The following is a 57,671-nucleotide window of genomic DNA, read 5'->3' as shown; positions in this document are numbered from 1 at the left end:
ATCGGCGGCACCGTTGATGATGATCAGCAAAATAAACAGGGTGAAGGCGGGGAGGATAAACCAGCGTACCCCGCCGGCGGCGACCGCCCGCAGCGGCGAAATGCGATAGAGCAGCATGGTCACAAGGAACAGTACAAAAGGGGCCAGCAGATAGAGCGGAGCGGGGTTCATAACATCTTTCCTGAAAACTGATCGTCAAAAAACCGGTTGTCCGGTGCAAGAGGCGCGGGATTTAACCACTCTTCGCAGGTAATCACCAGCAGCCCGGGCCCGGGCTGTGAAGAGGATCCCGGATAAAGGTTTGCTAGCGCGTCTTAGTGCAACCAGAACCAGGCTGCAGCAAATCCCAGCCAGCTCAGCACCAGCAAGATCCAGGGCAGGGGATGCTGATGGCTTACTTCAACCAGCTCCAGCTGATCGTCTTGTTCTTCGATTTGGGGCGCGCCCTGTGGCTGCCTGGCTTTGGCCTGCAATTTTTTCTGGCGGCTCGCTTCGCGGGCCCGCGCCTTCATCTGTTTCTTGTATTCGTCGATGCCTTTCTGGATCCCTTGTGCGATAAGTTGGGTCTGTTCCTTGGTCTGCCCCGGCTTCTGGTTGGCACGGGCAATTTTCATCGCCTCCTGCTGGGTCTCGGGGGAAATCTTGTCGTACTTGGCCATCAAATCATCTCCTCGGGCATGGCTGGCTGGGGAGTATGCCATAAAGGCGCGTCCGGGTGGCGCCTCCTTGGTGCGGGAGGGGAGCAAGTGAGTGACTGCTCAACAAAAAACCTGATAAATCAGCAGGAAGCCGGATGTTGGGCCGAAGATCACAATTAGCAGAATTTGTGAGTCATCGATGAAAAACGGTCATCTGTTGTTTGTTATATTGGCGCCCGACCCGCTGGACAGGGTTGATAAATAACAAAACAATCAAGGTGATATGGAAATGAATAATAACTTTATCAAAGGTGGCGTGGCACTGGCCGTGCTTGCTGCACTGACTGGCTGTAATACCTCGAGCAATGACACCGTTGCACCCTGCACCGAAAATGTCTGCAAACTGACCATCCTGCACACCAACGATACCCACGGCCGTTTCTGGCACAACGCTGAAAATGAGTATGGTATGGCTGCCCAGAAGACTCTGGTCGAGCAGCTGCGTGCCGATGCCAAGGCTGCTGGCAGTGACGTACTGGTTCTTTCCGGTGGTGATGTGAATACCGGCGTGCCGGAGTCCGATCTGCAGGATGCCGAGCCTGACTTCATGGCGATGAACAACATTCGCTACGATGCCATGGCGGTGGGCAACCATGAATTCGACAATCCCCTCAGCGTACTGGAGAAGCAGCGCAAGTGGGCCCAGTTCCCCATGCTCTCGGCCAACATCTATGACAAGGCCAGCGGCAAACACTACTTTGACCCCTACAAGGTGTTCAAGCTGGAGAGCGGTCTCAAGGTCGCCGTACTGGGTCTGACCACCGAGGATACCGCCCAGCTGGTGGATCCCAACAACGTGCAAACCCTGGAGTTCCGCGACCCGACCAGCGAGGCGGCCAAACTGGGCCAGCAGATCCGCAGTAACAAGGAGGCCAATCTGGTCTTCGCCATCACTCACATGGGCCATTACGAGAATGGTCAGCACGGCAGCAATGCGCCGGGCGATGTAGAGATGGCTCGTGCACTGCCGGCAGGGACTCTGGATGCCATCATTGGTGGCCACTCCCAGAATCCGGTCTGTATGGAACCGGGTACCACCAACAAGTACGCCAATTTCAAACCGGGTGATAACTGCCAACCGGACCAGCAAAACGGCACCTGGATCATGCAGGCCCACGAGTGGGGCAAGTATGTGGGCCGTGCCCAGTTTGAGTACCAGAATGGCAAGTTGACCCTGACCAGCTATGACCTGATCCCGGTCAACCTGATCAAGCGCAACGCTAAGGGCGAGGCGATCGATGCCAACGGCGCCGTAACCAAGGACCCGACCAAGATGCAGTTCGTACAGGACGAGATCACCAAGGATCCCGAGCTGTATAACACCCTGCTGGGTTATCAGGAGAAAGGTCAGCAAGAGCTGAATGTCGTCATTGGCTCGGCAGATGGCTTGCTGGTTGGTGATCGCAACTCGGTTCGCAACAAGCAGACCAACCTGGGTCGCCTCATCACCACGGCGACCAGCAGCAAGCTGGGTGTCGACTTTGGTATCGTCAACTCAGGCGGTGTGCGCGACAGCATCCCGGCCGGTGATATCACTTACCGCAGCGTGCTGCTGGTGCACCCCTTTGGCAACACGGTCAACAAGGCTGTCATGAAGGGAAGCGAGCTGGCGACCTATCTGGGCCAGGTGGCAAGCAAGACCCGCAATACCGGTGGTTATGCCCAGTTTGGCGGTATCAACATGGCGGTGGATTGCCAGGCCAAGAGCGTCAATATCACCAGCATCGGTGGCAAGGCGTTTGATCCGGCAGCCACTTACAGCTTCGCGATCCCGAGCTTCAGCGCCTCCGGTGGTGACGGCTATCCGAAGATCGATACCATCAACGCCGGTTTGGTCGATGCTGCCGTGCTGAAGGAGTACATCGAGATCAAGAAGACCATCAACGTGGCCGATTATCAGCCAGGCAATGAGGTGAGCTATCTGAACTCAGCCTCTACCGAAGGGTGCAACTGATTCGTCAGCGGGGCGCATAGCCCCCAGATGTGATCCGAAAGGGCAGCCGGTGGCTGCCCTTTGTCGTTGTTTGAGTAGCGGTTACAACTCTTCAATCATCAATGACGATAGCCATCGCCTGTAGGAGGCTAGGTGAGGGGATGAAATGAAAAGAGGCGGCCCATGGGCCGCCTCTTGCGTAGTGACAATCTAAACCTTACAGCTGCTCGATACCGACGATATGCCAGGGGGCATTGTTCTTCGCCAGATCGCGCTCGAGGTGCCACACCTCTTTGATGTCCTCTTCGACCTGCTCCTGACGGTCCATGTAGCGGCCGCTGAAGCGCACGCTCACCTGGGCCCAGTCGCTGCCGTAGTCGGCGCGCACCAGCTGGGTATCCACATACATCACTTCGGTATGCTGGTCGCCAGTCAGTTCGGCGCGCTCGGCTTTGAGCTGCTCAAACAGCTCGGGGCTGACGTACTCGCGCACCTTTTCCAGATCGTTCTTGTTCCATGCCTCTTGCAGGGTGCGATAGTGATCGCGGGCACCGGCCAGGAAGCTGTTCATGTCAAAGCCTGGCGGCAGGCGGAACGGGACGTCGCTGTCGGCAAAGCCGGTGGCTTGCGGTGCGCTGTTGCTCTGCTCAAATTGCTGCGGGGTCGCGGATTGCGGTGGCTGATAGCCCGCATAGGCCGCCTGTTGTTGCTGTGGCGTCGCGACCTTGCCCTTGCGCAGGGTACGGATTAGGAACACGGCACCCAGCGCCAGCAGAGCGATCAGCAGGAAGTCCATTCCTTGCAGACCTTCAAAGGCACCGCTGCCCAGCAGGTAGGCAAACAGGCCACCGGCCAGCAGGCCGCCCAGCAGGCCGCCCATCATGCCGCTCTTTTTCGGCGGAGTCTGGGCATTCAGTGTCGGATTCTTGTTGTCGACCGGTTTGGCCGCAGGCTGGGCCGGCGCAGTTTTGTAACTTTTACCAAAGGATTTGCCGCCGCCAAATTTCTTGGCTTCGGCGTGAGGTGCCCCCAGGCCAATGGCCAGGATCACGGCAAACAGGGTCAGCATCTTTTTCATTTTGACTCTTTTCACTCTCGTCTGTGGGTGGGGCATGCTCCGCTTTGGCAAGCTCAGCAAGGCGCATGGCAGGCTGCCTGTCCCTAATTGTGTCGCAGCTTGTATTCATCAATATCACCTCTGGCATGAATTATTCATGAACGAGGTTGCCGCGATGCGGCGTCAAACAAGAGGAGTAAACCGGATGAAAAGCAGAAGATTGAGTCGCAAGGAGCGCAAAATGCGAAGCAAAATCAAAATGGTCAAGGTAGAGCAGACTCTGGTTTGGCCCTTTATGATGGTATGAGCCGCCAGATAGGGCTCGCCGTAGTTGGCTTTCTTTTGTAAAATTCCCGTCCCCTTCCCGCTGCGGTTTTTATGTGTATGGCAGAGCAAGTGACGGCGAAAAAAGACGCCAAGACACAACAGCTGAAAGTTCCTCCCCACTCTTTTGAGGCCGAACAGTCCGTACTGGGCGGCCTGATGCTGGATAACGATGCCTGGGATCGGGTTGCCGAACGGGTGATCGATCAGGATTTCTACAGCCGTCCGCACCGGTTGATCTTCCAGGCCATGACCCGCCTCTCCAACGCGGGCAACCCCATCGACCTCATCACCCTGCAGGAGGAGCTGGAACGCTCCGAACAGCTGGAAGAGGCGGGTGGCTTCGCCTATCTGGTGGAGATCGCCAAGAACACCCCGAGTGCTGCCAACATCAACGCCTACGCCGAAATCGTGCGCGAGCGGGCGGTGGTGCGGGAGATGATCTCGGTCGCCAACGAGATAGTCGAAGCAGGCTACGAGCCACAGGGCCGTACCTCCGGCGATCTGCTGGATCTTGCCGAGAGCAAGGTATTCAAGATTGCCGAGCAGCGCACCAGCGCCAACGAGGGGCCCCAGCCCTTGAAGCTCATCCTCGAGCAGACCGTCGACAAGATTGAAGAGCTGTTCAAGACCCCGCATAACGGGGTGACCGGGGTATCGAGCGGTTACAACGATCTCGACAAGATGACCGCCGGTTTGCAGCGTTCGGACTTGATCATCGTGGCGGCCCGTCCCTCCATGGGCAAGACCACCTTTGCCATGAACCTCTGCGAGCATGCGGCCCTCACTGCCGACAAGCCGGTGCTTATCTTCTCGCTGGAGATGCCCTCCGAGCAGATCATCATGCGTATGCTCGCCTCGGTCGGTCGTATCGACCAGACCAAGGTGCGTACCGGTCAGCTCGACGACGAGGATTGGGCGCGTCTCTCCTCCACCATGGGATTGCTGCTCGAGAAGGGCAAAATGTACATCGATGACGCCTCCGGCCTCACCCCGACCGATGTGCGCTCCCGTGCCCGTCGGGTGGCGCGCGAGCATGGCGGCCTATCCATGATCATGGTGGACTACCTCCAGCTGATGCGGGTGCCGGCGCTCTCTGACAACCGTACCCTGGAGATCGGCGAGATCTCCCGCTCCCTCAAGGCCTTGGCGAAAGAGCTGCAGTGCCCTGTGGTGGCGCTCTCCCAGCTGAACCGAAGTCTGGAACAGCGGGCCGACAAGCGCCCGGTCAACTCGGATCTTCGTGAATCGGGCTCCATCGAGCAGGATGCGGATTTGATCATGTTTATCTATCGTGATGAGGTTTATCACGATGACAGCCCGGACAAGGGGATTGCCGAGATCATTATCGGCAAGCAGCGTAACGGCCCCATCGGCCGTGTGCGTCTCACCTTCCAGGGTCAGTTCTCCCGGTTCGACAACTACGCCGGCCCTGCGTTTGACGACGATTATTGATAAGTAACAATCATGGCAATCCTAGGGTCAGGATTGCCATCACCGCTCTGACCCGCTTGCCATTCACTGCAAGGCAGCCCGTCAGAGCCTGTTTTCCCGGTTCGACAATTATGCCGGTCCGGCCTTCGACGACGATAAGTGAGTGGCGGTCTTCTGCCCGATGAGGGGGAGACCATTTGTGCCCTCGTAAGGGAAAACCATGAAAGCGGCTACTGCCCAAATCAACACTGCGGCCTTGCGCCACAACCTCGCCGTGGTCAAGCGCCACGCTCCCGCTTGCAAGATCATCGCTGTGGTCAAGGCCAACGCCTATGGCCACGGACTGCTGCCGGTCGCCCGCACCCTGGTGGATGCGGATGCCTATGCGGTGGCCCGTATCGAAGAGGCGCTGATGCTGCGCTCCTGCGCCGTGGTCAAACCCATCGTGCTGCTGGAGGGATTCTTCTCCGCCGACGATCTGCCGGTGCTGGCGGCCAACAACCTGCAGACGGCGGTTCACACCTGGGAGCAGCTCGAAGCGCTGGAGCAGGTTGAGCTGCCAGCGCCCGTGGTGGCCTGGCTCAAGCTCGACACCGGCATGCACCGCCTCGGGGTACGGGCCGACGAGATGCCCGCCTTTATCGAGCGACTCGGCAAGTGCAAGAACGTGGTGCAGCCGTTCAACATCATGACCCACTTCAGCCGCTCCGATGAGCTGGAGCAGCCCACTACCCGCGAGCAGATCGATTTGTTCAGCAAGTTGACCGCACCGCTGGCGGGCGACCGGGCCATGGCCAACTCGGCGGGCATTCTGGCCTGGCCAGACTCCCACTGTGACTGGGTTCGTCCCGGTGTCATCCTCTATGGCGTGTCGCCCTTCCCCAACACGGTGGCGGCTGATTACGACCTGCAGCCGGTGATGACCCTCAAGACACAGCTGATTGCGGTGCGGGATCACAAGGCAGGCGAGCCGGTGGGCTACGGCGCCAACTGGGTGGCGGATCGCGATACCCGCCTTGGCGTGATCGCCATCGGCTACGGTGACGGCTATCCACGCATGGCCCCCAATGGCACTTCCGTGCTGATCAACGGCCGCATCGTGCCGCTGGTGGGTCGTGTCTCCATGGATATGAGCACGGTAGATCTTGGGCCCGGCGCAACCGACAAGGCCGGTGACGAGGCGGTACTGTGGGGCGAGGGGTTGCCGGTGGAGCGGGTGGCCGACGAGATTGGCACCATCCCCTACGAGCTCATCACCAAGCTCACCTCCCGCGTCTTTATGGAGTACGTCTGATGTGGCAGCAGTGCCTGCTGACGTTGAAGCCCCGTTCGCGGGGCTTTCATCTGGTGACGGACGAGCTGGTGGCCAAGCTGCCGATGCTGGCGGATTACCGGATTGGCATGGCGCACCTGCTGCTGCAACACACCTCCGCCTCGCTCACCCTCAACGAGAACTGCGACCCCAGCGTGCGCAGCGATATGGAGGCTCATCTGCACCGGCTGGCGCCGGAGGATGCCCCCTACTATCGCCACACCTATGAGGGGCCGGATGACATGCCCGCCCACATCAAATCCTCCCTGCTCGGGGTGAGCCTGCAACTGCCGATCCGCGATGGTCAGTTGGCGCTCGGCACCTGGCAGGGGATCTGGCTTGGCGAGCATCGTGTCGATGGCGGTGCCCGCAAGGTGCTGGTGACCCTGCAGGGTGAGTAATCAGGCTGCAACCAGCTGAAAGATGACGATAAAAAAGAGGGATGGCGCCGAGCCATCCCTCTTTTGTTTTTACGATTTCGCGAGCTATCTGCTTGCCAGTAGTGAAGCGCTCTGCGTGGCTTAGCCGACCTTGAAGGGGGTCAGCTCGGCCAGCGGGGAGGCGTCCATAAAGGCTTGCGGCTCCTGACCCTGTTTGAAGATCTTGAAGTCCTGCTCGCGGGCACTCCAGTACTCCAGACGTTCGCTGCCGTTTTCTCCGGTGATTTGCAGCAGGCTCGCTTCGCGCAGAGCCACCACATATTCGCTCGGGTTGATGGCGCAGAACTCGGCCAGACGCTCGTCGCGAGTCTCGCCCATGTGGCCGCTGATGCTGGCGTCCAGATAGTGCGGGTTGATCTGCAGCGGGAACAGGCCCAGCGCCGGCAGCACGGCGGCGTTGCAGACCGGCATGTCGTTGGTGGTGCGGATGCTCGGGGTCGCCACGTTGCAACCGGCACTCCAGCCCACATAGGGGACACCCCGCTCGCGCACGGCACGCTGGATCGGCACGATCAGGCCATTTTTATGCAACATCTGGTTGAGGCGCCAGGTGTTGCCGCCGCTGATAAAGATGGCGTCGGCCTGATTGACGGCCTCGACCGGATCATCGAAGTGATGAATGCTGATGGTCTCGATCCCGAGGCTCTCGGTAAGTTCGTTGGCGCGGGCATCCCAGTCGCTGCGGATCACCGCGTAGGGGATGAGCAGGATGCGCTTGACCTGTTTGCGCGCGAGCAGACTTTGAACCCGGTCGCGGGCCCAGCCGAGCAGACCCGGAAATTCGTTGGCTTTACCGTTGCTAAGCAGAAGCAGTTCCATCAAATCGTTCCTCAAAAAGTGAAAGCGGAGGAGGGAGGGCCACCGGATCCGCCGTGCGGCCGGATGGCAAGAGGAGGCATGCTACCACCATTGGCGTGGCGGTTCTGTGATCGCGAGGCCCATTCAACGGCCATTGAGGAGCTATGGATGGATAACTCACTGCCAAGTGGTGGATTAATAAGCAGCGCTCCGCTCGCTGCCATCGCCAATAAAAGACCCCGCCGCAGCGGGGTCATGGCAGAGTTAGTCGAGTTTGAGATCGACCCACACCATGCGGTGATCCGAACTGACTCCCTTGGCGATGCCGAGTTTCGCATCATAGACCAGGTGATAACCGGCCTCGAAGCTGGCAGGCCAGTAGACACCGCTCTTCACCGCGTTGAGGTTGGCGGAGGGGATGACGTGATCCAGCTGCAGCACGCTGGAGTTGGTGATCCGTTCCGGGTTGGGGCGAGTGAGGTTGCGTTTGCAGTCGGTCCCCTTGCTGACACACTCCGGGCCCCCTTCGCTGACCGGGATCAGGGTGCCATTGGTGATGGCCTGATTCATCAGCGGGTTGTTTAGCAGATCCTGAATGGCGGTCAGGTCACCGTCACCGGTGAGCGGATCGGCGTTGAGATCACCCGCGATAACGAACTTGGCGTTTTTGGCCAGTCCACCCTTGGTGCCCTTGTCATCGGTCATGTAGTTGAGACCCTTGACGTAGTCATTCCAGAAAGCGATCTCGGCGCGGTTGTGCTTGACGGTGTGACGCGCCGCATTGGCAAAGATTGGCGGGGTCGGATGGGAGATCAGGAAGTGAATCACCTCTTCCCCCTTCTCGGTCTTGATCCGTACCGGCACATCGGCATGGTTTTTGGAGGAGAGCGGATACTGCTGCCAGGCTGCGTCTGAATACCAGGCATCACCACACTGGCGGCTGGCCGGGATCTTGACCTTGGGATTGTTGCAGTCATCGATGATGGGGTTCTGCTCGCCCGGCATATCCTTCCACTTGAAGTTCTGGAAGGTGCGGATCTGCTTGGTGTCGATGGGGTATTTGGACATCACCGCAAAGGCGTACTGGCCGTGGTAGTTGCCAAAGCCCCAGGCATCGTCGGGGCCGCTGTTGACCTTGCCATCCAGATTGAGGTCATAACCGCTCATCAGGCCGGTGTTGGTGGCGAAGTTCTGCATCACCGGATAGCTGATAGCCGTCACTTCGGCGTGCTGGGCGTGGGCCAGATAGTTGTCGTTGAAGGCTTTCAGATCTGCGGTGCTCTCGCCTTTGCCGTCGTTGTCGAACTCGTTGAGCAGGAACACATCCGGGCGGGTGCGCTGGATGATCTCCGCCACGTTGCGGATCTGCTGCACGTTCTTGGCTTTGGTTTCTGTGGCGCCGCTCAGGCTCCCTTCGGCGAGGCGGGCCAGCAGGGCATCCTGCTCGGTGCGGGTCAGCGCCAGCTCGTCAGTCAGCATACCGGCGGCAGTGCGGTCAAAAGAGAGGTTGAAGGTGGCAAAACGAACCATGGGATCAGCTGCCTTTGAGTCGTTGTCGCTGTTGCAGCCAGCCAGCATCCCGAGGGAGATGGCGGCAGCCAGTAGGGTCTTGTTGATATTCTTCATTGTAATTATTCCGTAGCATCAATGAGTTATGCCTTCTGTGAGGCGGCGCCATTATAAGGAGACGGCGATGCTGCGGGGATTTTGCCTGAGCAAAGTGTGAGGATATTCACACCACATATCTGGCGATGATGAATGTTAGCAGGGCGATATGGGGTGTGAAAAACCGGTTTATACGCTGCAGTTTCCGGGATGAATGGCGCGCTTCCTGCCGTTACCGCACTCTGAATTTGTCACACCACCATCGGCAGGCCGCTCTCGGGGTGGTGGATCACCTGTGCCGGATAGTCATAGAGACGGGCAATCAGCTCGGGGGTCAGCACCTCGGCAGGTGTGCCATCGGCCATCAGTTTGCCCCGTTCCAGCATCACCAGCCGATCGGCATAGCGCGCCGCCAGATTGAGGTCGTGCAGCACCACCAGCACAGCAGTATTGCGGCTGGCGAGGGCACGCGCCATGGTGAGCAGCTGGTGCTGGTATTTCAGATCCAGCGCCGAGGTGGGCTCATCGAGCAGCAGCAAGCGGGGTTGCTCGGCCTGCTCGGTCGGGGAGGGGGCCTGCCAGATCTGCGCCAGCACCCGAGCAAACTGCACCCGCTGCCGCTCGCCGCCGGAGAGTCCCGGATAGAGCCGCTTGGCCAGATGCTCGACCCCGGCATGGGTCATGGCCGCCGCTACTATCTCGTCACGCCGCGCCGCCGGTTCACTGTGGGGCAAGCGCCCCATGGCGACCACTTCCTCGCAGAGAAAGGGGAAGTTGAGGGAGGAGCTTTGCGGCAATACCCCGAGCCGGTGGGCCAGCTGGCTGCTGTCCCACAGCTGGCGATCCGCGCCAAACAGGGTGATGGAACCCTCATATTCCAGCTCGCCGGTCAGACACTTGAGCAGCGAGCTCTTGCCCGCCCCGTTGGGGCCTAGCAGCGCGGTGAGGGTGCCGCTCTCGAGGTCGAGATTGAGCCCATCCAGGATCTGGCGCTGGCCACGGCGCAGGCTGAGTCGGGTGCAGCTCAACATGGGGGAGGAGAGTGAGGATGAGAGTGGTTGCATAACAGTCCGTATCACAGGGCGCGGCGGCCTTTTACCAGCAGCCAGATGAAGAAGGGAGCGCCGAGCAGGGCGGTGATGATGCCCACCGGCAGCTCGGCCGGGGCCAGCAGGGTGCGAGCCAGCATGTCGGCCGCCAGCAGCAGGGCGGCGCCAAGCAGGGCCGAGAGCGGCAGCAACCTGACATGGTTGGCTCCCGCCAGCAGGCGCACCAGATGGGGCACTACCAGCCCGACGAAGCCGATCATCCCCGATACCGCCACCGCCACCCCGACGCCCGCTGCGGTGAGCAGAATCAGGCGACGTTTGAGGGATTGCACATTGACCCCAAGATGACGTGCCTCTCCTTCACCCAGCAGCAGGGCATTGAGAGGATTGGCATCGCGCATAAAGAGCCACAGCAGGGCCGCCAGGGTGAGCAGGGCCAGCGCCACATCGGCCGGTTTGCCTGCCGCCAGCGTTCCCATCTGCCACAGGCTCAGGTTGCGCAGCATCTGATCGTCCGCCAGATAGGTGAGCAGGCCGATCACCGCGCCGGAGAGCGCAGTGATGGCGACCCCGGCCAGCAGCATGACGGTGACCGAGGTGCCCCCCTCACGGGTGCCGAGCAGATAGACCAGGGTGGTGGTGAGCGCGCCGCCGAGAAAGGCGAGCAGCGGCAGCAGACCAACCCCGATGGTGGCTTGCAGCTGCTGGCCGAGGGGGGCCAGCAGCACGATGGCGAGCGCCGCACCGAGCGCTGCACCGCCGGAGACACCTATGATGCCGGGGTCAGCCAGGGGATTGCGAAACAGCCCCTGCATCACGGCGCCACAGAGCCCGAGAATCCCCCCCACTGCAATGCAAAGCAGGGTTCGCGGCAGGCGAATTTCCTGCACGATCAGCAGTTTGTGCGACTCTATCCCGCTCTCCTGCCCGGCAAACAGCGCCCGCAGACTCTCGCCCAGGGTAAGGGTCATGGGGCCGGTTGCCAGCGAACCGAGCAGCAACAGCGCCAGTGCGGCCGTGGTGAAGGCCAGCAGCCAGGAGAGGGGCAAGCGCATCATGACCCCTGCTTGATCCACTGGGCGATCTGGTTCGCCTGTTGCAGGGAGTTGAGGCTCAGGCCCCCTTGCAGGGCGTGACCGTCTATGGCGTGAATGGCATTGCGCTTGCCAGCCGGGGTAGCGGCCAGGGCGGGTACTTCTGCCAGCACCTTGGCCGGATCGGCATACTGCTGCCAGTCACGACCGCTGACCAGCACCAGATCGGGCTGCATCTCGATGAGGGCTTCGGCGGATACCGGCTTGTAGTTGCGCAACTCGGCGACCGGATTGATGCCGCCTGCCAGCGAAATCAGCGCGCTGGCGGTTGTATCCCCTCCGGCGATGCTGGTGGGTTGCCCCTTGTGCAGCAGCAGGAAGGCGACCTTGAGCGGTTTGTTCTGTTTGGCTTGCGCCGCCAGCTGATCGGTCTGAGCCTGGATCTCTGCCTTCAGGCGATCGCCAGCGGCTTTGTCGCCCAGCAGGCTGGAGAGGGTGTCGATACGCTGGTTGAGGTTGGCGAGGGTCGGCGCGGTATCCAGCACCTCCACCTTGACCCCGGCACGACGCAGCTGATCCAGGGTCGGGGCCGGGCCCATCTCGTCGCTGCCCACCAGTCGGGTGGGGGATAGGCTCAGGATCCCTTCGGCGGCCAGTGCCCGGTGATAACCCACCTTGGGCAACCCTTTTGGCAAGGGGCTGCTGACATCGGTGGCGATCAGGCTCGATTCACCGCCAAGGGCCAGAATGAGTTCTGTAGTGGCCGGGCCGATACTGACGATACGCTCTTTCTGTCCGTCGGCGGCAACGGCAGAGAAGGGAGAGAGTGAACTGCAGAGCAGGGTGATGGCGAGGGCAAGACGACGGCCCATGCTAACCTCCGAAGGGGTGAATGAAACGGGTGTGCCGCCGAGAATATCAAGGCTTTGGAAAAAATGCACTGATAATGATAGCAATTATCAATTGCATTGATTCCAGTGCTTTATTAGAGTAGCCGCCATGATAAACAGCGGGACGACCTGGTCCCGCAGAGGGAGAAAACATGAGCATTGCACAACGCATTCACGCGCTGCTGGAGCAGGATCCCGGCGCTCATCCGTCCACCCTGGCGGCCCAGCTTGCCATCAGCGAATGGGAGGTGGTTCGCCATCTGCCCGCCGAGCTGGTGACCCTGCTGCCCGCCGATCGCGCACAAGGTCTGCTGGAAGATCTGGCCGACTGGGGCCCGGTGACCACCATCGTCGAATCAGAAGGTTCCATCTTCGAGGTAAAAGCCCCCTTCCCGAAAGGCAAGGACGCACGCGGTTACTACAACCTGATGGGCCGCGACGGTGAGCTGCATGGTCACCTCAAGCTCGACAACGTGGCGGGGATTGCGCTGGTCAGCAAGCTGTTCATGGGCAAGGAGGGGCACTCCTTCCAGTTCTTCGGTCACTCCGGCCGCTGCATTTTCAAGGTCTATCTGGGTCGCGACGAGAAACGCCAGCTGCTGGCCGATCAGGTCACCCGTTTCATGGCGCTGCGCCACAACTCTCAAGAGGAAGTCAAAGCATGAGTGAACGTCAGGAGCGTCTGCAGAACCGCCTGCAACCGGAGATCCGCGAGTTTCGCGACAGCTGCCGCACCCTGCAGCTTGCCACCGTCGATGGCGAAGGCAATCCCAACGCCAGCTATGCCCCGTTCGTGCTGCAGGAAGATGGCTACTATGTGCTGATCTCCGAGATCGCTCGCCACGCCCGCAACCTGCAACAGGTGCCCCGGGTATCCCTGATGCTGATCGAGGATGAGAGCGGTGCCCGCGAGCTGTTTGCCCGCAAGCGCTTGACCTTCGATGCGGTGGCTGAAGTCGTTGCCCGTGACGACGCTCGCTGGAGCAAGGCGGTGGCGGCACTGGAAGGTCGTTTTGGCGAGATCATCAAGGGTCTCTCCAACCTCAAGGATTTCAAACTGTTCCGCCTCAAGCCGGAACAGGGGCTGTTCGTCAAGGGCTTCGGCCAGGCGTTCGCGGTCTCCGGTGACGAGCTGGTGGATTTCGTCCATCTGGTTGAAGGGCACAAGCGCATCGACAACGGTGCCGAGCTCACCAGCCCGGCCGATGCGCCGGTCTGACGATCCCTGTCGACCACGACAGCCGTCATAACAAAACGGGCAGCCACTGGGCTGCCCGTTTTTATTGCATTATTTCATCCGGTCTTTTCAATCCTGCCAGCTGGCCTTGTTGGTAAAAGCGCGACGATCGGCGTCGGTGGCCGTTTCGTTGCACTCCCCCCGTACCTTCCAGGAGGTCTGGCTCAGTACGATGTAGCCCTGGCGGCAATACTGCTTGGTCGCCAGGGTCTCGGTCAGCAGATTCTCCTGCAACGCCTCCCTCTGTTCCAGCAACCGTTGACTCTGGGCCGCCGAGAGGCCGCGCGGCAAGGTGTCGTTGGGCGCGGCTTCAAAGGTGAACCGCTTGCTCCCCTCCTCGTTGATGTGGGTCAGAAACAGGGGTTCCGGCCCGTCATACTTCTGTCCGGGCAAGCTGGAGCAGGCCGACAGCAGGGGAACAATCAACAACAGGGTGGCAGACAACAGGCGCACGACAGACTCCAGTGAGAAACGAGGCGAGGCTCGCAGATTAGCACGGCTGCAGGGCGGGTGTTACTCCCAGCAGCTCATCGGTGGTGAGTAGGGTCACACTGCGCCCATTCGGCAGGTCGAGATTGCGCCATATCCAGTTGTGATGCTCGATGATCTGGGGAGCGCCAAGGTGGGGGCGATTGGCGGTGGAGTGAGCATCGCTCAATACGAACACCTCGAAGCCATGAGAGGCTGCGCTGCGCACCGTGGTATCGACGCAGAAATCGGTGTTGCTGCCGCAGAGGATAAGCCTGTCGACCGACTGTTCTGCCAGCAGAAACGCGAGCTCGGTGTCGAGGAAGCTGTCACATGCGCTCTTGCGTACCCGGCTATCGCTCTTGGCTGGCTGCAGCGCACTGTGCAACTGCCAACCCGGGGTGCCCGGTTCCAGTTCGACACCCGGTAGATCATCATGCTGGATATAGATGACTCGCCCCTGTTGTTGCCTGACATGGGCCGCAGCCCGATTGATATTGGCCAGCACTTGCTGTTGTTGATGATGGGTCTCTTTCATGACCCCTTGCTGCACATCGATGATCAGTAACACATCCATATTGTACCCGCCGTTTCCTTGAAGATTAGGGTTGCAGCCACTGGCTGCAGTCACGACTGCGGGATTGATGCAGCGCGCCCATATCTTGCTTCATCTCGTCACTGTTTTGCCAGCGCTTAGGCAGCGGCATGATGGTTACCTGCACATCGGCTGCGGGATCTGCAACAGAGGTCTCATCTGTACGGGGCACGACCAGCGCTACCTTGAGGGCCGGATTACGGCTGGCGATGCGACTGGCGAGCCCAAGCCCCCCCTCGACGTGGAAATTGCCGGCGATATGCATGATCTGCTGGCCCGGGTGCTTGGCGAGATAATCCACCATGCTCTCGGCCATGGTGTCATCCCAGCTGGTCTGGGCGGCGAAGCGGCGGGCGTTGCTGTCGGCATCGCCGTGGTGCATGGAGGCCATAAATTTCTGGCGATAGGGATCATCCCCCAGCGTCAGCTGGCGGGCCAGCTGGCTGCGACGCGACGCGGGCAGTTTGTCGAGCCACTCAGCCCCCTCCTGACCGACACAGCTCACCAGCGGCTTGGGGGCGTTGGCGGCGATCACTGGCATCCGGTGAGCCTTGGCAAACTCTACCAGCGGGCGGTAGTCGCTCGGATAGTTGGGCCAGGCGTTGCCTTCGCGGATCAAGGCCGCTTCACCAATCTGGTTCGCCAGATAGGCATCCAGCGTCTTCTGATCGGCGCGGCTGAATTGCTCCATGGAGAGGGCCAATGGCCGACCGTGCTGCTGACCTGCGGTGTAGAGCCCGCTCAGCAGGCGCGATTGCAACAGATGCACGGCGGGATGGCTGTGCAGCTCACCCACCAGAATGATGTCGGCGTCGGCAATGCGCGCGATTGCCTGCTCCAGCGTCAGGTCTGCGTCTCCCTCGCTGCTTAGCCGGTAGTCATAGAGCGTCTGCAACTGTGATGACTGGGTCGGTTGGGTGGGGGTGGCACAGGCTGTCAGCAGCAGCGGCAGGGCGAGCAGGGGAAGTCGTCTAATCATGGGATCTCACGGCTGATATGCCCGGATGCCGGTGCATCTCGGGGGGCTAATAGAGAATAAGGGCAACACAGGGCGACAGTGTAAAACCAATTTGGCTCAAAACAAATGAGAATGATTTCGTTTCTTGTTGATCTTTGTCGAGAGCAGGGTAATATGCGGCCTGTTTGATAACAGTTCTCAATAAGGATTCGCTGTGACCCATCATAACGCACTCTCTCTGGTTGCCCTCGCCGTGGCGGCTGGTCTCTCCTCCCAGGTCTTTGCTGCCACCCAGAAGGCGGATGAAGTCGTGGTCGTCAGCGGCTCACGGATGGAGCAAAAACTGGAAGATGTCTCCGGCCCCATCTCGGTGATCACCGCCAAGCAGATTGAAGAGCAGGTCGTCACCAACGTCGCCGACCTGTTTCGCTACGAACCCGGTGTGACCGTGCTCGGCGGTCAGGGGGATGCGCAGACCTTCATCATCCGCGGCATGGGTGAAAACCGGGTCAAGGTGGTGCGCGACGGTGTGCGCCAGAACGATGCCTACAGCAAGGGCGGGGTTGGCCAGAGCTACTTCGATACCGACATGATCAAGCAGGTAGAAGTGGCCAAGGGGCCGGCGTCTGCCGCCTACGGCTCCGATGCGCTGGGTGGCGTGATTGCCATCACCACCAAGGATGCCAGCGACTTCCTCAAGGGTAAGGATAGTTATCTGGATGTGACCAGCGGTTACGCCTCCAGCAGCCACCAGAAGATGGCGGGCTTTACCGGCGCCTTGCGCACTGGTGAAGTGGAGAACCTGCTGCGCTACACCTGGCGCGATGGCGGTGTGACCCAGAATTTCGACTCCACCAAGAACGACTTCGATATCGGTACCCACGCCCTGCTGCTCAAGAGCAAGTGGAACCTCTCCGATGAGCAGTTCCTCAAGCTGACCGTCGACTACCTGACCGATGGCGAGGAGCCGGATGCGGTCAAGCTCAACAAGGTCGGTACCGGCACTGCCCGTGTCTTTGATCAGCCCATCACCGACAAGCAGACCGACAACCTCTCTGTGGTGCTGGATCACGGCATCGCGCTGAATCAAGGCTGGGCCGATCGGATGGATAGCAAGGTCTATTTCGCCCGCACCAAGCAGACGCTGGATCAGTACGCCTCATCCAAGTATCCGGTCAGCCCCGGCAACCCCTATGTGACCAAAAACTCGCTGGATCACAACGTGTTCGATCAGAAGAACATCGGCGCCCAGCTGCAGTTCCACAAGGCGGTCGCCAACCACCGCCTGGCTTGGGGGGCTGAATACGAACACACCGACAACGAACGTACCCGTTACAAGGGGCCGACGACTCCCGGTGATTTTGTCGGCTACAACGAGCTGAGTTTCCCGGCTACCACCAGCGAGCGCAGCGCCCTGTGGGCCTTTGACGAGATCAAGTTTGGCGAGCGCTGGGTACTGACCCCGGGTGCCCGTTATGACTACTACCGGATGACTCCGGACAACGATCCGGCCTACACCGGCGACAAGCTGCACAAGTTCTCCGAAGGGGAGTTGTCACCCAAGCTGGGTCTGGTGTTCAAGGCCCACGAGGCGGCCAACCTGTTCGCCCAGTACAGCCACGGTTTCAAGGCCCCCATGTATGACAGCGCCTTCTCCACCCTGAACCATCAGGCGTACGGCTATCGCATCGAGCCCAACCCGAACCTCAATCCGGAGAGCAGCGACGGCATCGATCTCGGTGTGCGTGGCAGCAGCAACGGCTTCAGCTATGAAGTAGCCAGCTTCTACAACAAGTTTGAAGACTTCATCGAGATGGTAGAAGTGGGCAAAGAGGGGCGCACCGCCGTCTACCAGTACCAGAACCTGAGCAAGGCGACCACCAAAGGGGTCGAAGCCAAGGCGGATTACTGGCTCAACGACATCGTCAATGTCTGGGGCAACCTCGCTTACATCGAAGGCAAGGATGGGGATGGCAACTACATCAACAGCCTGAGCCCGCTGAACGGCTCCGTCGGTGTGCGTCTGGAACAGTCCCAATGGAACTTCAACACCGCGCTGCGCTTTGCTGACGACATGGACAAAGTCCGTAAAGACAGCAAAGGCAACGATTACGTGAAGAGCGCCGGTTGGGGTGTGGTAGATATGTACGCCCAGTTCAACCCGATGACCGACCTGCAGCTCAACGTCGGGGTCTTCAACCTGTTTGACAAGGAGTACACCAGCTACGAGCGTATCGCCGGTCGTGCCGAGGGCTCCGATAACAGCATGATGACCGAACCGGGCCGCAACCTGAGTGCACGGGTCAAATACGTATTCTAAAGAGCAAACAACAGACGCAGATGATCAAAGGGGCTTCGGCCCCTTTTTTGTCGCCGCCATGTTGTGACGATGGAGCAGAGCAGATGTTTGCCTAAAAAAGAAACCCGCCATGGGCGGGTGGAAGGATTGCAACACTAACCAGGAGGAGGTGTTACCAAGTAGACCCCGCTTCTTCGGTAATAGTTCAATTTTATTGAAGTTTTTTCGTTTTCTTAGCGGGGTTTCCATCGGGATCTGCGGGGGAGGATGGGTTATCATTCTGCTCCCGTCATTCGGTTGTAGAGGTTCTATGCCCGCGTTCTCCTGGTTAGCGCTCTTTTTCGGCGCCTTCTATTTTGTCTACGGCGCTTACTTGCCGTTCTGGTCGCTCTGGCTGGAGGGGGTGGGCGTCAGCGCCGAGATGATTGGTCTCCTGCTGGGGGTGGGGATGGCGATCCGCTTTGCCGGCAACCTGATGGTGATGGGGCAGATCAAGGGGGCGGGTCATCTGCTGCCGGTTACCCGATTGTTATCTCTGCTCAGTCTGCTCGCCTTCCTTGGCTTCTATCTCAGCCATCACCTCTGGTGGTTGGTCGGTCTCACCCTGATTGCCAACTTTATCTACCCGACCCTGATGCCGGTGGGTGAGGCACTGGCAACCCGCATGGTGGTGCAGGCTCACATCGACTACGGCAAGGTGCGGCTGTGCGGTTCGTTTGCTTTTATCGTTGCCTCGACTCTGGTGGGGGCGCTGGTGGGCAACTTCGGCAGCGACTGGATTTTGCACACCATGGTGGCGGGGCTGGTGCTGATGCTGCTGCTCAGCTGGCTGCCACTTAGTCCCGCGCCACAGGATGTGCAGGGGGAGCGCGCCAAGGCATCCCTGCTGGCGACCCTGCGCAGCGCGCCGGTGCGCCGCTTCCTGTTGCTGACCGCGCTGCTGCAGGGAAGCCACGCTGCCTATTACGGTTTCAGTGCCATCTACTGGAAGGCGCAAGGGTATAGCGGCACCATCATCGGTTACCTCTGGGCGATCGGGGTGGTGGCCGAGATCTGCATGTTCGCCGCCGACAAGCGCTTCCTGCAGCGCCTCGGGGCGCAGAGCCTCTTTATCGCCGGAGCCATCGGTTGTGTGGTGCGCTGGGTATTGCTGGGGGCTTCGACCGAGCTGTGGGTACTGGTGCTGGGGCAGCTGCTCCACGCGGTGACGTTCGGGGTGAGCCATCTCGGGGCAGTGCGCTTCATGACCCGCCAGCTACCGGCCGAGCAGTTGATCCCGACCCAGTCCCTCTACGCTGCGTTGGGTCTTGGCATGACGGTAGCGGCTCTGATGGCACTCTGCGGTATGCTGTTCGAGCCACTTGGCGGCGGCATCTTCTTCCTGATGGTGCTGGTGGTCTTGCCGGTCTTCTTCCTGCGGCTGCGCCCCTTTGCGCCGTCTGCGCAGGAGAGTGCTCCAGCCTGATATTTGTCTATTTGAATCATCACCTAACAAAAGGGAGAGCCACGGCTCTCCCTTTTTTGTTGCTGCGGTTTGCGGCGTTACTGTTGCTCGCCAAGATAGAGGCGGCTGAGGCGGCGCCAGGTATCCGAGCCGATGGTGCCGGCAAGCAGCTCATTGGATGCATCATCAAAGCGGCCATCCGGTAGCCAGCCCAGTTGGGGCAGCAGTTGGGCCAGCGTCACGTCATTGTGCTGCAGCTCCCGCTCCAGCGCTTCCCAGAAGGCGCTCCCCTTGACGTAAAAGAGCGGGTAGTAGGAGCGATCGCCCGCCAGCACCTCGCGAGCTGCCCGATAGAGGCCGCTCTCGCTATGGGGTAGCAGTTTGCCCCGCTCGGCCAGCTCGTTGACCGCCGTGACCTGATGCAGCCGAAAGCGGCGCAGCGCCTTGATGGCGAGGTACTCGGCGAGGCTCTCGTTGACCCAGGTGGGTTGTGGCGCAGTATGGCGAGCGCTGAGGATATGCACCGCCTCGTGGGCCGAGGTGCGCAGCAGGCGCAAGGGGGCCTGTGGCGTCGGCTTGCCAGCCTCGGTGGGGTAGTTGGCGACAAACACCTGATCCCCAGCTGCGCCGCCAAGGGATCGGGTCGCCACATCCCGCCCCAGCCACACCAGTTGCCACGGGTGAGTGGGGGGATCCACGTCGAGCTGGAAGGCCAGATAGTCGACGATCTCATTCAGTTGCTGCTGCAAGGCCGACAGATCGAGCTGATTGGCGGTCTCGTCATGGCTTAGCACCAGCCGCGGATCCGGCTTGGTGACGGGCACAGTGTCCAGACCAAACGGCAGGATCAGCGGCGGCTGGTTGACATCCGGCAGTGGTTGGCAGCTGCCATCCGGCAGACAAACCTTTCCTTGGCGACTCCCCATCTGGCGCACAAAGTTACCCCACTCGGTCAATAGCCACTGATTGGGAGCAAACAGCAGCGACTGTTGGGCCGAGGCATCAGCACCCTCTGCCGGAGCCGGTGTGAGCGTGATCTGCCAGCCGATCTCCTTGCAGGAGAAGGGCTGGTTGAGGGCAACCGGCCGGTTGTCTGCAAGGCAGACCCGCGCGGGGGAAACCGGCGTGGCACTGCCCGGCAACTGACGGGCGGGGAGCAGGGTAAAAGGGGGCTCGCCCTGCATGGTGAGGCGCACTTGCAGCACATTGGCGCTGGCGCCCTGCTCGACAAGGTAGCGGGGGCCGCTCGCGTCATTGCCAGCGCAGGCCCACAGCGGCAGCAGCCACAGGGCAAACAGGGTGATATGACGACTCATAAGAAGGTTAGCGCTCCTGCTCGTAGCCCAGCAGATCGCCGGGCTGGCAATTGAGTTCACGGCAGATGGCCTCCAGGGTGGAGAAGCGCACCGCCTTGGCGTGGCCATTCTTGAGGATCGAGAGGTTGGCCTCGGTGATGTCGATGCGCTGGGCCAGCTCGCGGGCGGTCATTTTGCGCTCTGCCAGCAGGGCATCGAGGCGGATGATAATGGGCATACGTTCCTCACACCGTCAGTTGCTGTTCATCGGCCAGCAGTTTGGCCTCGCGCATGACCAGTGCCAGCGCCAGTACGATCAGTCCCGCCAGCAGTACCCGGAAATCGGAGGTACTCAGCGCTATGGTACCGAGTACTTCCGGGCCTCTCATGGTGAGCACCGTATCCAGCAAGGGGGTCAGGATCAATTCGACCAGGAAGGTTGCACAGAGCAGCAGTCCGATCTGCCGGTAGCGGCGGATCTGCTCGAAGGTGAAGAGCAGACCGGCGCGGTAGCCGCGAAACAGCTGACGCAGTTGCCAGAGCATCATCATAAAGACCAGATCCGGCAACAGCTGTACCAGGGTGCCGAGCAGCCGGGTGGAGAAGTGAAGGGGATAGTCGGCAGGATTGATGCCGGGGCGGCTCAAGATGGTGTTGAGCTTCTCCTGCAGCAAATCGGCGCCACCGAAGGGGGTCCACACCTCCAGCAAGGTGATCAAAGGGGTCGCCAGCAGTGCCAGCAGTAGCAGCCATTCGATCAGCATGCTCGAGCGTTCGAGTTTGTTGGAGATCATCTCATTCCTCACTGTGATGGTTTTATCTGAAAGGTAAAGTTTATCGTTTATCAATATTCATATCGGCAGTATTTATTGTTTTACGATATGCAGTCAAGATAAAACTTATTGAAAAACGATAATTTCAATCTGTCCGAAGGGGATGACTTTTGGCTGCAGCCTCTCTAGACTGGCGAGGCTGTATACAAAAACTCAACATGGACAAGGAGTTATCGATGCACCAGGGATGGCTGCTGATCGGATTGTCGCTCACCTATCTGGGGCTGCTGTTTCTGATCGCCTTCGTGGCAGACAAGCACAAACGGCACCGTCTCAAGGGGCAACCGCTGCTCTACAGCCTGTCGCTGGCGGTCTACTGCACCTCCTGGACCTTCTTCGGCACCGTGGGGCAGGCGAGTGAATCGCCCTGGTCGCCGGTGCCCATCTACCTTGGCCCCATGCTGGTCTTTCTGTTTGGCTGGCGGCTGCTGGCCCGCCTTATTCTGGTGGCCAAGCGCGAGCACATCACCTCCATCGCCGACTTTATCGCCGCCCGTTACGGCAAATCCCAGCGGCTCGCCATGGTGATCGCCCTTATCGCCATCATGGGGATCCTCCCCTATCTGGTGTTGCAGCTCAAAGCCATCGTCACCGGGCTGGATCTGCTGATGGTCAACAGTGGCGGCATCAGCCCGACCAGCAATACCAGCGAGCTGGCGCTCGGGGTCACTCTGCTGTTGGCGTTGTTCAGCATCCTGTTCGGTACCCGCCATCTCGATGCTACCGAACACCACAGGGGGATGGTGGTGGCCATCGCTTTCGAGTCGGTGGTCAAATTACTGGCCTTTATCGCGGTGGGGGGCTTCGCCCTCTGGCTGATCCTGAGCAAACCGGGCGAGGCTCACGAACAGGTGACCCGCGACTTCTTTGCGCAGGTGGTGGCGGTGAGCCCCGGCAACCTGCTGGAGCTTGCCATCTATACGGTGCTGGCGATGTGCGCCGTTATCTGCCTGCCGCGCCAGTTTCATGTGACTGTGGTGGAGAACAATCAGGGGCAGGATTTGCACTGGGCGCGCTGGATCTTCCCGCTCTACCTGTTCGTGATGGGGCTCTTTATCTGGCCGTTGGCGCTGGCGGGCAAGCAGTGGGTGGGTGCCGATATGGCCTCCGACACCTATGTGATCAGTCTGCCGATGGCCCTCGGTTTCGATGGCATGGCGATGCTGGCGTTTCTCGGCGGCACCTCGGCGGCCACCGGCATGGTGATCGTCTGCACCATAGCGCTGGCCATCATGGTGAGCAACGATCTGGTGCTGCCGGTGCTGCTGCGTCGCTTCTGGCGGCAGGGGCGCGACGAGCGGCTGGTGCGGCTGCTGTTGCAGGTGCGCCGTGGTGCCATCCTGCTGATCTTGCTGGCGGCCTGGGGGCTCTACCTCTGGCTCGGCGATCTCACCAGCTTGTCGCGCATCGGCTATCTCTCCTTTGGCGCGGTGGCCCAGTTTGCGCCAGCCCTGCTGCTCGGTCTCTACTGGCGTCACGGCAATCGCAAGGGGGTCTATCTTGGGTTGAGCCTCGGGGTGAGCCTCTGGTTCGTGACTCTGCTGGTGGAGAGCGGGCTGCTGGCCGGTTCACCGCTGGCCGAGCTGCTGGCGCCGCCGGACTGGCCCGCGTTTCGCGAGCTGAGTCTCGGAGCCTGGTGCATCTTCCTGAGCCTGCTCTTCAACCTGCTAGGTTATGTGGCCGGTTCCCTGCTGTCGCGCCCTGCGGTGAGCGAGCGGCTGCAGGCGGCCAACTTTGTCGGCAAGCCGAGCCGCGATACCGCTGCCCTCTATCAGGCGCGGGTCTCGGTCAAGGAGCTGGAGATGCTGGCGGCCCGCTTTGTCGGTTCAAGCCGGGTCAAACGCGCCTTTGGTCGTTTCGCCGGTGAGCGGGGCGGCACCCTGGCGCCCCAGATGCAGGCTTCGGCCGAGCTGATTGCCCACACCGAGCGGCTGCTGGCGGGGGTGTTTGGTACCTCGTCGGCGCGGCTGGTGCTTGCCTCTGCCCTGCAGGGACGCAACATGCAGCTCGAGGAGATCGCCACTATAGTCGATGAGGCCTCCGACGTGTTTCGCTTCAACCGCGGCCTGCTGCAGGGGGCGATCGAGCATATCGGGCAGGGGATCTCGGTGGTGGACAGGGAGCTTAGGCTGGTGGCATGGAACCGCCGCTACATCGAGCTGTTCCACTATCCGCCGGGGCTTATTCAGGCAGGGCGCCCCATTGAAGAGATCATCCGCTATAACGCCCAGCAGGGGCTCTGTGGCCCCGGCGATATCGAGGATCACGTGGCGCGGCGGGTCGCCTTTATGAAGCGGGGCAGCGCCCATATCTCGGCGCGGGAGCGCCCCGATGGGCGGGTGATCGAGATGCAGGGCAACCCCATGCCCGCCGGTGGTTTCGTCATGACCTTTACCGACATCACCCCGTTTCGAGATGCGGAGCGGGTGCTGCGCGAAGCGAACGAACATCTGGAGGCGCGGGTGGCCGAGCGTACCCGTGAGCTCTCCGAACTCAACCGCCAACTATTGCTGGTGAACCAGCAGGTGGAGCGGGCCAATCAATCCAAGAGCCGTTTTCTGGCGGCGGTCAGCCACGATCTGACCCAACCCCTCAATGCCGCCAAGCTGTTTACCTCCTCCCTGCTGGAAATGCTGCCCGATGCTGGTGAGCAGGCCCGCATCGCCCGTCATATCGATGATGCGCTGGGGGCGACCGAGGATCTCATCACCGATCTGCTCGATATCTCTCGGCTCGAAGCGGGCAAGTTCAAGGCCAAGAAGCTCGACTTCGCCCTGCGCGATCTGCTCGACAACCTCAAGGCGGAGTTTGGCGTGCTGGCGCAGGCGGGGGGGATCCACTTCTCGGTGGTGGAGAGCAAGCATGCGGTACACAGCGATGTGCGGCTGCTGCGCCGGGTGCTGCAGAACTTCCTCACCAATGCGTTTCGCTACAACCCGGGCGGCAGGGTGCTGCTCGGTTGCCGCCGGATGGGGGAGAAGATCCGCATCGAGGTGTGGGATAACGGCCCCGGCATCCCGCAAGACAAGCAGGAGGCGATCTTCGACGAGTTCTCCCGCCTCGATCACTCCCGCACCGCCAAGGAGCAGGGGCTGGGTCTGGGGCTTGCCATCGCCCGCGGCATATCGCTGGTGCTCGGTCATCAGCTCACATTGCAGAGCTGGCCGGGCAAGGGGTCGGTCTTTGCGGTGACCCTCAATCTGGCGACCCGGCCGGTCACGGCCCATCAGCTGGCGGCGCCGGTGGCGCGCGACAGCCAGCTGGAAGGTGTAGCCGTGCTCTGTATCGACAACGAGCGGGACATTCTGACCGCCATGAGCACCCTGCTCGGCCGTTGGGGCTGCGAGGTGCGCTGCGCCGTCGATCTGGCCGAAGCCGAGGCGCTGGTGGCAGACGGGTTTGTGCCGAGACTGGTGCTCTCCGACTACCACCTCGATGACGGCAAGACCGGGTTGGAGGCGCTGGCTGCCCTGCAGCGGGTGTGTGGCGATGAACTGGGAGGGATCATCATCAGTGCCGATCGCAAGAGCGAGCTGCAGGCGCAGATCCGCGAGCGGGGGTATGGCTATATCAGCAAACCGGTCAAACCACTCAAACTGCGGGCCCTGATGAACAGTCTGCTGCTGCGCTAGCCACATCCGGGGCGGCTAGCCGTGAACCGGCTCACAAAACCGCGCAATGATCCCGTGGACCCTGGTCATGGATGAATGCCGAGAACAGAGATTTATTGGCGAAGATATCTTCATCTTCCTGCGTAATGGCTGCCAGTTAGTGCATTGGCTTGCCACTGTCGGTGAACGCCGACAGTGGCAGACCGGATTGGCTCACTCTATAGTCGGGATGCGATTTTTTGCATCGCAAATGAAGTAACCGAAGGGCAAACCGATCGCGAGATCGGGACGCAAAGCTTCCGGTCCAGGGATGAGCCGTACTTGAGATAGCGGGGCCACCACAGGTTGTTGTGCACCTTTGCCAAGAGGCCGCACTGCCGTCTGCGTTACCTGTCAGGGCGTAGCCCTTTTCGTTGCCAACATAACGAAATAGGGAAATATAAAAATGCTAAGTCCAAAGCCTACCATGCTGGCCCTCGCGGTCGGTTTGTGCTGCGCCTCGTCCGCTTATGCTGCGGCGCCCGGCAAGCCCACCATCGGATGGGGCCCCACCAAGTTTTCCATCGTTGAAGTCGATCAGGCGGCCACTGCCTACAACAATCTGGTCAGGGTAAAGGATGCCGCCGATGTGGAGGTGAACTGGAACCTCTGGAGCGGCGATCTGGGCCAGAGTGCCAAGGTACTGCTCAATGGTCAGGAGGTGTGGTCCGGCCCCTCGGCCGCAGCGGGCAGCGCCAAATTCAAGGTGAAGAAAGGGGGGCGCTACCAGATGCAGGTGGCGCTGTGCAACGCCGATGGCTGTACCCTCTCTGATGCCAAGGAGATCGTGGTTGCCGATACCGACGGCAGCCATCTGGCGCCACTCAAGGCGCCGCTGCAGGAGAACAACAAGCCTTACGCCAACAAGTCCGGCAAGGTGGTGGGGACTTACTATGTGGAGTGGGGGGTCTATGGCCGCAAGTTTACGGTTGACAAGATCCCGGCCCAGAACCTGACCCATATCCTCTATGGCTTCACCCCCATCTGCGGCGGGGATGGCCTCAACGACAGCCTCAAGGAGATCGAAGGGAGCTTCCAGGCGCTGCAGCGGGCGTGTGCCGGTCGCGCCGACTTCAAGGTGGCGATGCACGATCCCTGGGCCGCCATCCAAATGCCGCAAGGCAACCTCACTGCCCATGACGAGCCCTACAAGGGCAACTTTGGCGCCCTGATGGCGCTCAAGCAGGCCTATCCGAACCTCAAGATCCTCCCCTCGGTCGGCGGTTGGACCCTCTCCGACCCCTTCTACTTCCTCGGTGACAAAACCCAGCGTGACGTGTTTGTCGGTTCGGTGAAAGAGTTCCTGCAGACCTGGAAGTTCTTCGACGGTGTGGATATCGACTGGGAGTATCCGGGCGGACAGGGTGCCAACCCGAAACTGGGTAGCCCGAGTGATGGTGCCACCTATGTGGCCCTGATGAAGGAGCTGCGTGCCATGCTCGACGAGCTGGAGGCCGAGACCGGTCGCCAGTATGAGCTCACCTCGGCCATTGGTGCGGGGGGTGACAAGATCCAGGATGTGGACTACAAGGCGGCCCAGCCCTACATGGACCACATCTTCATGATGACTTACGACTACAACGGTGCCTGGAGCAACACCGAACTGGGCCACCAGACCAACCTTTATGCGGCAAGCTGGGATCCCGCTACCAAGTACACCACCGACAAGGCGGTCAATCAGCTGCTGGCGCAGGGGGTTGAACCGGGCAAGCTGGTGGTCGGGGCCGCCATGTATGGCCGTGGCTGGACCGGGGTGAGCGGTTATCAGGGCAGCAACCCCTTCACCGGCAAGGCGACCGGCAAGGTGAAAGGCACCTGGGAGGACGGGGTGGTGGATTACCGCGACATCGTCAACAACCGGATGGGGGCGGGCTGGGAGAAGGGCTATGACGAAGTGGCCGAGGCGCCCTATCTGTTCAAGGCGGCGACCGGCGATCTCATCACCTATGACAACGAGCGCTCGGTCAAGGCCAAGGGGCAGTATGTGCTGGCCAACAAGCTCGGTGGCCTCTTCTCCTGGGAGATCGATGCCGACAACGGCGACATCCTCAACGCCATGCATGAAGGGCTGGGCCACGGCGAGGGGACGACTCCACCAGCCAACAAGCCGCCATTGGCCAATGCAGGCAGTGACCTCAAGGTGACCGGCCCGACCGAGGTGACGCTGGATGGGTCGGCCTCCCACGATCCGGAAAACAGCGCGCTCAGCTACAGTTGGAAGCAGATCTCCGGGCCGCAGGCTGCCCTGCTCGATGCCACTCAGGCCAAGGCCCGCGTGGTGCTGGATGCTGTGGCTGCCGACATCAATCTGGTGTTCGAGCTGACAGTGAGCGATGACCAGCAGTTGAGTGCCAAGGATCAGGTGGTGGTGACCAACAAGGCGCCGCAGGCCAATCTGGCGCCGGTGGTGAGTCTACCTGCCACGGCCTCTGTGGAGGCGGGCAAGCAGGTGACCATCAAGGCGACCGCCTCCGATCCGAACGGTGATCCGTTGACTTATCAGTGGAGTGTGCCGGCAGGCATCACCGCAACGGGTCAGAACAGCGCCACTCTGGTGGTCACCGGCCCGAGCGTCACCAGCGACACCAGCTATGACCTGAGCGTCACCGTCTCCGACGGCGGGCTGGATGCCAGCGCGGCAACCCGTCTGACGGTCAAACCGGCCAGCAGCGGCGGTGGTTGCACGGCAACCGATCCGGATGCGGCCAACTGGCCAGTCTGGAAAGCGGCAAGCACCTATAACAGCGGCGACAAGGTGAGCCACAACCAGCTGGTGTGGCAGGCCAAGTACTGGACCCAGGGCAACGAACCTAGCCGCACCGCGGATCAGTGGCTGCTGGTGAGCAAGGTGCAACTGGGTTGGGATGCCAATGTGGCCTACAACGGTGGCGAGCTCACCACCCATAACGGCCGTCAGTGGAAGGCGCAGTACTGGACCAAGGGCAATGAGCCCAGCAAACACGACGTCTGGCAGGATGTGGGAGCCGCCAGCTGTAAATAAGCATTGAATGGTGGCGGGGCATGCCAGTCATGCCCCGTTTTTTCTCCCCGCTTCGCCATATTCTGGCGGGCCTGCCAACCGGTTTCACCCCAGCTTCTCTCTTGTGCTTGCAAAGCGGCCCTTCCGGGCTAGTGATTAATGCTCCCTCCGCTTGCTGGCATCTGTGCCGCACGGTGCTTTTTGTGGTGCCGCTTGTGTTGGTACATGTCGGCATCGGCTCTGGCAAACGCGGCAGCAAAGTCGCCGCGATAGGGGGCCATCCCCATGCTGCACGAGATAGTGGGGGAGGCGCTGGCCAGCATGGTCGTCAGCCTGGCCATCGCCTGTTGCAGCTCGGTCGGTGTCAGAGTGGTGAGCAGCACAAACTCATCCCCGCCGAAGCGGGCGGCAATCACCCCCTGACCGAAGTGCTGGCGTATGCCATCAGCGATAAGGCGCAGGGCCTGATCACCCGCCAAATGGCCACTGCTGTCATTGAGCTGCTTGAGATTATCCATGTCGATCAGCAGCAGGGTGCCTTCCGGCTGCCCCTGCAGAGCGAGTTCGAATTGCTGGCGATTGGCGAGCCCGGTCAGCTGGTCGGTATTGGCCAGCTGATAGATGCGGCGGGACTGCTGATAGATGGTGATGGCGTGGCGAATATCCCGCGCCAGGATCGCCATCAGGTGGCTGTCGTAGCGGGTAAAGGCATTACGTTTGCTGCTGTCCATATTGATCATGCCGTAGAGCTGACCATCGATATGGATCGGGGTCGCCAGCGTGGCCTGGATGGGCAGGTCGGTGCAGTTGACCAGCAGCTCTCTGTCCTGTTCGGACAGGGGCATGGTGGCATTTATCTTCGACAGGTCGTTGATCAGCAGTGTTTTGTTGCAGCGCCCCTGAGTCAGCTTGTACTGAAAGGTGTGCTCCAGCGGCAGATTGATCCGCCGCAGTTTCACCAAATCCATGCCGATGGCCGCTTCATACCTCAACATGCCTGTGCCCGGCAGCAGCTTGATCAGGCAGCCCATCTCGGCCCCCGGGATCAACATCACGGCTCGTCTGAGCAGATCCTCCAGAAAGGCCTCTTCGGTCTGGTATTGCGCCGAGTTGCGGGCCAGTTCGGCGGTGGTTTCGTTGATCTTGAGCGCCTCACTCAGATGCTGCCACTGGCGGTGCAGATGGTAGCGGTAGTGGCGATAGAGCCAGAAGGTGCAGATAAGGTAGCTCTGGACTAGCAAGGTGCTGGCAAGCGGCGCCCTTTGCCAGCCATTGAGGCTGTTGATAAGCCAGATCATCCCGGCCAGTGGCAAGGCATAAATCGTCAAACGAACAAATTGGTCGTATCTGGATAACCGGGTGCGTGAGGGCAGTTCGTTGGGCATGAAGACACCTGCTGGCCATGCAAAGCGGCGATTATAAATTCATTAGTTGCGACACAGATGGGTCTTTTGTCGCATATTGTTCTTACTCATTGATTTTTCTCAATTTGGTGTGATGCAGATCAAAAAAATGGTGTGAGGTATCTGGTTGGAGGTGATGAGATTAGGTCTGCATATCCGGCTGTTTTTTAAACATTAATTTCTTGAAAGTGGGTAATTGTCAGGGTTGGTAACTGGTGGGCTGGCAATGGTCCGATTTGCTTACTTATCAGAATTACCCTACAGTCAATCGGCGATTATTTATCGCCAGAAATAACGTTGTGACAAGGGCAAACCGATTGAAAAGTCGGGACGCAAAGCTTCCGGTCTAAGGGTCAAGACGGCCTAGGATAGCGGGGCCACCACAGTAGAATGCAGGCTGCCTTTGCCAAGGGGTGGCCGTTTTTGTGTCACCTGTCGTGTTGCGTTGCCCTTTCGTTTTTCCAATAACGAAAAGGAAAGCAATATGCTAAGTCCAAAACCCGCACTGCTGGCCATGATGGTCGGCACCCTGCTCGCCTCCTCCGCCGCTTATGCGGCAGCTCCCGGAAAACCCGCCATCGGTTGGGGCCCCACCAAGTTTGCCATCGTTGAAGTCAACCAGTCCGCGACCGCTTATAACGAGCTGGTCAAGGTGAAGGATGGCGCCGATGTGACCGTCACCTGGAATCTCTGGAACGGCGATATTGGCCAGAGTGCCAAGGTGCTGCTGGATGGCAAGGAAGTCTGGTCCGGTCCCTCTTCCGCCGCGGGTACCGCCACCTTCAAGGTGCACAAGGGGGGCCGCTATCAGATGCAGGTCGCGCTGTGCAACGGCGATGGCTGTACCCTGTCTGATGCCAAGGAGATCGTGGTCGCCGATACCGACGGCAGCCACCTTGCACCGCTCAAGCCTGCCCTGCAGGAGAATAACAAACCCTATGTCAACAAGTCCGGCAAGGTGGTCGGCACCTACTATGTGGAGTGGGGGGTCTATGATCGCAACTTCACCGTGGACAAGCTGCCGGCCCAGAACCTGACCCATATCCTCTATGGCTTCACCCCGATCTGTGGCGGTGATGGCCTCAACGACAGCCTCAAAGAGATTGCCGGCAGCTTCCAGGCGCTGCAACGTGCCTGTGCCGGGCGCAAGGATTTCCAGGTCGCCATTCACGATCCCTGGGCCGCGCTGCAAAAAGGGCAGGGGTCACTGGTCGCCTGGGATGAGCCCTACAAGGGTAACTTTGGCAACCTGATGGCCCTCAAACAGGCCTATCCGGACCTGAAGATCCTCCCCTCCGTCGGTGGCTGGACCCTCTCCGACCCCTTCTTCTTCATGCATGACAAGGCCAAGCGTGACGTGTTCGTCGCCTCGGTCAAGGAGTTCCTGCAGACCTGGAAGTTCTTCGACGGTGTCGATATCGACTATGAGTTCCCGGGCGGCGACGGTGCCAACCCCAATCTGGGGGACAAGACCAAAGATGGGGAAACCTATGTGCTGATCATGAAGGATCTGCGCGCCATGCTCGACGAGCTGGAGGCCGAGACCGGTCGCACCTATCAGCTCACCTCCGCCATCGGGGCCGGTTACGACAAAATTGAGGATGTGGATTACAAGGCTGCCCAGCAGTACATGGACCACCTCTTCGTGATGAGTTACGACTACAACGGTGCCTGGAGCAATACCTCCCTGGGTCATCAGGCCAACCTCTATCAGGCCACCAACGGCTCGGCCAACAAGCGCTACAACACTGATGCAGCGGTACAGCAACTGCTGGCGCAGGGGGTCGACTCCGGGAAGCTGGTGATCGGTGCCGCCGCCTACGGTCGCGGCTGGAAAGGGGTGAGCGGATATCAGGGCAACGATCCCTTCACCGGCACTGCCACCGGCAAGATCAAGGGCACCTGGGAAGATGGCGTGCTGGATTATCGCCACATCGTCAACAGCCATATGGGCGCAGGCTGGGAGTACAACTACGACGAGACTGCCGAAGCGGCCACCCTGTTCAAGCCCTCCACCGGCGAGCTGATCACCTATGACGACGAGCGCTCGGTCAAGGCGAAAGGCCAATACGTGCTGGCCAACAAGCTGGGCGGGCTCTTCTCCTGGGAGATCGATGCCGACAACGGCGACATCCTTAACGCCATGCATGAAGGTCTCGGTCACGGCGAAGGGGTCACTCCGCCCGCCAACAAGCCGCCGGTTGCTAATGCGGGCAGCGATGTGGCGGTGACCGGCCCGGCTACCCTGCTGCTGGATGGCTCAGCCTCCCACGATCCGGAAAAAGGCTCCCTTACCTACAGCTGGAAGCAGGTTTCCGGTCCGCAAGCCGTGCTGGGTGATACCACGCAGGCCAAGGTGCGGGTCGATGTGAATGCCGTCAGTGCCGATACCGCCCTGGTATTCGAGCTGACGGTGACCGATGACCATCAACTGACCGCCAGGGATCAGGTGGTGGTGACCAACAAGGCGCCGCAGCCCAACCTACCACCAGTGGTCACTCTGCCCGCCAGCGTCAAGGTGGAAGAGGGCAAGCAGGTGAGCATCACCGCCAAGGCATCCGACCCCAACGACGACGAGCTGATCTATCAATGGCAAGTGCCTGCCGGTATCACGGCGACCGGCCAGAGCAGCGCCACCCTGGTGGTCACCGGCCCGGCGGTGGATGTCGAAACAGGTTATGACCTCTCAGTGACAGTCTCTGACGGTGCGCTCGACGCCAACGCGGCAACCCGCCTCACCGTTACCCCGATCAACGAAGGCGGTGAGGGTGGCTCTTGCAACACCACAGATCCGGAAGCAGCCAACGTTCCCGCATGGCAGGCCAGCAAGGTCTATAACGGCGGTGACAAGGTGAGCCATAACCAGCTGGTATGGCGTGCCAAGTACTGGACTCAGGGTAATGAGCCGAGCCGCGCCGCCGATCAGTGGGCGCTGGTGAGTCAGGTTGATCTGGGTTGGAACGCTGCCGTTGCCTACAACGGCGGGGATCTCACCAACCACAACGGCCGTCAGTGGAAGGCCAAGTGGTGGACTCAAGGCAACGAGCCGGGCAAGCACGATGTCTGGCTGGATATCGGGGCAGCAAGCTGTAACTGAGGCCTCCTCACCGATGACGGGGCATGGCGACATGCCCCTCATTCCCGGTAGCAATATGAACGAGAATCCGACAATGACCACAAATGTGACCCGAATCGCTGCCCTCATCATGGCAACCCTGGCGGCTGGCCCCTTGTCTGCCACCACCTCGCCCCTGATATTCAATGACACGACACCGCAAAGCGATCTTGCGGGCAGCCTGGCTGCCAGAGTGCAGTTTGCCCAGAGCCAGATCCTGCCGTCCCATCCCAAAGAGGGGGATCGCCAACCCATCCTGACCAGCCTGCGCAAGAGTCTGCTGCTGGTGCAACCGCTCCAGGCCGACGGGGTGACCCCGATGACAGTGGAGGCCCGTGACGGCAGCGGCACGCTGCTGGGCTCCCTGACCTTGTCACCGCCATCGGCGCTGCCCGAGACTGTCTATCACCTCGCGGGGGTTCCCGAAGGCGGAGTGAGCTTCGTCCCGGAGAGCGGGACCACTGCCGTCATCAGCAGCAGTGCTGATTTGGCCAAACTGAGCGACAAGAGCGGCACCTTCCTCAAGGATCGGCTGACTGGTCGCGCGCTGGTGGAGATCCAGACCGCCGACGGCCGTTGGGTTCGGGATATCTACCTGCCCGTGAGCCCGGAGCTGGAGGGTAAGATGGTGCGCTTGCGTTCCAGCGCAGGCTACAACTCGACAATTTTCTATGGCGAGCGGCAGGTGACCGTCTCCCGTGGCCAGACCCTGCAGTTCAAGTTTGCCAATGGGCAGTGGTTCCGCGAGGGGGAGCTGGAGAACAACCGCATCACCTATGCAGCGAATACCTGGAGCGGCGAGCTGCCTGCCGAGTGGATCCAGCCCGGACTGAACCTCTCCGTTCGTCAGGGCAATCTCAGTGGTGAACTGCGTGACATCAAGGTCGGCGCCCCCGGCGAGCTGCTGCTGCACACCATCGACATCGGCATGCTCACCCCGCCACGGGATCGCTTTGCCTTTGCCAATGACAAGGAGGCACATCGCGAATACTTCCAGACCATCCCGGCCAGCCGGTTGATCGTCAGTCAGTATGCACCGCTCTCCCTGCCTGAGGTGATGCTGCCCAATGGCACCCTGCTGACCGATTTTGACCCGAGCGAGGGGGGTTGGCATGGCGGCACCATGCGCCAGCGCATCGGCAAGGAGCTTATCTCCCACGGCATCGACAATGCCAACTACGGCATCAACAGCAGTGCCGGTGAAGGGGAGGGGAGCCATCCCTTTGTGGTGGCCCAGCTGACGGCGCACAACAGCCGCGGCAAATATGCCAATGGGGTTCAGGTGCACGGTGGCTCCGGCGGCGGTGGCATCGTCACGCTGGATGATTCGCTGGGCAACGAGTTCAGCCACGAGGTGGGCCACAACTTCGGCCTTGGCCACTATGTGGATGGTTTCCGCGGCTCGGTTCATCGCAGTGCCGATCAGCTCAACTCCAGCTGGGGCTGGGACAGTGACAAACACCGTTTCATCCCCAACTTCTCACCGACCCGCACTAATGAGGATGCCTGTCTGGATGGCCAGTGCCAGCCACCGTTCGATGGCCGCAAGTTTGGCCACGATGCGATGGCAGGCGGCCGCCCTCTCTCCGGCGCCAACCGTTTCACCCTCTATACCCCCAATTCGGCCGCCATTATCCAGCGTTTTCTGGAGAGCAAGGCGGTGTTCGATGCCAACTCGGCCACCGGCTTTAGCAAGTGGAACAGTGCGACGGCCAGGATGGAGCCCTATCAGCACACAATCGAGGGGATCGAGAAGGTCGATGCCCCCATGGATGCCCTGAGCGAGGCTGGACTGAGTGCCCTGCTGGCGGATTACGGCTTGGTCAGGGTCGCCATGTGGGATGGTCGCTGGACTCGTGATATCCGGGTGCCGGTTGCCTCTGCGGACAACCGTGGGCGCAGTCTGACCATCGATCACGGGGCCGGTTACAACAGTCGCCTCTTTATTAACGGCAAGGAAATTGTGGTGAACCGGGGCTTCAAGAAGAGCTTCACCTCGGATGGCCAGAGCTGGGTGGAGGTCTCCCCCATCGATACCAAGGTTGCGCGCAAGCCCGAGCAGTTCGGCGTGCCGGTGACCACCCTGGTGGGCTATTACGATCCGCAAGGAGCCCTGCGCAGCTACATCTATCCGGCTCTGCACGGCGCTTACGGCTTCACCTATCCGGATGACAGCAACACCCTGTCCGGCAATGACTGCCAGTTGCAGGTGGAGACCCGCGATGGTCTGCAGCGCTTCAGGCTGGCCAATCACAGAGCGGCCAGCAGCGTCATGAACAAGTTCCACATCAACCTGCCCACCGCCAGCGAGCCCGGTCGCGCCACTATCCAGTGCCGTGGCCAGACACTGGTACAGCAGAGCTTGTTGCCACCGCAGCAGATCCTCTCCTTTACCGTCAACGGGCGGCCGCTGGATCAGGGCGTGGTGGAGAACCGGCCTCCGGTGGTGACCGTACCGGCGCAGCTTGGCGGCATCGGCGGTGAGTGGCTGACCATCACCGCCGAGGCGAGGGATCCCGAGGGGGATGCGCTGAGCTACCGCTGGCACTTCCCGACGGGCTGGCAGGTAGAAGGCGAGACCAGTGCCAGCCTGCGTCTGCTACCGCCGGCTGTTACCACTAGTGAGCAGCATGAGCTGAGTGTGAGCGTCTCGGACGGGGTACATCAAAGCGAAGGGCGCGTCGTGCTGACGCTGGCGCCCGTGGTCGACGGCTCTTGCAACACCACAGATCCGGAAGCGGCGAATGTTCCCGCATGGCAGGCCAGCAAGGTCTATAACGGCGGCGACAAGGTGAGCCACAACCAGCTGGTATGGCGTGCCAAGTACTGGACTCAGGGCAATGAACCGGGCCGCGCCGCCGATCAGTGGGCGCTGGCGAGTCAGGTTGAGCTGGGCTGGAGCGCGACCGTTGCCTACAACGGCGGTGAGCTGACCAACCACAACGGCCGTCAGTGGAAGGCCAAGTGGTGGACTCAAGGCAATGAGCCGGGCAAGCACGATGTCTGGCTGGATGTCGGGGCGGCAAGCTGCCCCTAGGTTGAGTCCATGATGAAGATGGCGGAGTCTGTTCAGGCGGGCTCCGCCTTTTGCCACAAAACCATAGAGAGCAACAATAATGAAAAAAAACCGCATCACCCTTCTGCTTGCCAGCATGATGCTGAGCGGCCACCTGTGGGCGGCCGAGGCATATGACATCAACAAATCCTATCCGGGCGGCAGCCAGGTCAATTACAACGGCCAGGTTTTCGAGGCCAAGTGGTGGGTCAACCCGGGTCAGACTCCCGGCATGGCGGCCGCCAATGAGTGGGATACCCCGTGGAAGCTTGTCGGCGAAGGGGAAGTGACCCCGCCGGATACCGGTGGCGATGACAAGCCCAATCCGCCGACGCCAACTCCGCCGGATGGCAGCACTACCCCCGTCTATATGAGTCAGGCCGAGCTGGATGCCAAAGAGAAGGCGCTGACCGACTTCCCGGCGATGGAAGCGGTCAAGGCTTCCATCGCTACCCGGGACAATCTGGTGGTCGAGGCGGTGCAGCCGGGCCGTGCCGACAACCCGGGCAACGTCAAGCGGGTCGAAACCCTGCTGAGCGAGAGCCAGTTCAACTACCTGTTCCCGCTGCGCGCCCCCGAGTACACCTATCGCGGCCTGTTGCAGGCGGCGGCCAAGTTCCCGGCCCTGTGCAGCGACTATAGCGATGGCCGCGATGCCGATGCCATCTGCCGCAAGACCCTGGCGACCATGTTCGCCCACTTCGCCCAAGAGACTGGCGGCCATGAAAACTGGCGCCCGGAAGCCGAGTGGCGTCAGGCGCTGGTCTACGTGCGCGAGATGGGATGGAATGAGACCATGCGCGGCGGTTACAACGCCGAGTGCCGTCCCGATGTGTGGCAGGGTCAGCAGTGGCCGTGCGGTACGTTCGACAATGGCGAGTTCAAGAGCTACTTTGGCCGCGGCGCCAAGCAGCTCTCCTACAACTACAACTACGGCCCCTTCTCCGAGGCGATGTTCGGTACGGTGCGCACCCTGCTCGACCGCCCCGATCTGGTGGCCGACACTTGGCTGAACCTCGCCAGCGCGGTGTTCTTCTATACCTATCCGCAGCCGCCCAAGCCCTCCATGCTCCATGTCATCGATGGTACCTGGCAGCCGAATGACCATGACAAGCAGAACGGTCTGGTGCCGGGCTTCGGGGTCACCACCCAGATCATCAACGGCGGGGTGGAGTGCGGCGGTCCGGTTGAGCATGCCCAGTCCCAGAACCGCATCAACTACTACCGCGAGTTTGCCAACTACCTCGGGGTGGCGGTGCCATCCGACGAGGTGCTGGGTTGCAAGAATATGAAGGTGTTTGATGACAATGGCGCCGGTGCCTTGCCCATCTATTGGGAGCAGGACTGGAGCTATGTGGCAGAGAACCCCAACGGCGGCAAGAGTTACGCTTGCAAGCTGGTGGGCTACCAGACCCGTTTCAGCGCCTTCAAGGCAGGGGATTACAGCCGCTGCGTTCAGCACTTCTATCCGGAGGTGGTGATCGAGGATAACGGCGGTGGCACCAACCTGCCACCGGTGGCCAATATCACCGGCCCGGCGCAGGCCGAAGGTGGCAGCAAGGTGACCCTTTCCGGCCAGCACTCCAGCGATCCGGAAGGCAAGCCGCTGACTTATGCCTGGACTATCCCGGCTGGAGCCTCTGCCCCGGCACTGGATCAGGTAACACTGGAGTTGACCCTGCCCAAGCCGGCCAGCGATACCAAACTGGATATCAAACTGACGGTCACTGATGAAGGTAATCTGAGCCGCAGCACTACCCATAGCCTGCTGGTGAAAGGGGAGGAGGGGGGTGTAACGCCGCCTGACTATCCGGCCTATAAAGAGGGGACTCCCTACAAGGCGGGCGAGCGGGTCAGCAACGGCGGTGCCAGCTACGAGTGCAAACCGCACCCCTACACCGGCTGGTGTGCCGGTGCCGCCTGGGCTTATGAGCCGGGCAAGGGCACGGCTTGGGCCGATGCCTGGATCAAGCTCTGAGCCGTTTCAGGGTTACAACGCTTACCGATTAGCCAGCGCACTATCTGGTGTAATCACAGTCTGGAGCAATAAAAGATGGGGCCTGCGGGCCCCATTCTTGTTTGGTGGAGTTCAGGTTTGGCCGTGGAACATCTGGCCCGGACAGGACAGCGCCTCGAAAGGGCTGTGTGATGATGTGTGTTGTAGTTTTATTACGTTTTCCGTGAAAGGCTTTCAGCAATTACTTGCCGTAGCGGAAGTAGTATTCACGGGTGGAGGGGGCATAGGCATCTTTCTCTACAACGCCGTTCTTGGTGGTTGCACCGCGCAGGTGGAACAGGACTGCCAGATTCTCAAACATGGTTTACCTCATCGCTCTGTCATTTATGGTTATGGTGTGTGACCTGGGTCACGGTTTGATCCTATGGTCATTTGTGAGCCAGATCAACTTTCTGTGTTGTAAATTTACAAAAATCATGGAAAGGGTTTTCAAATGCAATGCCCTTTATGGAAAGGCTTTCCCGAGGTGACGGGGGAGAAGCTGACGATCAGCCTGCAAAAGATGCTTGAGAGCGGGGGCGTTGCACGGGGAAAGAGGCTTGCTGCACGGCCTCTCCTTTATAGGTGCTTGAGCCGATTTATGACATAAAACAGAGAGATAGCACGCGTCTTGCTGGTAAAAACAGCGAACTGCTGCAATTTTGACTAAACGAATCAGTCGTGGTTATTTTAGGGTTGACAGCAAAGCGGGTGATGCCTATCATGCGCCTCCGTTGCCGGAGATAACTTCGGTGGCGCCGAGGTGAGTTGGGGTTATAGCTCAGCTGGGAGAGCGCTTGCATGGCATGCAAGAGGTCCGCGGTTCGATCCCGCGTAGCTCCACCAAATTCTCCTCGAACAATCTGGAATCAAAGGGGTTATAGCTCAGCTGGGAGAGCGCTTGCATGGCATGCAAGAGGTCCGCGGTTCGATCCCGCGTAGCTCCACCAGATTCTTGATTGTGATTGAATACCCAGGGCAGTGTGGTGTGTATCACCCAAGCCGACCTTTGTGGGGTTATAGCTCAGCTGGGAGAGCGCTTGCATGGCATGCAAGAGGTCCGCGGTTCGATCCCGCGTAGCTCCACCACTATTTAGGATGAATGGCCGCCAGAACCATTTATTCAGTACCGAATTTGGGGTTATAGCTCAGCTGGGAGAGCGCTTGCATGGCATGCAAGAGGTCCGCGGTTCGATCCCGCGTAGCTCCACCATTATTTAGGATGAATGGCCGCCAGAACCATTCATTCAGTACCGAATTTGGGGTTATAGCTCAGCTGGGAGAGCGCTTGCATGGCATGCAAGAGGTCCGCGGTTCGATCCCGCGTAGCTCCACCAAATTCTTGTTACAAGAAGCAAAAGGCCACCGCATCGCGGTGGCCTTTTTGTTTTCTCCATCATTTATTTTCTCCATACGTCCGCGCCTTTCATTTGTAAATCCAATGACCTGAATGAAAAAGCCCGCGAGACTCGCGGGCTTTGCTTGCACTATTCAGATGCGCTTGTGATTAATGGCGACGTCGCCAGGCCAGTGGCAACAGGGCCAGCAGGCCGAGTCCCAGTGCACCACCGCCTGAGGAGGTGTCCGGTTTGGTGGCATCGCTCTCCAGTCTCAGGTCGACGATGATGGGATCATGGTCGGAGGCACTGAAGGGGTTGTCAGACTTGGGCAGGGAGCCGGTGTACTGGCTGCCGTATTCGAACAGGGAGCTCTCGAAGGAGTTGATGTGCCAGTCGGCGACACCAGCCACCTTGCTGGCCAGCGCCGGGTTGGCGAGGGCATAGTCCAGGGTGCCCAGCTCCCCGTCGTAGCTGTAGGAGATGGCTTTCTCCTTGTTGAATTTGACGTTGAGATCGATCAGGCCGTAGCTGCGAGTCACTTCGCGACCGAGCTGTTCATAGGACTGCTCACCGATAAAGGTGTGGGAGGCCGATACGATCTTCCGCTCGCTGGTGGCCGGGTTGTAGTCGGTCAGCACCCGGATCGGATCTTCCTTGGCGTAGGAGTTGAAGTCGCCCACCAGCAGCACCTGGCCCGGCAGTTTGCTGACCGCCTCACCCAGCACCTTGGCGGCAGAGACCCGGAACTCGGTGCACTTGCCTTGCAGGTCGGCCGGTTCTGTCTTGCCATCACCATTTTCGTAGCAGCCTGACCCCTTGGATTTGAGGTGGTTGACCACCAGTGTCAGCGGCTCCTTGCTCTTGGCGAGGGTGAAGGTCTGAACCAGAGAATCGCGCTGACCGGCTGTCTTGGCTACACCACCAGTGGTGTAGCGCTGCTCCGGCAGCTTGATGACGCTGGCATCTCCGCTGGTGGTGAGCAGGGCAGGGCGGTAGATCATCGCCACCATGATGGCGTCACCGCCGAAGAACTTGCCATCGGTAAGGGCAGTGACCGGCAGACGCACATAGGCGTAGTGTTTGCTCGCATCCTTCTGCTGTTCGTTGAGGCGGGTCACCAGATTGTGGAGGGCCGAGTTATCCTCGAAGCCGTTGTTCTCCATCTCCATCAGGCCGAGCAGATCGGCATCCATTGCGGTGATGGCATTGACGATCTTGGTGCGCTGCTTCTCGAACTCGGGCTGGCTCTTGGCACCCCGGTTGCAACCTTTGGCGTTGTCGGCATCCGCCTGATCCTTGCACAGGATATTGAGTGCGCCGCCGATGCTGGAGTGGCTGGTGAAGTAGTTGAGCACGTTGAAGCTGCCGATCCGCAGATCGCTGCCAGCGAGGCGAGCCGGTGCGTCTTGACGATCCTCTTCAGGGCTGCGCAGCAGGGCGCCGGCAGTCAGGGTGACATCGCTCGGTACCACCAGACGGAACGCATCCTTGTTGTATACGATGACCCCCTCCAGCCCGGTCAGTTGATCACCGATGCGCAGATATCCCTGATCGGCATCCCAGCTCGGGAACCAGGGCAGTAGGCCATCCGGTGCTTTGTAATCAGACTCGACCACCAGACGGTTACTGCCATTTTTGGTGGCCAGTGCGACAGCGTCCGCACTGTTGGCAACATGAAGTTGGGTCGGTTTGATCAGCGGGGTTTTGTGGGCCAACTCTACGTTGTTGCGATAGACCTTGTAGTCGAAGCCGTAGTTGCGGGTCAGGTGCAGGTCACTGCTGCTGTCGAGCCGTACCCGCATCCCTTCGTGACGATTGAGGGCTTGCGCCAGCGTCTCCCCTTCATTGACCTGCAGTACGCTGGTCGGCACATTCAGCCCTTGTGCGGTGACTTGCAGGCGGGCTTTGCTGGATTCGAAGGTGGGTTTGAGCTGGGTGCCGCCGTAATACTCCTCGACCTTGGCTTCGAGGCAGAGTTCAGCCCCCGGTTTGATGTCTTTATATTTGGTCGCGAAGTCCTTGTCGTTCAGATAGACAAAGATGCCATCAGAGGTGGCTGGGTTGCCATCGCCCACCGGGTCAGTCAGATAGAAACCCTTGGTCAGGCTTTGGCCCAGCGTCGTCACGATACCGCGAACGTTGAAGGTGCCCGTGCTGATTTTGCCGGTCACATTGCCGTTCTTGTCGGTCACGGTCTGGGTGGCCAGCGCGCTGGCGGAGCCTGTACCCTGAATGGTCGGGATGGGGGTGAGTTGAGCCGGATCGGACGGGCAGACAAATGCCGCATGGGCGCCTGAGGATGCAAGTGCCAGCCCCACGGCCAGCGACAGCAGGGTACGAGTACCTTTCATAGGAGTTCCTTTTTTATTTTTGCCAGTGATTCCATAGCCTTGGCTCGTTGACCAAGGGCGCGCATTGTCACATTTCTGGCATGTCATACCAGTGAGCCAACGCACATTAAACGAATCTGGGAAGACGAGGAAAAGCGTTTTTATGATCCCAGTAACAGTATGATTTTTTTGATAATTCAATCAATTTTAACCCTGTGATCATGACGCTTTCGTGGCAGGGGATAATTCTCTTTGAGAATAAAGATTGAGGGGATCTTGTCGCCTTCCTATACTGGGTTCGTTCCTCACGGAACCCAGGTAAAGGGCAAACCGGCAGTGATGTCGGGGCGCAATGCTTCCGGTCTCGATCGCGGATCCAGATAGCGGGGTTTCCCTGGGTGAGGGGTGGTTTTTGTGGCAGGTCCATTGCCAGTTGTCTGCGCCCATCATGCAGGTTGCGATTGTTCTTTGCCTTGGTGACCAATGCCAAGACAAAACAAGGAAGATAACAATATGCAACAGCTCTTCAGACCCAGCAGGCTTGCCATGCTGGTCGCCCTTGCGGCTGCGCCCGCCTGGGCCCAGGCCGCTTATCCCGCCTATAAATCCGGTACTGCCTACAAGGCTGGCGATATCGTCAGCAACGTCGGTGCCCTCTATGAATGCAAAGAATTTCCCTATTCAGGCTGGTGCGGGGCATCCCCCTATCACTATGAGCCGGGTGTCGGGGTGGTCTGGGCAGATGCCTGGAAGCCCTATGGGGGCGAGGTGCCCCCTCCTGCACTCGGTGTAGCCGTCAGCTCACCGGCTGCCGGTTCCAGTTTTAATGAAGGAGCCAGCGTGGCGCTGGCAGTGACCCTGAGCGGCCCGGTGACGGCGCTGGTTAAAGTGGAATACCTTGTCGACGGCAAGCTGGTCGCCACGGCCAGCGCCTCGCCCTGGAGTGCCAGCTGGAGCGCTGCCGGAGTGGGAGGCCATACCCTCAAGGCTCGCGCGCTGGATAAAGATGGCAAGGTGCTGAGCGAGGCTGATTCGAGCTTCAACGTCGCCGCCGTGGTGGCGCCAGAGGCGCCCAAGGTGAGCATTAGCAGCCCGGCCAGCGGCGCCAAGGTGACGCTGGGTCGCAGCGTGGCGGTGAGCGGTAACGTCACCGATGCCAACAACGATGTGGCCAAAGTCGAGCTCTATGTCGATGGCAAGAAGGTGGGCGAAGATACCACTGCCCCCTGGCAGGTGAACTGGACGCCGGATGCCAAAGGGAGTGCCGCCCTCAAGCTGGTGGCCACTGACAAGAGCAATCTGAGCGGCGAGTCGGCGGCGGTGACCGTCAATGTCGAGGAGGCCGCGCTGCCGCCCACCGGTGGCAACCTCTCTTGTGACATTCGCCAGATCTATCGCCCGGATGGTTACGAGTGCATGGGGGATGACCATGCCCGCCGGGTCATCGGCTACTTCACCTCCTGGCGCACCGGCAAGAATGGCCTGCCCGCCTATCTGGTGAGCGATATTCCGTGGAACAAGATCACCCACATCAACTACGCCTTCGCGGCGGTGGATGAGCAGAGCCATCAGGTCAAGGTGGACGACGCTGCCACCAAGATGACCTGGGATGGTGTGCCGGGTGCCGAGATGGATCCTGAATTTGCCTACAAGGGCCACTTCAACCTGCTGTCGAAGTACAAGAAGCAGTATCCGGACGTGAAGACCCTCATCTCGGTCGGCGGCTGGGCCGATACGCGCGGCTTCTACACCGCCACCACCAAGGGCGATTGCTCGGTCAATACTGCCGGTATCAACACCCTGGCTGACTCGGCGGTGAATTTTATCCGCCAGTACGGTTTTGACGGGGTCGATATCGACTACGAATACCCCACCTCGATGAAGGATGCGGGCAACCCCAACGATTTCCCGCTCTCCAACCAGTGCCGGGCCAAGCTGTTTGCCAATTACGAGGTGCTGATGAAGACTTTGCGGGCGCGGCTCGACAACGCAGGTAACGAAGATGGCCGCAAGTATATGCTGACCATCGCCTCACCGGCTTCTGCCTATCTGCTGCGTGGGATGGAGAACTTCCAGGTCACCCAGTACCTCGATTACGTCAACCTGATGACCTATGACTTCCACGGTGCCTGGAACCACTTTGTCGGTCACAACGCGGCCCTGTTCGACAACAATGCCGACCCCGAGCTCTCCCATTGGGGCGTCTATACCCAGACCCAGTTTGGCGGTATCGGTTACCTCAACGCCGCCTGGTCTGCCCACTACTTCCGCGGTGCGCTGGCGGCTGGCAAGATCAACGTCGGTGTGCCCTATTACACCCGCGGTTGGCAGGGGGTGAGCGGTGGCAGTCATGGGTTGGGTGGCAAGGCAGCCCTGCCGAGCCAGAACGAGTGCCAGCCGGGCACAGGTGGCAGCACCATTCCGTGCGGCAACGGGGCGGTCGGCATCGACAACATCTGGCATGATCTCGACAAGAACGGCAAAGAGATCGGCGGTGGCGCCGTGCCCATGTGGCATGCCAAGAACCTGGAGCATGCAGCCAGCCTCGGCATCACCACGCTGCCCAGCTACGGCACGGCCTGGGGTCTGGATCCCAACAATCCGGCTCACGTGATGCAGGGCAAGTATGTGCGTTACTACGATGAGAAGGCCCACGCGCCCTGGCTGTGGAACGAAGAGAAGAAGGTGTTCCTCTCAACCGAAGATGAAGAGTCAATGGGCCACAAGCTCGACTACATCATCAAGCGCGGTCTGGGTGGCGTGATGTTCTGGGAAATGGCGGGTGATTACGCCTTCGATCCGGCCAAGAACGAGTACGGCATGGGTAGTACCCTGACCACCCTGGCTTATGAGAAGTTTGCCAAGGCAACTCCGTACAACACCAAGCAAAACGATCTGGCCGCGCCGAGCGCCCAGCTCGACATCCAGGTCAGCCTCTCCGGCTTCAAGGAAGGGGACTCCAACTATCCGATCAACCCGAAACTCAAGCTGGTCAACAAGTCGACCCAGACCATTCCGGGCGGCGCGCGCATCGAGTTTCTGGTGCCCACCTCTACCTCTGACACCATCACGGATCAGAGTGGCATGGGCCTGAAAGTGGTGGAGAGCGGTGGCAACGACAACTCGGAAGGCATTGCCAACGAGAAGGACTTCCACAAGGTCGCCATGAACCTGCCGGGCTGGCAGACTCTGGCGCCGGGGGCCGAGATTGAAGTCGCCATGACCTACTACCTGCCCGCCGCTGGCGTGCCGAGCGGTATGCGCATCATCAGCGGCAGCCAGACCATTGGTCTCAAGGCCGAGTTCCCGACCCTGCCGGAGGCCGTGCTGGGCTCGGGTGGCGGCGAGAATCCGGGTACCAGCTGCAGCAGCCAGAACGTCAATCCGGCGGCCTACAAGGCCTATCCGAGCTGGCCACAGGGGGATCATGCCAATGGCGGCGATCGCATCACCCATAACAAGGTAGTGTGGCAGGCGAACTGGTGGACCAGCAGCGAGCCCAAGGCAACCGATGGCAGCTGGAAGTCTGTCTGTAGCTATTGATTTTAAAATCAATGAGATAAGTGAGGCTTCGGCCTCACTTTTTTTGTCTGGTTGGTCGCTCTGGTTGAAAATGCGCCTGCCTTTCCTGGCGGGCAGCCTCTATAATAGAGTCGATTAATAATCAGATGGATATCAGCGTATGGCGAGTATATTGGATTCCGTTGATCAACGAACTCAACTGGTGGGTGAAAACCGACTCGAGTTGTTGATGTTTCGTCTCGGCACCCGTCAGATGTTCGCCATCAACGTCTTCAAGGTACGGGAAGTGGTCAAGTTGCCCCATCTGAGCAAGATGCCGGGCTCCCATCACAATATCAGTGGGGTGGCCAATATCCGTGGTACCTCGATCCCGGTGATCAACCTGCGCAGCGCCATCGGCATGCGTCCCATGCCCATCGACAGTGAATCCAACCTCATCATCACCGAGTACAACCGTACCATTCAGGGCTTTCTGGTAGGGCAGGTGGCCAACATCGTCAACATGACCTGGAAGGATATACTGCCGCCGCCGCGCTCCGCCGGGCGCGCCAACTACCTCACTGCCATCACCCGCATTCCCGAAGATGGAGTGGAGCAGATCGTCGAGATCATCGACGTGGAGAAGGTATTGGCGGAGATCATCACCTATGACATCCGCATCTCCGAGGAGGTGCTGGACCGGGAGATCCTGCCCGAGATGCATGGACGCAAAGTGCTGATCGTCGATGACTCCAGCACCGCCCGCAATCTGGTGCGCGAGACCCTGGGCCAGCTTGGGCTTGAGGTGATCGAGTGTCAGGATGGTCTGCAGGCGCTGACCCTGCTCAAGGGGTGGTGCGATGCTGGCAAGAAGGTGACCGACGAGATCCTGCTGATGATCACCGATGCCGAAATGCCGGAGATGGACGGCTACCGCCTGACCCACGAGGTGCGCAGCGATCCGCGTATGTCCGATCTCTTTATCACCCTCAACACCTCCCTGAGCGGCAACTTCAACGAAGCCATGGTCAAGAAGGTGGGGTGCGACCGCTTTATCTCCAAATTCCAGCCCGACTTGCTGGTGGGGGTGGCCCAGGAGCGGCTGCGTCAGGTGCTGGAAAGCTGAGAAGTTGCCTGCAGGTTATGCTAAATCAATAACAACACATCCCGCTTCGGCGGGATGTGTTGTTATTGGGTATTGGCGATGGATTGGTTGAATCAAGGTGCCACGCAGAGATCGTCGACCATTCAAAACATCCGATTTTGGCGGGATATTTTGTTATGGGATATTGGTGATAGACGGCGGGCTTATTGGCTGAGCAGCGGCTCCATAAAGCGGGCGACTTTATCGCGGATTTGTGGCTGGGCCGCCGGGGTGGGATGAATACCATCGTTCATCATAAGTTCAGGGCGCAGCGCAATATCATCCATAAAGAAGGGGAGCAGCGGCAGATCGTTAGCCTGGGCCAACTCGGGAAAGATCTGTTCGAACTGGCGCAGATAGCGGGCACCGTAGTTGCGGGGCAGCTGGATTTGGGTCAACACCACACGGGTCTGCTGCTCCTTGGCGAGCGCGATCATGCTGGCCAGATTCTGGCGGGTAATGGTCGGTGCGAAGCCGCGCAGGCCATCGTTGCCCCCCAGTTCGATCAGCAGCCAGTCCGGCTTGTGCTCCTTCAGCAGAGCGGGCAGACGGGCCAGCGCCCCCTGGGTCGTTTCACCGCTGATGCTGGCATTGAGCAGAGTGTGTTTGCCCCCCTCTTCCTGCCATTTCTGGTTGAGCAGGGCGGGCCAGCTCTGCTCAACCTGCATCTGATAGCCAGCGCTCAGGCTGTCTCCCAGCACCAGCAGGGTTTGGGCCTGAGCCGACGAGAGCAGGCTGCCGAGGCCAACGAACAAGACAAACAGAATACGCACCATCAATTCAACTCCCGCTATGGATTGTCATCAAGGGATTGGAACAAAGGATACAGAGCATGAGTTCAACCCCCATTATTGTCGTCAAGGGCCTCGGCAAATCGGTTCGCCTCGGCCAGGAAAGCCTCACCATCCTTGAAGGGATCGATCTGCAAGTCAATAGCGGCGAGACGGTGGCGCTGGTCGGTGCCTCCGGCTCCGGCAAGTCCACCTTGCTGGGGCTGCTGGCCGGGCTCGATCTGCCGAGTCAGGGGGATATCGAGATCCTCGGCAAATCCCTTGGCGAGCTGGATGAGGAGGGGCGAGCCCGATTGCGCGCCGAGCAGATCGGCTTTGTGTTCCAGTCGTTCCTGTTGCTCCCGACCATGACGGCGCTGGAGAATGTGATGCTGCCCGCCGAGTTGCGCGGCGAGCGGGATTGCGAGCCAAGAGCGCGTGAACTGCTGGCGGCGGTCGGGCTTGGCGAGCGGTTGCACCATCTGCCGCCACGGCTTTCCGGCGGTGAGCAGCAGCGGGTGGCCATTGCTCGCGCCTTTATGACCCGTCCCAGCCTGCTGCTGGCAGACGAGCCGACCGGCAACCTCGACAGCAAGACCGGCGAGAAGGTGATCGAGCTGCTGTTTGAACTCAATCGCAAGCACGGCACCACGCTGGTGGTGGTAACCCATGACCATCAGCTGGCCGAACGCTGCCAGCGGCAAGTGGTCATGACGGCGGGTCGGCTGGAGCGCGAGGTGCCCCATGATGTGGTGTAACGGGGTGAGCTGCGGGTCAGGTGGGAGATGCAAGGGATGATGCAGTGGCGATTGGGATGGCGACTGCTTCGCCGGGAAGGTTTCAGCGGTGAACTGCGCTGGTTTGTGCTGGCGCTAGCGCTTAGCGTGGCGTGCGTCTTGAGTGTGGCGCTGGTAGCGGATCGGCTCGATGCCGGACTCAAGGCGTCGGGCCGCGACTTTATCGGAGCGGATCGGGTGTTGCGCACTGCCGCTGCGCTGCCGGATGGCTGGCTGGCCCGAGCGAAACAGGATGGCTTGGCGGTGCAGACCACCGTCAGCTTCAACAGCATGCTGTTTCACGGTGATGCGTTGCAGCTTGCCTCCATTCGGGCGGTGCCCGACGGTTTCCCTTTCTACGGCAAGCTCACTCTGGAACCTGCCCGCGCCCCGGCTCCCGGCGAGATCTGGCTCTCCGCCCGGGTGATGCAGCTGCTTAAGGCTAAAACGGGGGATGAGCTGGAGGTGGGCAATACGGTGCTCAAGGTGGCAGGACTGCTTGGCGAGGAGCCGGATCAGGGCTTCAGCCCCTTCCTGCTGGCGCCGCGTGCGCTGATCCACAGTGCCGATATCGAGGCGACCGGCGCCCTGCTCCCCGGCAGCCGCCAGCAGTGGCGCTATCTGTTCAAGGGGCCGCGAGAGTCGCTGGCCCGTTACGAGCAATGGTTGTTGCCGCAATTGCAGGCCGGACAGAAGTGGATCAAACCGGATGACAGCGAATCCCAAGTGGGCCGCTCGCTGGCCAATGCCGAGCGTTTCTTCCGGCTTGCCTCGCTAAGCGGGGTGTTGCTGGGGGCGTTGGCGATGGGCATCGCGGTGCGCCACTTTGCCGAGCGCCAGACCAATATGGTGGCGCTGCTCAAGACCCTGGGGGCATCCCGTCGCTCGCTCTGGCAACTGATGGGAACCCTGCTGCTGTCGTTGACGCTGATCGGTGCGCTGCTGGGTCTGGTAGCGGGCACCGTCATGCAGTGGATCACCTTGCAGCTGCTGGGGGACCTGCTGCCGCCGGATCTGCCGCCCCCCTCCTGGCGCCCCTTTGCGCTGGGGGTGGCGGTGGCGCTCTTTATCACCCTGCTGCTCGCTTTTGTGCCCTTCTTGCGGCTGCTGAAAGTGCCGCCGCTGCGGGTATTGCGCCGGGAGCTGGAGGCGGGTATTCCCCCCTGGCTGGCCCTGCCGGTCGGCCTGTTCGGGCTGTTTGCGCTGGTCTGGGGCTTTACCGCCGATGTGCGGCTGGCGCTGGGGCTGGTGGGGGGCATGGGTTTGCTGATGGGGCTGTTGGCCCTGCTGGCAGCCCTGATGTTGCGGCTGGGGACGAAAGTGAGCGGGCCTCATGCCTTGCGGCTGGCGCTGGCCCACCTGTCGCGCGAGCGCAGCAGCGGCCTATTTCAGCTGGCGGGTTTTGCGCTGGCGCTGATGCTGTTTGGCTTGCTCTGGGCGGCCCGGGTCGATCTGCTGGATGAGTTTTCAGCCCGTCTCCCGGTTGATGCGCCCAACCGTTTTCTGGTCAATGTGGCCGAGAACGAGCGGGAGGGGATCCTGAGCGAACTGGCGGCGGCCGGGGCCAACACTTCCGACTTCTACCCCATGGTGCGCGGCAGGCTGACCCATATCGCCGGTGAGGTGGTGGGCGAGGGGGCCAGCAGTGGCCGCGAGGGGGTCGATCGGGAGCTCAACTTCACTACCACAACAACCCTGCCAATCGACAACAAGCTGGTGGCCGGGAAATGGCTTGCCGGACCCGGCGAGGTGTCGGTGGATAGTGAGCTGGCCAAGCGGCTCGATATCAAGCTGGGGGACATGCTCGCCTTTACCATCGAGGGGCGCAGCTTTGGCGCCAGGGTCACCAGTTTGCGCAGCATCAAGTGGGACAATATGCGTCCCAACTTCTACATGATCTTCTCCGAGGATCTGCTGGCATCCTTCTCCCGTACCTGGCTTGGTAGTTATCGATTGCCCGAGGCGGGGCGCTCTGCCGAGGTGGAGTTGATCCGCCGCCACCCCACGGTGAGCCTTATCGATGTGGATGACCTGATTGCGCGGCTTACTCAGGTATCGGAGCAGGTGAGCCGGGCGCTGGCGCTGATGCTGGGGCTGGTGACAGTGGCCGCACTGCTGGTGCTGCTGACCCAGACCCAGGCCAGCATGGCCCAGCGTCGGCGAGAACTGCTGCTTATGCGCACCCTGGGTGCCAGCAGCGAACTGCTGAAAAAGATGCTGCGTTGGGAGCTGGTGGCCAGTGGTGCGCTGGCGGGGCTCTGCGCCGCCATGGTGGTGGAGCTCTGCTCCTTTGGCCTGCAGTGGTGGTGGTTCGAGGGGCAGTGGCAGTTCCACTGGGCCATCTGGCTTGGCCTGCCAACGTTGGGGGCGCTGCTGGTGACGCTGGCGGGGCAGGGGATGCAGCGCCAGCTGCTGGCTGGCACCCTGAGCGATCGGCTGCGGGGTCTGGGTCAGGGACTGTTGTAATCCCGACAGCGCGAGCCGATGCACACAAGGTGCAATAGCGCAGCCACAATAAACAAGCAGCCCGGCCATTGGCCGGGCTTCTTGTTATGCGAGGTGCTGACGAGCGGACGCCGCGAGCGGGTGTGAGCTAGCGGGGCTCGCGCAGCAGATTGGTGAGGGCACTCGGCAGCTCGGGATAGCTGAAGTGAAAACCGGCCTGTTGCAGCCTTGTTGGTATCACCTTTTGTCCGGTCAGCAGCAGATCTGCCGCCTCCCCCATCACCAGTTGCAACAGCGGCGCAGGGACGAAGAAGAGGTGTGGGCGGTGCAGGGTCGCGGACAGAGTCTGGCTGAACTCCCGGTTACTGACCGGATGAGGGGCGGTTCCGTTGAAGATGCCGCTGCACTCCTCGTGCTCCAGCAAGAATAGCATGGCACGCACCAGATCCTGCACATGGATCCAGCTCATCATCTGGCTGCCTGATCCCATGGGGCCGCCGAGTCCGAGTCGGTAGGGAGGGAGCATTTTGGGCAGGGCGCCCCCATCCATGCCAAGCACCAGCCCGATCCGCACGATACAGACCCGGGTTTGGCGGCTCTGGGCCTCCTGCGCCAGGGTCTCCCACTGTTGGCAGAGCTGGTGGGTAAACTCGTCGTTGGGAGAGCGGCACTGCTCATCGAGGGTTTCGGTGCCCTGTCTGCCATACCAGCCGATGGCGGAGGCGTTGATCAGCACCTTGGGCGGCGTGCTGGATAGCTTGATGAGATCCACCAGCTGCTCGGTCAGTAGCCAGCGGCTATCGCAGAGCAGCTGTTTGCGCGACTCGCTCCAGCGTCCGGCGGCGATAGGTTCACCGGCCAGATTGATCACTGCATCCACGTCATTGAGGTCATCGAGCCGATCGAGGTTATCCAATACCTTGATATCGTGGCCGAGCAGGGAGTAAGCGCGGCTCCCCTGCCTGCTCAATACCACGACCTCGTGATTGACCTTGAGATGGGCAACCAGCTTGCGGCCGATAAAGCCGGTCCCTCCGGTAATAAGAATCTTCATCGCTGCATGCTCCTGCTGCCGTTTGCTCAACTTTAATGGTGTGGCTTCCCTTCAACAAGTGAGACGTGCTTCGGGAGTTTTCTGTTTGACGTTTGTTAACTCTATCCTCTTCTTACGACATATTGTTGAACAATAGTTTGAATTGATTGATTTTTGTTGGGTGGACATTTGTTGAACAATCGCTATTATGGCGACCCTTTTCGCCTGTCCACCGAGGCTGTCACCCATTATCCGAGCATCAAAGAGGCCGCCATGCCATTTCGTCGTTTGAAACTTCGCCAGCTTTACTCGAGGATTTTGTTGGCGCTGCTGATGGGGGGCGGGATCCTGCTGCTGGGGGTTGTTGCCGTTATCTGGCAGACGGTGACGGAGACAGAGCGTGATGCCGATTCACGGTTGCAGCATGCCCGTGTGATGTTTGAGCGCTCCATCGGCCATGCCCAGCAGGCGGCCATCAATGTGAAGGGGATGCTGGGTCACTCGTGCAAGGAGGCGGCACAACTGCTGCGCGAACAGGTGGCCACGGTGCCTTATGTCCGTTCCGCCAATCTGGCTGTAGGCAGCCACATCTATTGCACCTCGCTCTATGGTGACTACGATGGCCTCTTCAATCCCGACCGCTATGTGGATGGCAGGTTGCAACTGCTGCCAGGCAATGAGGTCACACCGGATCGCCCCTTGATCGTGCTGCGTCATGAAACGGACAAGGGGAGTGTGCTGATCGGTGTAGATGGCTACTACCTGCGCAATACCCTGGAGATCTCCAGCAAGAACTCCCCGATGGCTCTGGTGGTGGGGCAGAGGGCACTGTTTGGCTCAGGTCAGGTCGGGGCGGCGCCCTCTCCGACAGAAGAGGGTTATATTGCCCTCGCTTCGGCCGATTTCCCCTATCAGGTCGTCACCCGGGTCACGGTGCATGACTACTGGAGCCACGCATGGCGATACTCCAGATATACCTTGTTCCTCTCTCCGTTGCTGGCGCTGCTGATTGGATTCGGCACCTTCAGGCTGATGGGGCGTAGCAGCTCACCAGCGGAAGAGCTCAAGCGGGCGTTGATCGAGGAGGAGTTTATCCCCTATCTGCAGCCGGTGGTCTCCGGCGATGACGAGCAGTGGCGTGGCTGTGAGGTGCTGATGCGCTGGCAGCATCCCAAGCAGGGGATGATCTCGCCGGATCGCTTTATTCCGCTGGCGGAAGATAGCGGGTTGATCGTGCCCATGACCAGCCTGTTGATGGCGCAGGTGCGCGACCACTTCTCCCCTTATGCCCGCAAGTTGCCGGCCAAATTCCATTTTTGCTTCAATATCAGCGCCAAACACTTTCAAGATCTCGACCTGTTGACTGACTGCAAGGCGTTTCTCGACGCGTTTAAGGACAATCCCGTTGATTTGGGGCTGGAGCTGACCGAGCGGGAGTTGCTGGTGGCCGATGAGACAACCGCTCAGATGTTTGCCGAATTGCGCAAGCTGGGCGTGTTGATCTCTATCGATGACTTTGGCACCGGTCACTCCAGTCTCACCTATCTGCAACAGTTTCAGGTCGATGCACTCAAGATTGATCGGAGCTTTGTGGAGATGATCGGCACGGATGCACTCTCCAGTCATATCGTTGAAAACGTGATTGATCTGGCGAAGCGACTTGAATTGATCCTGATCGCGGAGGGGGTCGAGAAGCAGTCGCAGGCGGACTACCTGCGGGCGCGCCACGTTGACTATCTGCAAGGGTATCGTTACAGCCGCCCCATCCCGATGAAGCAGTTTTGCAAGACCCTGTTTGGCTGAACGGTTGAATGGGGAGCATAAAAAACCAGCGATCACTCGCTGGTTTTTTGTTGATACCGTTTGGCTTGGGCGTTCAGAGCATGCGCTGGAGGGCGCGGGCCAAGCGTTTGACCCCCTCCTCGATGGTCGCTTCATCGACGCAGGAGAAGCTCAGGCGCAGGGTGTTCTTGATCTCGGGGCGCACGTAGAAGGGGGCGCCGGGTACGAAGGCCACCTTCTCCTTGATCGCCTCGTCAAACAGCGCCATGGCACTGATGTGGGCTGGCAGAGTCAGCCAGAGGAACATGCCCCCTTCCGGTCTGGTGTAGCTGACGCCGGGCGGGCAGTGACGGGCCAAAGCGGCCTCCATGGCAGCGCGCTGGCGGCCATAGACCTCCTTGATCTTCTCCAGGTGAGCGTCGAGGGAGTTGTCGGTCAGGAAGCGGTGCAGCACCTGCTGGCTGAAGGCGTTGCTGTGCAGATCGGTCGCCTGCTTGGCGATGGTCACCTTCTTGCGCAGCCACTCCGGCATCACCATCCAGCCCAGACGGAAGGCGGGCACCACGGTTTTGGAAAACGAGCCGAGCAGCACGGTATTGTTTGGCGCCAGCTTGGCAATCGGGGGGAGATGCTCCCCTTCGAAGCGCAGCTCGCCGTAGGGATCATCTTCCACCATCAACAGCTCGTGGCGAACCAGCCGCTCGGCCAGTGCCTCGCGGTTGGAGCGGCTGTAGGAGACACCGCTCGGGTTCTGGAAGTTGGGCACGCCGTAGAGCAGCTTGGCATTGGAGCCGCTTGCCAGCAGCGCATCCAGCGCTGCCAGGTCCAGTCCCTCTTCTTCCAGGGTGATCGGCTTGAAGGTGGGCTGGTAGACAGAAAAAGCCTGAATGGCGCCAAGGTAACCCGGCTCTTCGATGATGAGATCCTGACCCTCGTCGATCAGCACCTTGCCCAGCAGATCCAGCGCCTGCTGGGAGCCGCTGGTGATGAGGATGTTGTCCGGATTGATCTGCATGCCGTGGCGGGCCAGATAGCGGTCGGCAATATACTGGCGCAGCGGGGCGAAGCCCTCGGTCGCCGCATATTGCAGGGCGGCAGCCCCCTGTTCGCGCAGTACATCCTGACAGGCCTGATCGATCGCCTTGACCGGAAACAGGTGGGGATTGGGCAGGCCACCGGCGAAGGAGATGATCTCCGGATTGGCGGCAACTTTGAGGATTTCACGGATAAATGAAGGTTCAACCTTCTCGAAGCGCTGGGCAAAAAACGGCTGCATAGACAATTCTCTCGGCATGTGGGCGGTCGCTCCATTCGACCGCCAGGTTATCCGTTTGTATCAGATTTCAGAAATGAGGCAATGATTGTCACAAAAATCGCCAAAAAAGGGCTGGAACGACTCTACTGCGGATTATATTGGACGGTTAGTCGGTATGGTGATGCCAGTGAGGGTGCAGGGAAGTGGATGGCCGGAATATTTGTTGCGCGAAACACTTGCGCCTTGGGCCTATCTTGGGATAATTCGCTCCCCTGTTTTCGCGGGTCGATGAAATGACGAACCGCGAGCGGTCCCGCTCGGGATCGAACACAAGATGTATTACCCGGATTGATGAAATAACGAGACCATTATGCCTGTGACCCAAGATGTATTTAACGAAGACGGCAAGTTCATGCGCAAGATCCGCAGCTTTGTCCGTCGCGAAGGCCGCCTGACCAAAGGGCAGGAGAAGGCCCTGGAAGAGCTCTGGCCGGTCATGGGCATCGATTTCGAGCCAAAGCAGCTCGATCTGGTCGCACTGTTTGGCCGCGAGGCACCTGTGGTGCTGGAGATCGGTTTTGGCATGGGCGCCTCTCTGGTTGAGATGGCCAAGAATGCCCCCGAGAAGAACTTCATCGGCATCGAAGTGCACTCCCCGGGCGTGGGCGCCTGTCTGGGCACCGCTCAGGAAGCGGGGGTCACCAATCTGAAGGTGATCTGCCACGATGCGGTGGAAGTGCTGGAGCACATGATCCCGAACGGTTCACTCTCCTGCCTGCAGCTCTTCTTCCCGGATCCCTGGCACAAGAGCCGTCACCACAAGCGACGCATCGTACAGCCTGCATTTGCTCAGGATATTCGCCAGAAGCTGGCCATCGGTGGCGTGTTCCACATGGCGACCGACTGGGAAAACTATGCCGAGCATATGCTGGAAGTGATGAGCGCCGCCGAGGGTTACGAGAACACCTCTGCCACCGGCAACTGGGTGCCTCGTCCGGACTGGCGTCCGCTGACCAAATTTGAACAACGTGGCCACCGTCTCGGCCACGGGGTTTGGGATCTGATTTTCAAGCGTATCAGCTAAGCTGGCACGTCAACACACCTAGCGTATCAACTAACTTGAGGAGCTATCATGGCCAATCGTAGCCGCCGCCTGCGCAAGAAACTGCGCGTCGATGAATTCCAGGAAATGGGTTTCGACATCAGTTTCAACTTCCCGGTCGGCACTGCCGAAGAGACCATCGATGCGGTAGTCGATGCGATGATCGATGAGGTTGTTGAACCCCGCAAACTGGCTTTTGCCGGCTCCGGTCACCTGGCCTGGGAAGGGATGATCTGCACCCAGCAACTGGGCAAGTGTACCGAAGAAGACCGCGCTGCCGTCAAATCCTGGCTGGAAGGCAAGGGGATGGAAGCCGTGGTCGTTACCGAGCTGTTCGACCTCTGGTACGGTGAACCGGCCTGATACAAGGCTGCCGCATCTGGCGCCTTGTTGTGGGTAACTGAAAAATCCCGCCGCTGGCGGGATTTTTGTCAGTGGGGATGGGATCTCCACCGCTGTTTTAGTCATGGAATCGCTTATTGCTTATGGTGTTGTCATCCGAATTACTGGCCAGCATCCTTGAAGAGGTGCGCCCGTTGCTGGGACAAGGCAAGGTGGCCGACTACATTCCGGCACTGGCTCAGGTGCCTGCCGATCGGCTGGGTATTGCAGTCTGTACCGTCGAGGGGGAGCTGTTCACCGCCGGTGACGCTTTTGAACCCTTCTCCATCCAGAGTATCTCCAAGGCCCTTAGCCTGACCCTGGCACTCACTCTCTATCAGGAGGAGGAGATCTGGGCCCGGGTTGGCAAGGAGCCCTCCGGCCAGCCCTTCAACTCGCTGGTTCAGCTCGAGTTCGAGCAGGGGATCCCCCGCAACCCCTTTATCAATGCCGGGGCGCTGGTGGTGAGCGATCTGCTGGAGACCCGCCTCACTGCGCCCCGTCAGCGTACCCTCGAGCTGGTGCGCCGTCTTTCCGGCAATCCGGCTATCATGGCGGATCAAGTGGTCGCCCGCTCCGAATATCAGCACTCTGCCCGCAACGCCGCCATCGCCTATCTGATGAAGGCCTATGGCAACTTCGAAAACGAAGTGGACAAGGTGCTGCAAAGCTACTTCAATGCCTGTGCCATTCGCATGAGCTGCGTCGATCTGGCGCGGGCATTCATCTATCTGGCCAACCGTGGTGTGCCACTGGGCGAGAGCGTGCCGCTGCTGCCCGCCCGCACCACCAAACAGGTCAACGCCCTGCTCGCCACCTGCGGCCTCTATGATGAGGCGGGCGATTTTGCCTATCGTGTCGGCATGCCGGGCAAATCGGGTGTCGGCGGCGGTATCATCGCCCTGATCCCGGGTGAGCTCTGCGTCTGTGTCTGGTCGCCCGAGCTCAACAAAGCCGGCAACTCGCTGGCGGGCACGGCGGCGCTGGAGCTGCTGGCCGAGCGGCTGGGTCGCTCCATTTTTTAACCTTGTTCACTATGAATCGAGAAATCACCATGAAACGACATCTTCGCTTCCTGCAGGCCGCGCTGGCGACCTTACTGCTCTGGTGTGCCCTGCCCGCCGTGGCAGGGGAGTTGCCACCGCTCTCGCTGGCCGATGCCAAGGCCAAACAGGCTGTCATCCTGGATACCCGCGCCAGCTACTTCTATCAGGGGTGGCCGATGGAAGGGGAGAAGCAGGGCGGTCATGTAGCGGGCGCCGAGAACCTCTCAGCCGAGTGGAAATACAGCGATGAAGAGTGGCCAAAGGCGCTCGAGATCAAGGGGCTGAAGGCCGATCGTCCGGTTGCCCTCTACGGCGCGTCCCGCGAAGTGGCTGAGGTGGCCCGTCTGCTGCGCAAGCAGGGGATCAAGCAGCTGTTCGAGCTGCAAGGGTGGCAAGCCGCACCGCGCGAGTCGCTGGCACGCTGGCAGCAGCTGGTCTATCCGCGCTGGTTGGCGGATCTGCAAGAGGGCAAGCCGGTTGCCGCGGCGCCCAAGGGTGACTGGAAGCTGTTTGAAGTGGATTGGGGTTCACCCAAGGCCTACCTCATCAGCCACATCCCGGGGGCCGGTTATATCGATACCAACAGCCTCGAAGAGGAGCCGCTGTGGAACAAGGTCTCTGACGAAGCGCTCAAGAAGCTGCTGCTGGATAACGGCATCCGTCACGACACCACCGTCATCCTCTATGGTCGAAACACCATGGCGGCCGCCCGTGCTGCGCACCTGATGATGTATGCGGGGGTGGAAGATGTACGCCTCCTGGATGGTGGTCTGGATGCCTGGTTTATCCAGCATCTGCGCACCGAAACCGGTCTGCCCAACAAATATGAGCCGGTGAAGGAGTTTGGCGTGGCCATTCCCGCTC

41 protein-coding genes, 5 tRNA genes and 3 riboswitches (2 of these 49 running past the window's edge) are annotated in these 57,671 nt (G+C 60.2%); of the genes, 27 read left to right on the top strand and 19 right to left on the bottom strand.

Translation table 11 applies throughout. From position 1 onward, the window contains the following. Together ACB035_RS08555 and ACB035_RS08550 are read right to left on the bottom strand one after the other, a co-directional pair. On the bottom strand, positions 1 to 171 hold the 5' portion of the coding sequence (locus ACB035_RS08555; RefSeq protein ID WP_005358483.1) for a hypothetical protein. 165 nt of this gene lie to the left of the window's left edge; 171 of the gene's 336 nt are visible here — the first part of the coding sequence; it begins with the start codon at positions 169 to 171; its stop codon lies off the left edge, out of view. A 143-nt stretch (positions 172 to 314) separates the two neighbouring features. Continuing rightward, positions 315 to 659 carry a DUF2956 domain-containing protein gene (locus tag ACB035_RS08550; RefSeq protein ID WP_064335603.1) on the bottom strand — a complete coding sequence of 115 codons (345 nt, stop codon included), beginning with the start codon at positions 657 to 659 and terminating at the stop codon, positions 315 to 317. A gap of 268 nt (positions 660 to 927) precedes the next feature. On the opposite strand from ACB035_RS08550, the gene ushA reads away from it, so the two are divergent. After that, positions 928 to 2,652, top strand: a complete 1,725-nt coding sequence (ushA, locus tag ACB035_RS08545) for a bifunctional UDP-sugar hydrolase/5'-nucleotidase UshA (protein ID WP_199415979.1) — start codon at positions 928 to 930, stop codon at positions 2,650 to 2,652. Between the two features lie 196 nt (positions 2,653 to 2,848). Here the strand turns inward: ushA and ACB035_RS08540 are convergent, their stop codons facing one another. Continuing rightward, positions 2,849 to 3,709 (bottom strand): Tim44 domain-containing protein, encoded by an 861-nt coding sequence (locus tag ACB035_RS08540; protein ID WP_371167074.1) that lies wholly within the window; start codon positions 3,707 to 3,709, stop codon positions 2,849 to 2,851. A gap of 363 nt (positions 3,710 to 4,072) precedes the next feature. On the opposite strand from ACB035_RS08540, the gene dnaB reads away from it, so the two are divergent. The 3 genes from dnaB (at position 4,073) to ACB035_RS08525 (ending at position 7,159) form a co-directional block, all read left to right on the top strand. After that, entirely contained in the window at positions 4,073 to 5,467 is a 1,395-nt protein-coding gene (gene dnaB, locus ACB035_RS08535; RefSeq protein WP_026035132.1) for a replicative DNA helicase, read from the top strand. Between the two features lie 199 nt (positions 5,468 to 5,666). After that, a complete protein-coding gene (gene alr, locus ACB035_RS08530; RefSeq protein ID WP_371167073.1) occupies positions 5,667 to 6,740 on the top strand; it encodes an alanine racemase in 1,074 nt (357 codons plus the stop codon). Next, positions 6,740 to 7,159 carry a secondary thiamine-phosphate synthase enzyme YjbQ gene (locus ACB035_RS08525; protein WP_058058222.1) on the top strand — a complete coding sequence of 140 codons (420 nt, stop codon included), beginning with the start codon at positions 6,740 to 6,742 and terminating at the stop codon, positions 7,157 to 7,159. The genes alr and ACB035_RS08525 overlap by 1 nt, the downstream gene beginning before the upstream one ends. Before the next feature lie 120 nt (positions 7,160 to 7,279). Here the strand turns inward: ACB035_RS08525 and pepE are convergent, their stop codons facing one another. The 5 genes from pepE to ACB035_RS08500 all read right to left on the bottom strand — a co-directional run bounded on the left by pepE (position 7,280) and on the right by ACB035_RS08500 (position 12,556). Then, positions 7,280 to 8,017, bottom strand: a complete 738-nt coding sequence (pepE, locus tag ACB035_RS08520) for a dipeptidase PepE (RefSeq protein WP_371167072.1) — start codon at positions 8,015 to 8,017, stop codon at positions 7,280 to 7,282. 243 nt (positions 8,018 to 8,260) lie between these two features. Beyond that, positions 8,261 to 9,622, bottom strand: coding sequence for an endonuclease/exonuclease/phosphatase family protein (locus ACB035_RS08515; RefSeq protein WP_371167071.1), 1,362 nt, complete (start codon positions 9,620 to 9,622; stop codon positions 8,261 to 8,263). 230 nt (positions 9,623 to 9,852) lie between these two features. Further along, complete coding sequence (locus ACB035_RS08510) at positions 9,853 to 10,665, bottom strand: heme ABC transporter ATP-binding protein (protein ID WP_371167070.1); 813 nt, start codon at positions 10,663 to 10,665, stop codon at positions 9,853 to 9,855. Positions 10,666 to 10,676: 11 nt separating this feature from the next. Further along, positions 10,677 to 11,708, bottom strand: a complete 1,032-nt coding sequence (locus ACB035_RS08505) for a FecCD family ABC transporter permease (RefSeq protein WP_371167069.1) — start codon at positions 11,706 to 11,708, stop codon at positions 10,677 to 10,679. Further along, a complete protein-coding gene (locus ACB035_RS08500) occupies positions 11,705 to 12,556 on the bottom strand; it encodes a hemin ABC transporter substrate-binding protein (RefSeq protein WP_058058227.1) in 852 nt (283 codons plus the stop codon). The genes ACB035_RS08505 and ACB035_RS08500 overlap by 4 nt, the downstream gene beginning before the upstream one ends. 170 nt (positions 12,557 to 12,726) lie before the next feature. Here ACB035_RS08500 and hutX point away from each other — a divergent pair, with 170 nt between their 5' ends. Continuing rightward, positions 12,727 to 13,239: a heme utilization cystosolic carrier protein HutX gene (gene hutX / locus ACB035_RS08495; RefSeq protein WP_005362516.1), complete on the top strand. Its 513-nt coding sequence runs from the start codon at positions 12,727 to 12,729 to the stop codon at positions 13,237 to 13,239. Next, complete coding sequence (gene hutZ / locus ACB035_RS08490) at positions 13,236 to 13,793, top strand: heme utilization protein HutZ (protein WP_005335257.1); 558 nt, start codon at positions 13,236 to 13,238, stop codon at positions 13,791 to 13,793. The genes hutX and hutZ overlap by 4 nt, the downstream gene beginning before the upstream one ends. 87 nt (positions 13,794 to 13,880) lie before the next feature. Here hutZ and ACB035_RS08485 read toward each other — a convergent pair whose 3' ends face one another. From ACB035_RS08485 to ACB035_RS08475, 3 genes are read right to left on the bottom strand one after another with little or no spacing between them, the layout of a single operon-like run. Continuing rightward, positions 13,881 to 14,264: a hypothetical protein gene (locus tag ACB035_RS08485; RefSeq protein WP_371167068.1), complete on the bottom strand. Its 384-nt coding sequence runs from the start codon at positions 14,262 to 14,264 to the stop codon at positions 13,881 to 13,883. A gap of 37 nt (positions 14,265 to 14,301) precedes the next feature. Next, positions 14,302 to 14,856, bottom strand: a complete 555-nt coding sequence (locus ACB035_RS08480) for a cysteine hydrolase family protein (RefSeq protein ID WP_371167067.1) — start codon at positions 14,854 to 14,856, stop codon at positions 14,302 to 14,304. Between the two features lie 25 nt (positions 14,857 to 14,881). After that, positions 14,882 to 15,853: a ChaN family lipoprotein gene (locus ACB035_RS08475; RefSeq protein WP_371167066.1), complete on the bottom strand. Its 972-nt coding sequence runs from the start codon at positions 15,851 to 15,853 to the stop codon at positions 14,882 to 14,884. 193 nt (positions 15,854 to 16,046) lie between these two features. Between ACB035_RS08475 and ACB035_RS08470 the strand changes: the two genes are divergently transcribed. Both ACB035_RS08470 and ACB035_RS08465 read left to right on the top strand, forming a co-directional pair. Further along, a complete protein-coding gene (locus ACB035_RS08470) occupies positions 16,047 to 18,152 on the top strand; it encodes a TonB-dependent hemoglobin/transferrin/lactoferrin family receptor (protein WP_139442008.1) in 2,106 nt (701 codons plus the stop codon). Positions 18,153 to 18,441: 289 nt separating this feature from the next. Beyond that, a complete protein-coding gene (locus ACB035_RS08465; protein ID WP_371167065.1) occupies positions 18,442 to 19,596 on the top strand; it encodes a 3-phenylpropionate MFS transporter in 1,155 nt (384 codons plus the stop codon). Positions 19,597 to 19,673: 77 nt separating this feature from the next. On the opposite strand, the gene ACB035_RS08460 is transcribed toward ACB035_RS08465, so the two are convergent. From ACB035_RS08460 to ACB035_RS08450, 3 genes are read right to left on the bottom strand one after another with little or no spacing between them, the layout of a single operon-like run. Beyond that, complete coding sequence (locus ACB035_RS08460; protein WP_371167064.1) at positions 19,674 to 20,891, bottom strand: hypothetical protein; 1,218 nt, start codon at positions 20,889 to 20,891, stop codon at positions 19,674 to 19,676. Positions 20,892 to 20,898: 7 nt separating this feature from the next. Beyond that, complete coding sequence (locus ACB035_RS08455; protein ID WP_005348179.1) at positions 20,899 to 21,108, bottom strand: helix-turn-helix transcriptional regulator; 210 nt, start codon at positions 21,106 to 21,108, stop codon at positions 20,899 to 20,901. 7 nt (positions 21,109 to 21,115) lie between these two features. Further along, the gene (locus tag ACB035_RS08450; protein WP_213386642.1) at positions 21,116 to 21,664 is read right to left on the bottom strand and encodes a DUF2975 domain-containing protein; all 549 of its coding nucleotides are present in this window, start codon (positions 21,662 to 21,664) and stop codon (positions 21,116 to 21,118) included. 215 nt (positions 21,665 to 21,879) lie between these two features. Here ACB035_RS08450 and ACB035_RS08445 point away from each other — a divergent pair, with 215 nt between their 5' ends. Together ACB035_RS08445 and ACB035_RS08440 are read left to right on the top strand one after the other, a co-directional pair. Beyond that, positions 21,880 to 25,335 (top strand): NahK/ErcS family hybrid sensor histidine kinase/response regulator, encoded by a 3,456-nt coding sequence (locus ACB035_RS08445; protein WP_371167063.1) that lies wholly within the window; start codon positions 21,880 to 21,882, stop codon positions 25,333 to 25,335. A gap of 234 nt (positions 25,336 to 25,569) precedes the next feature. Then, positions 25,570 to 25,657: riboswitch (cyclic di-GMP riboswitch) on the top strand. A 102-nt stretch (positions 25,658 to 25,759) separates the two neighbouring features. Continuing rightward, positions 25,760 to 28,354, top strand: coding sequence for a glycosyl hydrolase family 18 protein (locus tag ACB035_RS08440; RefSeq protein ID WP_371167062.1), 2,595 nt, complete (start codon positions 25,760 to 25,762; stop codon positions 28,352 to 28,354). Between the two features lie 128 nt (positions 28,355 to 28,482). Here the strand turns inward: ACB035_RS08440 and ACB035_RS08435 are convergent, their stop codons facing one another. Next, positions 28,483 to 29,718 carry a diguanylate cyclase domain-containing protein gene (locus ACB035_RS08435; protein WP_371167061.1) on the bottom strand — a complete coding sequence of 412 codons (1,236 nt, stop codon included), beginning with the start codon at positions 29,716 to 29,718 and terminating at the stop codon, positions 28,483 to 28,485. Between the two features lie 315 nt (positions 29,719 to 30,033). Continuing rightward, positions 30,034 to 30,121, top strand: a riboswitch (cyclic di-GMP riboswitch). Between the two features lie 99 nt (positions 30,122 to 30,220). Between ACB035_RS08435 and ACB035_RS08430 the strand changes: the two genes are divergently transcribed. The 8 genes from ACB035_RS08430 to ACB035_RS08395 all read left to right on the top strand — a co-directional run bounded on the left by ACB035_RS08430 (position 30,221) and on the right by ACB035_RS08395 (position 39,239). Next, positions 30,221 to 32,833: a glycosyl hydrolase family 18 protein gene (locus ACB035_RS08430; RefSeq protein WP_371167060.1), complete on the top strand. Its 2,613-nt coding sequence runs from the start codon at positions 30,221 to 30,223 to the stop codon at positions 32,831 to 32,833. A 73-nt stretch (positions 32,834 to 32,906) separates the two neighbouring features. Further along, the gene (locus ACB035_RS08425) at positions 32,907 to 35,888 is read left to right on the top strand and encodes a M66 family metalloprotease (protein ID WP_371167059.1); all 2,982 of its coding nucleotides are present in this window, start codon (positions 32,907 to 32,909) and stop codon (positions 35,886 to 35,888) included. Between the two features lie 79 nt (positions 35,889 to 35,967). Further along, positions 35,968 to 37,884 carry a glycoside hydrolase family 19 protein gene (locus tag ACB035_RS08420; protein ID WP_371167058.1) on the top strand — a complete coding sequence of 639 codons (1,917 nt, stop codon included), beginning with the start codon at positions 35,968 to 35,970 and terminating at the stop codon, positions 37,882 to 37,884. Positions 37,885 to 38,672: 788 nt separating this feature from the next. Next, positions 38,673 to 38,748 (top strand) — tRNA-Ala (locus tag ACB035_RS08415). A gap of 28 nt (positions 38,749 to 38,776) precedes the next feature. Further along, a tRNA-Ala gene (locus ACB035_RS08410) sits at positions 38,777 to 38,852 on the top strand. Positions 38,853 to 38,915: 63 nt separating this feature from the next. After that, positions 38,916 to 38,991 (top strand) — tRNA-Ala (locus ACB035_RS08405). A gap of 48 nt (positions 38,992 to 39,039) precedes the next feature. After that, positions 39,040 to 39,115: transfer RNA gene (locus ACB035_RS08400), tRNA-Ala, on the top strand. A gap of 48 nt (positions 39,116 to 39,163) precedes the next feature. Beyond that, a tRNA-Ala gene (locus ACB035_RS08395) sits at positions 39,164 to 39,239 on the top strand. 170 nt (positions 39,240 to 39,409) lie between these two features. On the opposite strand, the gene ACB035_RS08390 is transcribed toward ACB035_RS08395, so the two are convergent. Then, positions 39,410 to 41,593, bottom strand: coding sequence for an ExeM/NucH family extracellular endonuclease (locus tag ACB035_RS08390; RefSeq protein ID WP_371167057.1), 2,184 nt, complete (start codon positions 41,591 to 41,593; stop codon positions 39,410 to 39,412). Between the two features lie 293 nt (positions 41,594 to 41,886). Then, positions 41,887 to 41,969, top strand: a riboswitch (cyclic di-GMP riboswitch). 116 nt (positions 41,970 to 42,085) lie between these two features. Here ACB035_RS08390 and ACB035_RS08385 point away from each other — a divergent pair. Further along, positions 42,086 to 45,115 (top strand): glycosyl hydrolase family 18 protein, encoded by a 3,030-nt coding sequence (locus tag ACB035_RS08385; RefSeq protein WP_371167056.1) that lies wholly within the window; start codon positions 42,086 to 42,088, stop codon positions 45,113 to 45,115. A gap of 139 nt (positions 45,116 to 45,254) precedes the next feature. Further along, positions 45,255 to 46,199: a chemotaxis protein CheV gene (locus tag ACB035_RS08380; protein WP_005362471.1), complete on the top strand. Its 945-nt coding sequence runs from the start codon at positions 45,255 to 45,257 to the stop codon at positions 46,197 to 46,199. A 182-nt stretch (positions 46,200 to 46,381) separates the two neighbouring features. On the opposite strand, the gene ACB035_RS08375 is transcribed toward ACB035_RS08380, so the two are convergent. After that, positions 46,382 to 46,993, bottom strand: coding sequence for an arylesterase (locus ACB035_RS08375; RefSeq protein WP_106842862.1), 612 nt, complete (start codon positions 46,991 to 46,993; stop codon positions 46,382 to 46,384). Between the two features lie 56 nt (positions 46,994 to 47,049). Here ACB035_RS08375 and ACB035_RS08370 point away from each other — a divergent pair, with 56 nt between their 5' ends. Both ACB035_RS08370 and ACB035_RS08365 read left to right on the top strand, forming a co-directional pair. Beyond that, the gene (locus ACB035_RS08370; protein ID WP_139410242.1) at positions 47,050 to 47,745 is read left to right on the top strand and encodes an ABC transporter ATP-binding protein; all 696 of its coding nucleotides are present in this window, start codon (positions 47,050 to 47,052) and stop codon (positions 47,743 to 47,745) included. Between the two features lie 36 nt (positions 47,746 to 47,781). After that, on the top strand, positions 47,782 to 50,229 hold the full coding sequence (locus tag ACB035_RS08365; protein ID WP_139410259.1) for an ABC transporter permease: 2,448 nt from the start codon (positions 47,782 to 47,784) through the stop codon (positions 50,227 to 50,229). Between the two features lie 127 nt (positions 50,230 to 50,356). Here ACB035_RS08365 and ACB035_RS08360 read toward each other — a convergent pair whose 3' ends face one another. Further along, positions 50,357 to 51,262, bottom strand: coding sequence for a TIGR01777 family oxidoreductase (locus ACB035_RS08360; RefSeq protein ID WP_179902391.1), 906 nt, complete (start codon positions 51,260 to 51,262; stop codon positions 50,357 to 50,359). Between the two features lie 252 nt (positions 51,263 to 51,514). Here ACB035_RS08360 and ACB035_RS08355 point away from each other — a divergent pair, with 252 nt between their 5' ends. Beyond that, a complete protein-coding gene (locus ACB035_RS08355; RefSeq protein WP_371167055.1) occupies positions 51,515 to 53,044 on the top strand; it encodes an EAL domain-containing protein in 1,530 nt (509 codons plus the stop codon). 73 nt (positions 53,045 to 53,117) lie between these two features. Here the strand turns inward: ACB035_RS08355 and ACB035_RS08350 are convergent, their stop codons facing one another. Then, the gene (locus tag ACB035_RS08350; protein ID WP_157162072.1) at positions 53,118 to 54,299 is read right to left on the bottom strand and encodes a PLP-dependent aminotransferase family protein; all 1,182 of its coding nucleotides are present in this window, start codon (positions 54,297 to 54,299) and stop codon (positions 53,118 to 53,120) included. A gap of 349 nt (positions 54,300 to 54,648) precedes the next feature. On the opposite strand from ACB035_RS08350, the gene trmB reads away from it, so the two are divergent. The 4 genes from trmB to ACB035_RS08330 all read left to right on the top strand — a co-directional run. Further along, on the top strand, positions 54,649 to 55,362 hold the full coding sequence (gene trmB / locus ACB035_RS08345; protein ID WP_371167054.1) for a tRNA (guanosine(46)-N7)-methyltransferase TrmB: 714 nt from the start codon (positions 54,649 to 54,651) through the stop codon (positions 55,360 to 55,362). 48 nt (positions 55,363 to 55,410) lie between these two features. Next, a complete protein-coding gene (locus tag ACB035_RS08340) occupies positions 55,411 to 55,743 on the top strand; it encodes a YggL family protein (RefSeq protein WP_005348158.1) in 333 nt (110 codons plus the stop codon). Between the two features lie 122 nt (positions 55,744 to 55,865). Further along, positions 55,866 to 56,786 carry a glutaminase B gene (gene glsB / locus ACB035_RS08335; RefSeq protein WP_005348151.1) on the top strand — a complete coding sequence of 307 codons (921 nt, stop codon included), beginning with the start codon at positions 55,866 to 55,868 and terminating at the stop codon, positions 56,784 to 56,786. A gap of 29 nt (positions 56,787 to 56,815) precedes the next feature. Beyond that, positions 56,816 to 57,671, top strand: the 5' portion of a protein-coding gene (locus tag ACB035_RS08330; protein ID WP_371167053.1) for a sulfurtransferase. It continues 440 nt past the right edge of the window; 856 of the gene's 1,296 nt are visible here — the first part of the coding sequence; its start codon is at positions 56,816 to 56,818; its stop codon lies beyond the right edge, outside the window.

This window comes from Aeromonas sp. S12(2024) (assembly GCF_041402305.1).
In the GTDB taxonomy this organism is placed as follows: domain Bacteria; phylum Pseudomonadota; class Gammaproteobacteria; order Enterobacterales; family Aeromonadaceae; genus Aeromonas; species Aeromonas veronii.
The sequence above is the reverse complement of the archived record's forward strand: the minus strand, read 5'-3'. Positions and strand labels throughout refer to the sequence as shown.

Coding starts and splice junctions, on each gene's coding strand:
- ACB035_RS08375 (WP_106842862.1), bottom strand. CDS start 46,993: ATGGTGCGTATTCTGTTTGTCTTGTTCGTTGGCCTCGGCAGCCTGCTC.
- ACB035_RS08435 (WP_371167061.1), bottom strand. CDS start 29,718: ATGCCCAACGAACTGCCCTCACGCACCCGGTTATCCAGATACGACCAA.
- ACB035_RS08505 (WP_371167069.1), bottom strand. CDS start 11,708: ATGATGCGCTTGCCCCTCTCCTGGCTGCTGGCCTTCACCACGGCCGCA.
- ACB035_RS08350 (WP_157162072.1), bottom strand. CDS start 54,299: ATGCAGCCGTTTTTTGCCCAGCGCTTCGAGAAGGTTGAACCTTCATTT.
- ACB035_RS08510 (WP_371167070.1), bottom strand. CDS start 10,665: ATGCAACCACTCTCATCCTCACTCTCCTCCCCCATGTTGAGCTGCACC.
- ACB035_RS08480 (WP_371167067.1), bottom strand. CDS start 14,856: ATGGATGTGTTACTGATCATCGATGTGCAGCAAGGGGTCATGAAAGAG.
- ACB035_RS08450 (WP_213386642.1), bottom strand. CDS start 21,664: ATGATCTCCAACAAACTCGAACGCTCGAGCATGCTGATCGAATGGCTG.
- ACB035_RS08425 (WP_371167059.1), top strand. CDS start 32,907: ATGACCACAAATGTGACCCGAATCGCTGCCCTCATCATGGCAACCCTG.
- ACB035_RS08465 (WP_371167065.1), top strand. CDS start 18,442: ATGCCCGCGTTCTCCTGGTTAGCGCTCTTTTTCGGCGCCTTCTATTTT.
- ACB035_RS08500 (WP_058058227.1), bottom strand. CDS start 12,556: ATGGGCCGTCGTCTTGCCCTCGCCATCACCCTGCTCTGCAGTTCACTC.
- ACB035_RS08380 (WP_005362471.1), top strand. CDS start 45,255: ATGGCGAGTATATTGGATTCCGTTGATCAACGAACTCAACTGGTGGGT.
- alr (WP_371167073.1), top strand. CDS start 5,667: ATGAAAGCGGCTACTGCCCAAATCAACACTGCGGCCTTGCGCCACAAC.
- ACB035_RS08445 (WP_371167063.1), top strand. CDS start 21,880: ATGCACCAGGGATGGCTGCTGATCGGATTGTCGCTCACCTATCTGGGG.
- ACB035_RS08355 (WP_371167055.1), top strand. CDS start 51,515: ATGCCATTTCGTCGTTTGAAACTTCGCCAGCTTTACTCGAGGATTTTG.
- pepE (WP_371167072.1), bottom strand. CDS start 8,017: ATGGAACTGCTTCTGCTTAGCAACGGTAAAGCCAACGAATTTCCGGGT.
- ACB035_RS08515 (WP_371167071.1), bottom strand. CDS start 9,622: ATGAAGAATATCAACAAGACCCTACTGGCTGCCGCCATCTCCCTCGGG.
- glsB (WP_005348151.1), top strand. CDS start 55,866: ATGGTGTTGTCATCCGAATTACTGGCCAGCATCCTTGAAGAGGTGCGC.
- ACB035_RS08365 (WP_139410259.1), top strand. CDS start 47,782: ATGATGCAGTGGCGATTGGGATGGCGACTGCTTCGCCGGGAAGGTTTC.
- dnaB (WP_026035132.1), top strand. CDS start 4,073: ATGGCAGAGCAAGTGACGGCGAAAAAAGACGCCAAGACACAACAGCTG.
- trmB (WP_371167054.1), top strand. CDS start 54,649: ATGCCTGTGACCCAAGATGTATTTAACGAAGACGGCAAGTTCATGCGC.
- ACB035_RS08550 (WP_064335603.1), bottom strand. CDS start 659: ATGGCCAAGTACGACAAGATTTCCCCCGAGACCCAGCAGGAGGCGATG.
- ACB035_RS08460 (WP_371167064.1), bottom strand. CDS start 20,891: ATGAGTCGTCATATCACCCTGTTTGCCCTGTGGCTGCTGCCGCTGTGG.
- ACB035_RS08475 (WP_371167066.1), bottom strand. CDS start 15,853: ATGATTAGACGACTTCCCCTGCTCGCCCTGCCGCTGCTGCTGACAGCC.
- ACB035_RS08385 (WP_371167056.1), top strand. CDS start 42,086: ATGCAACAGCTCTTCAGACCCAGCAGGCTTGCCATGCTGGTCGCCCTT.
- ushA (WP_199415979.1), top strand. CDS start 928: ATGAATAATAACTTTATCAAAGGTGGCGTGGCACTGGCCGTGCTTGCT.
- ACB035_RS08430 (WP_371167060.1), top strand. CDS start 30,221: ATGCTAAGTCCAAAACCCGCACTGCTGGCCATGATGGTCGGCACCCTG.
- ACB035_RS08455 (WP_005348179.1), bottom strand. CDS start 21,108: ATGCCCATTATCATCCGCCTCGATGCCCTGCTGGCAGAGCGCAAAATG.
- ACB035_RS08360 (WP_179902391.1), bottom strand. CDS start 51,262: ATGAAGATTCTTATTACCGGAGGGACCGGCTTTATCGGCCGCAAGCTG.
- ACB035_RS08370 (WP_139410242.1), top strand. CDS start 47,050: ATGAGTTCAACCCCCATTATTGTCGTCAAGGGCCTCGGCAAATCGGTT.
- ACB035_RS08540 (WP_371167074.1), bottom strand. CDS start 3,709: ATGAAAAAGATGCTGACCCTGTTTGCCGTGATCCTGGCCATTGGCCTG.
- ACB035_RS08340 (WP_005348158.1), top strand. CDS start 55,411: ATGGCCAATCGTAGCCGCCGCCTGCGCAAGAAACTGCGCGTCGATGAA.
- ACB035_RS08440 (WP_371167062.1), top strand. CDS start 25,760: ATGCTAAGTCCAAAGCCTACCATGCTGGCCCTCGCGGTCGGTTTGTGC.
- ACB035_RS08525 (WP_058058222.1), top strand. CDS start 6,740: ATGTGGCAGCAGTGCCTGCTGACGTTGAAGCCCCGTTCGCGGGGCTTT.
- hutX (WP_005362516.1), top strand. CDS start 12,727: ATGAGCATTGCACAACGCATTCACGCGCTGCTGGAGCAGGATCCCGGC.
- ACB035_RS08420 (WP_371167058.1), top strand. CDS start 35,968: ATGAAAAAAAACCGCATCACCCTTCTGCTTGCCAGCATGATGCTGAGC.
- ACB035_RS08390 (WP_371167057.1), bottom strand. CDS start 41,593: ATGAAAGGTACTCGTACCCTGCTGTCGCTGGCCGTGGGGCTGGCACTT.
- hutZ (WP_005335257.1), top strand. CDS start 13,236: ATGAGTGAACGTCAGGAGCGTCTGCAGAACCGCCTGCAACCGGAGATC.